This is a genomic window from Enterobacter sp. HMSC16D10 (assembly GCF_001807145.1).
Classification (GTDB): domain Bacteria; phylum Pseudomonadota; class Gammaproteobacteria; order Enterobacterales; family Enterobacteriaceae; genus Enterobacter; species Enterobacter roggenkampii.
This window is the reverse complement of record NZ_KV787924.1, coordinates 83,720-141,390: the sequence shown is the minus strand read 5'-3', so window position 1 is coordinate 141,390 and position 57,671 is coordinate 83,720. Positions and strand designations below refer to the sequence as shown.

Annotated in this window: 51 protein-coding genes, 1 tRNA gene and 1 other RNA gene (2 of these 53 running past the window's edge); 19 read left to right on the top strand and 34 right to left on the bottom strand. The window is 53.8% G+C overall.

Annotation, left to right across the window (positions count from 1 at the left end; genetic code table 11):
- Nucleotides 1-3: the 3' portion of a hypothetical protein gene (locus HMPREF3143_RS24465; protein WP_023294877.1), read on the top strand. The gene continues 348 nt to the left of window position 1, outside the view; only the last 3 of its 351 coding nucleotides appear in the window; its start codon lies beyond the left edge, outside the window; it ends in the stop codon at nt 1-3.
- 280 nt (nt 4-283) lie between these two features.
- Entirely contained in the window at nt 284-841 is a 558-nt protein-coding gene (locus tag HMPREF3143_RS24460) for a recombinase family protein (protein WP_023294876.1), read from the top strand.
- Nucleotides 842-1,017: 176 nt separating this feature from the next.
- Here the strand turns inward: HMPREF3143_RS24460 and HMPREF3143_RS24455 are convergent, their stop codons facing one another.
- The 8 genes from HMPREF3143_RS24455 to actS form a co-directional block, all read right to left on the bottom strand.
- The gene (locus HMPREF3143_RS24455; RefSeq protein WP_032635620.1) at nt 1,018-1,374 is read right to left on the bottom strand and encodes a putative T6SS immunity periplasmic lipoprotein; all 357 of its coding nucleotides are present in this window, start codon (nt 1,372-1,374) and stop codon (nt 1,018-1,020) included.
- A 2-nt stretch (nt 1,375-1,376) separates the two neighbouring features.
- Nucleotides 1,377-1,919: a hypothetical protein gene (locus HMPREF3143_RS24450; RefSeq protein ID WP_023294875.1), complete on the bottom strand. Its 543-nt coding sequence runs from the start codon at nt 1,917-1,919 to the stop codon at nt 1,377-1,379.
- A gap of 103 nt (nt 1,920-2,022) precedes the next feature.
- The gene (locus HMPREF3143_RS26060) at nt 2,023-2,169 is read right to left on the bottom strand and encodes a hypothetical protein (RefSeq protein WP_023294874.1); all 147 of its coding nucleotides are present in this window, start codon (nt 2,167-2,169) and stop codon (nt 2,023-2,025) included.
- A gap of 138 nt (nt 2,170-2,307) precedes the next feature.
- A complete protein-coding gene (locus HMPREF3143_RS24440) occupies nt 2,308-2,688 on the bottom strand; it encodes a hypothetical protein (RefSeq protein WP_032635618.1) in 381 nt (126 codons plus the stop codon).
- Nucleotides 2,689-3,632: 944 nt separating this feature from the next.
- Complete coding sequence (locus HMPREF3143_RS24430) at nt 3,633-4,409, bottom strand: hypothetical protein (RefSeq protein ID WP_023294871.1); 777 nt, start codon at nt 4,407-4,409, stop codon at nt 3,633-3,635.
- A 120-nt stretch (nt 4,410-4,529) separates the two neighbouring features.
- Nucleotides 4,530-5,255, bottom strand: a complete 726-nt coding sequence (locus HMPREF3143_RS24425) for an HNH endonuclease (protein WP_023337724.1) — start codon at nt 5,253-5,255, stop codon at nt 4,530-4,532.
- A 510-nt stretch (nt 5,256-5,765) separates the two neighbouring features.
- Nucleotides 5,766-5,839, bottom strand: a tRNA-Gly gene (locus HMPREF3143_RS24420).
- Nucleotides 5,840-5,919: 80 nt separating this feature from the next.
- Nucleotides 5,920-6,663: an amidase activator ActS gene (gene actS / locus HMPREF3143_RS24415; RefSeq protein WP_045335243.1), complete on the bottom strand. Its 744-nt coding sequence runs from the start codon at nt 6,661-6,663 to the stop codon at nt 5,920-5,922.
- A 163-nt stretch (nt 6,664-6,826) separates the two neighbouring features.
- Here actS and idi point away from each other — a divergent pair, with 163 nt between their 5' ends.
- On the top strand, nt 6,827-7,369 hold the full coding sequence (gene idi, locus HMPREF3143_RS24410; protein WP_008499704.1) for an isopentenyl-diphosphate Delta-isomerase: 543 nt from the start codon (nt 6,827-6,829) through the stop codon (nt 7,367-7,369).
- A 38-nt stretch (nt 7,370-7,407) separates the two neighbouring features.
- Here the strand turns inward: idi and lysS are convergent, their stop codons facing one another.
- The 5 genes from lysS to xerD form a co-directional block, all read right to left on the bottom strand.
- On the bottom strand, nt 7,408-8,925 hold the full coding sequence (gene lysS / locus HMPREF3143_RS24405; protein ID WP_021242046.1) for a lysine--tRNA ligase: 1,518 nt from the start codon (nt 8,923-8,925) through the stop codon (nt 7,408-7,410).
- Between the two features lie 9 nt (nt 8,926-8,934).
- Nucleotides 8,935-10,033 (bottom strand): peptide chain release factor 2 gene (gene prfB / locus HMPREF3143_RS24400; protein WP_139145890.1). Its coding sequence is split into 2 segments (ribosomal slippage): nt 8,935-9,957 and nt 9,959-10,033, totalling 1,098 coding nucleotides; the frame shifts between segments, so codons are not numbered across the junction.
- Between the two features lie 90 nt (nt 10,034-10,123).
- Nucleotides 10,124-11,857 carry a single-stranded-DNA-specific exonuclease RecJ gene (gene recJ / locus HMPREF3143_RS24395; RefSeq protein ID WP_008499707.1) on the bottom strand — a complete coding sequence of 578 codons (1,734 nt, stop codon included), beginning with the start codon at nt 11,855-11,857 and terminating at the stop codon, nt 10,124-10,126.
- Between the two features lie 5 nt (nt 11,858-11,862).
- Complete coding sequence (dsbC, locus tag HMPREF3143_RS24390; protein ID WP_008499708.1) at nt 11,863-12,576, bottom strand: bifunctional protein-disulfide isomerase/oxidoreductase DsbC; 714 nt, start codon at nt 12,574-12,576, stop codon at nt 11,863-11,865.
- A 28-nt stretch (nt 12,577-12,604) separates the two neighbouring features.
- Complete coding sequence (gene xerD, locus HMPREF3143_RS24385) at nt 12,605-13,501, bottom strand: site-specific tyrosine recombinase XerD (protein ID WP_008499709.1); 897 nt, start codon at nt 13,499-13,501, stop codon at nt 12,605-12,607.
- A gap of 101 nt (nt 13,502-13,602) precedes the next feature.
- On the opposite strand from xerD, the gene fldB reads away from it, so the two are divergent.
- Nucleotides 13,603-14,124 carry a flavodoxin FldB gene (gene fldB, locus HMPREF3143_RS24380; protein WP_008499710.1) on the top strand — a complete coding sequence of 174 codons (522 nt, stop codon included), beginning with the start codon at nt 13,603-13,605 and terminating at the stop codon, nt 14,122-14,124.
- A gap of 6 nt (nt 14,125-14,130) precedes the next feature.
- On the opposite strand, the gene HMPREF3143_RS24375 is transcribed toward fldB, so the two are convergent.
- Nucleotides 14,131-14,541, bottom strand: a complete 411-nt coding sequence (locus HMPREF3143_RS24375) for a protein YgfX (RefSeq protein ID WP_021242050.1) — start codon at nt 14,539-14,541, stop codon at nt 14,131-14,133.
- Entirely contained in the window at nt 14,522-14,788 is a 267-nt protein-coding gene (gene sdhE / locus HMPREF3143_RS24370; protein WP_006178375.1) for an FAD assembly factor SdhE, read from the bottom strand. Before sdhE ends, HMPREF3143_RS24375 begins: the two co-directional genes overlap by 20 nt.
- 294 nt (nt 14,789-15,082) lie before the next feature.
- On the opposite strand from sdhE, the gene ygfZ reads away from it, so the two are divergent.
- Nucleotides 15,083-16,063 (top strand): tRNA-modifying protein YgfZ, encoded by a 981-nt coding sequence (ygfZ, locus tag HMPREF3143_RS24365; protein ID WP_045335240.1) that lies wholly within the window; start codon nt 15,083-15,085, stop codon nt 16,061-16,063.
- An 84-nt stretch (nt 16,064-16,147) separates the two neighbouring features.
- On the opposite strand, the gene HMPREF3143_RS24360 is transcribed toward ygfZ, so the two are convergent.
- The gene (locus HMPREF3143_RS24360) at nt 16,148-16,807 is read right to left on the bottom strand and encodes a PAQR family membrane homeostasis protein TrhA (protein ID WP_008499713.1); all 660 of its coding nucleotides are present in this window, start codon (nt 16,805-16,807) and stop codon (nt 16,148-16,150) included.
- A gap of 265 nt (nt 16,808-17,072) precedes the next feature.
- On the opposite strand from HMPREF3143_RS24360, the gene HMPREF3143_RS24350 reads away from it, so the two are divergent.
- The gene (locus HMPREF3143_RS24350) at nt 17,073-17,804 is read left to right on the top strand and encodes a MurR/RpiR family transcriptional regulator (RefSeq protein WP_021242053.1); all 732 of its coding nucleotides are present in this window, start codon (nt 17,073-17,075) and stop codon (nt 17,802-17,804) included.
- 116 nt (nt 17,805-17,920) lie between these two features.
- On the top strand, nt 17,921-19,354 hold the full coding sequence (gene bglA / locus HMPREF3143_RS24345; protein WP_023294510.1) for a 6-phospho-beta-glucosidase BglA: 1,434 nt from the start codon (nt 17,921-17,923) through the stop codon (nt 19,352-19,354).
- A 65-nt stretch (nt 19,355-19,419) separates the two neighbouring features.
- On the opposite strand, the gene HMPREF3143_RS24340 is transcribed toward bglA, so the two are convergent.
- The 8 genes from HMPREF3143_RS24340 to HMPREF3143_RS24305 form a co-directional block, all read right to left on the bottom strand.
- Entirely contained in the window at nt 19,420-20,163 is a 744-nt protein-coding gene (locus HMPREF3143_RS24340; RefSeq protein ID WP_032675464.1) for an SDR family oxidoreductase, read from the bottom strand.
- A gap of 70 nt (nt 20,164-20,233) precedes the next feature.
- Nucleotides 20,234-23,107, bottom strand: coding sequence for an aminomethyl-transferring glycine dehydrogenase (gene gcvP, locus HMPREF3143_RS24335; RefSeq protein ID WP_032664330.1), 2,874 nt, complete (start codon nt 23,105-23,107; stop codon nt 20,234-20,236).
- 127 nt (nt 23,108-23,234) lie between these two features.
- Nucleotides 23,235-23,624 carry a glycine cleavage system protein GcvH gene (gcvH, locus tag HMPREF3143_RS24330; protein WP_008499718.1) on the bottom strand — a complete coding sequence of 130 codons (390 nt, stop codon included), beginning with the start codon at nt 23,622-23,624 and terminating at the stop codon, nt 23,235-23,237.
- Nucleotides 23,625-23,647: 23 nt separating this feature from the next.
- Nucleotides 23,648-24,742: a glycine cleavage system aminomethyltransferase GcvT gene (gene gcvT, locus HMPREF3143_RS24325; RefSeq protein WP_070534412.1), complete on the bottom strand. Its 1,095-nt coding sequence runs from the start codon at nt 24,740-24,742 to the stop codon at nt 23,648-23,650.
- Nucleotides 24,743-25,139: 397 nt separating this feature from the next.
- Nucleotides 25,140-26,342 carry an FAD-dependent 2-octaprenylphenol hydroxylase gene (ubiI, locus tag HMPREF3143_RS24320; RefSeq protein ID WP_058657783.1) on the bottom strand — a complete coding sequence of 401 codons (1,203 nt, stop codon included), beginning with the start codon at nt 26,340-26,342 and terminating at the stop codon, nt 25,140-25,142.
- A gap of 12 nt (nt 26,343-26,354) precedes the next feature.
- Nucleotides 26,355-27,533, bottom strand: coding sequence for a 2-octaprenyl-6-methoxyphenyl hydroxylase (gene ubiH, locus HMPREF3143_RS24315; protein WP_070534410.1), 1,179 nt, complete (start codon nt 27,531-27,533; stop codon nt 26,355-26,357).
- Nucleotides 27,530-28,843: a Xaa-Pro aminopeptidase gene (gene pepP / locus HMPREF3143_RS24310; protein WP_102135196.1), complete on the bottom strand. Its 1,314-nt coding sequence runs from the start codon at nt 28,841-28,843 to the stop codon at nt 27,530-27,532. Before pepP ends, ubiH begins: the two co-directional genes overlap by 4 nt.
- A gap of 31 nt (nt 28,844-28,874) precedes the next feature.
- Nucleotides 28,875-29,453, bottom strand: a complete 579-nt coding sequence (locus HMPREF3143_RS24305) for a YecA/YgfB family protein (RefSeq protein WP_139145889.1) — start codon at nt 29,451-29,453, stop codon at nt 28,875-28,877.
- A gap of 168 nt (nt 29,454-29,621) precedes the next feature.
- Between HMPREF3143_RS24305 and zapA the strand changes: the two genes are divergently transcribed.
- From zapA to HMPREF3143_RS24290, 3 genes are all read left to right on the top strand, one after another.
- A complete protein-coding gene (gene zapA, locus HMPREF3143_RS24300; RefSeq protein WP_006811891.1) occupies nt 29,622-29,951 on the top strand; it encodes a cell division protein ZapA in 330 nt (109 codons plus the stop codon).
- A gap of 41 nt (nt 29,952-29,992) precedes the next feature.
- A non-coding RNA gene (ssrS, locus tag HMPREF3143_RS24295) (6S RNA) lies at nt 29,993-30,176 on the top strand.
- 24 nt (nt 30,177-30,200) lie between these two features.
- A complete protein-coding gene (locus HMPREF3143_RS24290) occupies nt 30,201-30,797 on the top strand; it encodes a 5-formyltetrahydrofolate cyclo-ligase (RefSeq protein WP_021242061.1) in 597 nt (198 codons plus the stop codon).
- A 102-nt stretch (nt 30,798-30,899) separates the two neighbouring features.
- Here the strand turns inward: HMPREF3143_RS24290 and serA are convergent, their stop codons facing one another.
- Nucleotides 30,900-32,132 (bottom strand): phosphoglycerate dehydrogenase, encoded by a 1,233-nt coding sequence (gene serA / locus HMPREF3143_RS24285; protein ID WP_021242062.1) that lies wholly within the window; start codon nt 32,130-32,132, stop codon nt 30,900-30,902.
- A 266-nt stretch (nt 32,133-32,398) separates the two neighbouring features.
- The gene (gene rpiA, locus HMPREF3143_RS24280) at nt 32,399-33,058 is read right to left on the bottom strand and encodes a ribose-5-phosphate isomerase RpiA (protein WP_045351717.1); all 660 of its coding nucleotides are present in this window, start codon (nt 33,056-33,058) and stop codon (nt 32,399-32,401) included.
- Between the two features lie 127 nt (nt 33,059-33,185).
- Between rpiA and argP the strand changes: the two genes are divergently transcribed.
- The gene (gene argP, locus HMPREF3143_RS24275; RefSeq protein WP_008499727.1) at nt 33,186-34,079 is read left to right on the top strand and encodes a DNA-binding transcriptional regulator ArgP; all 894 of its coding nucleotides are present in this window, start codon (nt 33,186-33,188) and stop codon (nt 34,077-34,079) included.
- 43 nt (nt 34,080-34,122) lie between these two features.
- On the opposite strand, the gene HMPREF3143_RS24270 is transcribed toward argP, so the two are convergent.
- The 7 genes from HMPREF3143_RS24270 to tkt all read right to left on the bottom strand — a co-directional run bounded on the left by HMPREF3143_RS24270 (nt 34,123) and on the right by tkt (nt 42,493).
- Nucleotides 34,123-34,854 carry an oxidative stress defense protein gene (locus tag HMPREF3143_RS24270; RefSeq protein WP_008499728.1) on the bottom strand — a complete coding sequence of 244 codons (732 nt, stop codon included), beginning with the start codon at nt 34,852-34,854 and terminating at the stop codon, nt 34,123-34,125.
- Nucleotides 34,855-34,946: 92 nt separating this feature from the next.
- On the bottom strand, nt 34,947-35,582 hold the full coding sequence (gene argO / locus HMPREF3143_RS24265) for an arginine exporter ArgO (RefSeq protein WP_032675469.1): 636 nt from the start codon (nt 35,580-35,582) through the stop codon (nt 34,947-34,949).
- A 148-nt stretch (nt 35,583-35,730) separates the two neighbouring features.
- Nucleotides 35,731-36,585, bottom strand: a complete 855-nt coding sequence (mscS, locus tag HMPREF3143_RS24260; RefSeq protein ID WP_008499730.1) for a small-conductance mechanosensitive channel MscS — start codon at nt 36,583-36,585, stop codon at nt 35,731-35,733.
- A gap of 185 nt (nt 36,586-36,770) precedes the next feature.
- Complete coding sequence (gene fbaA, locus HMPREF3143_RS24255; protein WP_008499731.1) at nt 36,771-37,850, bottom strand: class II fructose-bisphosphate aldolase; 1,080 nt, start codon at nt 37,848-37,850, stop codon at nt 36,771-36,773.
- Nucleotides 37,851-37,942: 92 nt separating this feature from the next.
- Nucleotides 37,943-39,106, bottom strand: a complete 1,164-nt coding sequence (gene pgk, locus HMPREF3143_RS24250; protein ID WP_008499732.1) for a phosphoglycerate kinase — start codon at nt 39,104-39,106, stop codon at nt 37,943-37,945.
- 49 nt (nt 39,107-39,155) lie between these two features.
- A complete protein-coding gene (epd, locus tag HMPREF3143_RS24245; RefSeq protein WP_032675470.1) occupies nt 39,156-40,175 on the bottom strand; it encodes an erythrose-4-phosphate dehydrogenase in 1,020 nt (339 codons plus the stop codon).
- Between the two features lie 326 nt (nt 40,176-40,501).
- Nucleotides 40,502-42,493: a transketolase gene (tkt, locus tag HMPREF3143_RS24240; protein WP_021242065.1), complete on the bottom strand. Its 1,992-nt coding sequence runs from the start codon at nt 42,491-42,493 to the stop codon at nt 40,502-40,504.
- A gap of 272 nt (nt 42,494-42,765) precedes the next feature.
- On the opposite strand from tkt, the gene HMPREF3143_RS24235 reads away from it, so the two are divergent.
- Both HMPREF3143_RS24235 and HMPREF3143_RS24230 read left to right on the top strand, forming a co-directional pair.
- The gene (locus tag HMPREF3143_RS24235) at nt 42,766-43,524 is read left to right on the top strand and encodes a metalloprotease LoiP (protein WP_021242066.1); all 759 of its coding nucleotides are present in this window, start codon (nt 42,766-42,768) and stop codon (nt 43,522-43,524) included.
- A 209-nt stretch (nt 43,525-43,733) separates the two neighbouring features.
- Nucleotides 43,734-45,002 (top strand): OprD family outer membrane porin, encoded by a 1,269-nt coding sequence (locus tag HMPREF3143_RS24230; RefSeq protein ID WP_008499736.1) that lies wholly within the window; start codon nt 43,734-43,736, stop codon nt 45,000-45,002.
- 51 nt (nt 45,003-45,053) lie between these two features.
- Here the strand turns inward: HMPREF3143_RS24230 and speB are convergent, their stop codons facing one another.
- Nucleotides 45,054-45,974 (bottom strand): agmatinase, encoded by a 921-nt coding sequence (gene speB / locus HMPREF3143_RS24225; protein WP_008499737.1) that lies wholly within the window; start codon nt 45,972-45,974, stop codon nt 45,054-45,056.
- Nucleotides 45,975-46,422: 448 nt separating this feature from the next.
- Between speB and HMPREF3143_RS24220 the strand changes: the two genes are divergently transcribed.
- The 6 genes from HMPREF3143_RS24220 to HMPREF3143_RS24195 all read left to right on the top strand — a co-directional run.
- Nucleotides 46,423-46,983 (top strand): fimbrial protein, encoded by a 561-nt coding sequence (locus HMPREF3143_RS24220; RefSeq protein ID WP_023294516.1) that lies wholly within the window; start codon nt 46,423-46,425, stop codon nt 46,981-46,983.
- Between the two features lie 93 nt (nt 46,984-47,076).
- Nucleotides 47,077-47,781, top strand: a complete 705-nt coding sequence (locus HMPREF3143_RS24215; RefSeq protein ID WP_225828762.1) for a fimbrial biogenesis chaperone — start codon at nt 47,077-47,079, stop codon at nt 47,779-47,781.
- 32 nt (nt 47,782-47,813) lie between these two features.
- A complete protein-coding gene (locus tag HMPREF3143_RS24210; RefSeq protein ID WP_070534408.1) occupies nt 47,814-50,396 on the top strand; it encodes a fimbria/pilus outer membrane usher protein in 2,583 nt (860 codons plus the stop codon).
- 6 nt (nt 50,397-50,402) lie between these two features.
- Nucleotides 50,403-51,413: a fimbrial protein gene (locus HMPREF3143_RS24205; RefSeq protein WP_023294518.1), complete on the top strand. Its 1,011-nt coding sequence runs from the start codon at nt 50,403-50,405 to the stop codon at nt 51,411-51,413.
- Nucleotides 51,414-51,430: 17 nt separating this feature from the next.
- Nucleotides 51,431-53,164 carry a ShlB/FhaC/HecB family hemolysin secretion/activation protein gene (locus tag HMPREF3143_RS24200; protein WP_070534407.1) on the top strand — a complete coding sequence of 578 codons (1,734 nt, stop codon included), beginning with the start codon at nt 51,431-51,433 and terminating at the stop codon, nt 53,162-53,164.
- Between the two features lie 14 nt (nt 53,165-53,178).
- Nucleotides 53,179-57,671 carry the 5' portion of a two-partner secretion domain-containing protein gene (locus HMPREF3143_RS24195; RefSeq protein ID WP_070534406.1) on the top strand. The gene runs 3,766 nt beyond the window's last position, so the window shows 4,493 of its 8,259 coding nt (coding positions 1-4,493); the start codon lies at nt 53,179-53,181; its stop codon lies off the right edge, out of view.

Sequence of the window (57,671 nt, the reverse complement as noted above, 5' to 3'; positions counted from 1 at the left end):
TAAACAAAGGCGTGAGTAATCACGCCCTATATATTTGCTCGACCCCAACAATCAAACCGCAACGAGCATTTGAGCCTATCACCAGCTTCGCGATTATCATTTCCACTTACATTTGCTCTCAGTCCCGAGTCCTAAACCTCTATTATCCAGTCTCAAAACAATCTCCTTATAAGACTACACCGACACAACGGCAAAATGCGGCTTCGCCTTGTCTCAAAAGGTTGATCTTTTATTTTGGGACAGCTATTATTTTGATACTATCTTTTGAGACTTAGAGAACATCATGACAACTGTGATCGGATATGTGCGAGTTTCCACCAGCGACCAGAACGTTGAAAACCAGAAGCAGCAGATAACCGAAGCTGGATATAGTGTTAATCGCTGGTTCAGTGATAAAGCCGTGAGTGGTGCAGTAAAGGCATCAGATCGTCCAGGGTTTGGTGAACTACTCAGCTATGTGCGAGAAGGCGATACGCTGATTGTGATTGCCATAGACCGCTTGGGACGTAATACCATTGATGTACTGTCGACAGTTGAAATGTTGCAAGCGAAGGGCGTGAAGGTTGTCAGCTTGCGAGAAGGGTTCGACCTGTCAACACCAGTGGGTAAAGCAATGCTTACCATGATGGCAGGACTTGCCAGCCTGGAGAAAGACCTGATAGCAGAGCGCAGAACGGCAGGTATCAAGCGTGCTCAATCGGAAGGCAAACATTGTGGCAGACCGATTAAAGCAACCGCTGAACAGGTGAGAGAGCTATTAGATCAAGGTTGCTCTCCAGCAATGGTTCAAGATAGGCTGGCTATCAGCAAAGCCACCTTCTACCGACTAAAGACCTACTGACCCATCTTACTGATATTTGAGGAATCTCCCAGTTACAAGCGGGAGCCTTCGATCAGGTTGTTAAGCGGCTTCAGCAAGCGTGATAGACTATATGCATTAAGAGATATATACGCGCATTAAACGCTTACTTGATCACGTACGTGCGTTGAAATGAATATAAAGGGGCAGTTTGCCCCCTATTCTTTAGGGTATGAAAGTTCAGCGGTGACTAAATGTGATTCTGACTTATCAGATTGGACGTCATACGCGAAGCTATACCGCTCCCCAGACGTAAACTTAAATCCAAATACAGGAAGACACTCCCCCTTCGGCACATAAACAGGCTTGTCATCGAAAATCTTGTGAAGAGAGTCGCTATTATCGCTTTTGATTTGAATAGCAGTGATCCGTTCCTGCGGCTCCAGTGGTGACAACACACAAACTTGATTATCTTTGATCAATGCCGTTGTAGATTCACGATCTACCATTCGATCACCTGGCCCAGGGCATCCCGTTAAGAGGAATACAACACCCAGCAACATTTTGTTTTTCATGTTTAACGCCCCTTCCCTGTTACGATTTTCTGGTAAAGCGAAGGGACATCCTGCAACAAATCTACGCCCCTGTACATCCCCATGCGCCCTGGTCTCTGATAGTAAGACCACTTACTGATCCCATAAACCAGCAGTAACCAGTAATCAGCTAAAATAGAGGCTTGCTGTTCAAGAGAATAATCAGTGAGCTTTTCTTTATCCAGCCTGTAGGTATATTCAGCAGCCCAGCTAAAAGCTCCCCGCATTCTCACCCATTGCCCGTGTTGGTGTTGCCAGACATGCCCCAGCTCATGGATGAAAACATATTTATCTTCGATGAAAACCGAGTTTGCGGAAAAATCTTCCCTGTACATCGACTTTCTGTACCATAACTCCCCGTTTGGAGTCATCGCGTAGTTCTGTTTTTGTAGTCCGAATGGTAAATAGCTGTCGCAATGAATCCAGACACGGCTATACACTATCGAATCACCGAACACCCTACGAGCCATTGCTATCTCGCCTAAAGTCATCCGGCGTAATGTTCCTTCTTCTGCCTGTGCGCTCATAAACCGTCCTCCTTGTATGATTTATCTAAATCGTAAAATCATAAGTCGAAATAGTCTATACACGAACATTAGCCATTCATCAAATACAGTGATGGTGCAAGCGTTACTCCCCATTGGTACTATCCCCGTCCTCTTGTAGCATGGACTCAATAAACTCTCGTTGCTCATGCGTCAGTGCAAGTTCTTCCAGCAAGCGCTCTAACTCTTCCTCAGGTGATTCATCTTGAATCTGTCTGTTCCCGATAGCCATGCTCACCCTTGAGTTATTAGGATTAATCGCAGAGTATTCAGGGTGCAGAAAATGCGCAACTAACAGATTTTGGACAATAAAGCCTTATTGCCCATTGATGGTATGACAATGGGTGGTGCAACAGCATCAGCGTTTTGCCTACTGGCAATGTGTGTCAAACCACTCACGTACCTCATCAGTAGTAGCGCTCTCTTTGTGTTTGGCTACTGCCCACACAGAAAAGTTATTCAGGTACTTTTCGTAAAAGCCACCAACTGGATATTCAATCCCCTTTTTAATGAAAGTTTTAACAAATATTTTTTCTGCAATTTCCTTTTGGGAGTTCGTGAAATCTACCGAGTAGCGGGGCGCGTTAGCAATGAAATGGCAATAAATCCCGCTTAGTACATCTGTATCATTTAACAATGGGGGAGTCTGACAAGCCCAAATATCTTGAATGGAGGATGAAGTACCAGCATTCGTCTTATATAGAGTTGCTTCCTTCCCCTTGCTTTTGCAAAAGTCCCCAATCAGTGACATTACAATATCCGCGTTACTTACGTCTCTGTAACGAGCGGTTACAAGCCATCCTAAGCTCTGATCATAACTCTCCGAATAAGTAGGCACATCTAAGTGCTCTTGCCGCTGAGAACCCCCGCTACAACCGACGCAAATGGCACAGAAAAAAAGTGATAATCCTTTAATACACATGATCCACCGTCAACAGTTTGTTATTAAACATATTTAACCTCAGAGCAACTTGAGTGTTTTGTTTTTTCTCTTAACATTCCAAATCAGGCTAATGAGGGGTAAGCCATTATGGATTAAGGTTCAGATACAACTGAAATAATAGAGAATCCAGCAATCTCCGTCCCCCCTCTGCCAGAGTGAAATCTGGCGGAATCCCTTCTGACTGCGTCCTGGACTTCATCTTGTGTTGGCTCGTGGTCAGAGCGAAGTAACACCGTCTCCGCTCTGGTTTCTTTCCCGTCTCTGTGTTCGTATGTGATTTTATACGTGATGCTCATCATCTTCCTCCGCCTTATTGGATGTACTTTAGTTTAGACAATACCATCCACAAAGCCCCGTTAATGATACAAGTAACAAGCTGAGCATAAGCGAGGTACTTGTAGTACCTGCATATTACAAGTACATGGGTACGGATGATCGCAGTGATTGCCACTCTGCACCTGTTTATGTTATGTAGCTCATAACGCTACACACCGGACTTATAGACATATGATCAATAAAATGGATTTATAAGAAGTCACACATAAAAACAGGGTATTACTGATAACACTGGCGCTCATGACCCAACAAACTCACGTAGAACTTATCACGCTAATCTTGATAGACTAACAGGAGACTGACAATACTAAGGCGTGTATTTACAGCAATACAATCTATGACGATCAGTCCGTTTGAACAATGCAAATGTATTAAGACGTCTGTAGAGTATTCAGAACACTTTGATTATTAAATCATCATTTCTGTTCATTCGCGGCAGTAAGTAAATCAATAAAAATCTCGGAGAAGAGAGCGTCTTTAAAAATATCAATCTTAAAGATCTTCTGATGACTACCAGAAGTTAACTGTGATTTTAATCTCATTCTAATGACATCATGATAATCTTTAGAAGCAGAGAAAACATAGAATATAGCAAATCCCTCCACAACGAAATACCATAGTACACTGTCAGCCTCATCACTTTTTATAAAAGCAAAGTTACTAAGAATAGATTTAATAACGTGATCAGGAATATTATTCGTTGTATCGATCAATCTAAATACACAAATACGGATGAAGTTATCCACCTTCAAATGACTAAGTTTATTTATTCTCACCTGTTTATTTTTAATGCAATGCCTCATCAAGTCATCCAACTCAGGAACTCCATTAACAGTTGAATAATGCACACTTTTAGAGATAGAGGCTCTCCATAGTATACTTAGTAAGAAAAGATAAAATCGCTTATAATCGAAAGAGTTGATGATAATATGGTCAGAGTTTTTACGTATATTATGATGATTTCTCAACAATCTTGTTCCATACGATTCGTACTCATGGCTGATAAACTGCTCACATTCGAAGCATAGAAGTGGCTCTTTAGGATCAACATTTTCTCGTTTTGGTTTACTACCTTTTTGAAATATAATCAACTGCGAATCATTCTTCTTCAATCGTTTGAAATAGCTTCTTGGTATGCTATGAGATTCCAGTAGTTCTTTCTCTTCGAGACATAACTTACAGATACTTTTCATAAGTTTCCCATAATATAAAAATGTCGATATTTACATTCCCTGCTTAGCAAGATATTAAATAAGGTCTCATAGAATCCCCAAGATACTTACCCTATTCATACTATCACAAGCATGTTCAGTTTATTTGTTAACTGGTACTAACTCCAAAACGCCATAATGCGCCTGTCTGTGACAGTTCGGGCACAATGCAATCGCATTTTCAACGGAATCCTCCCCACCATTCGAAAGCCACTCAATGTGATGAACCTCAAGAAATGGTGTGCCGTCTACTTTGAGAAAAGGAGCGTCACTCTTACAGCTTTGACACTTGCCATTAGCCCTTGAAAGAACTTCGGCTACCACATAGGGGCTTCGCTTATAAACTCGTGTTGTAACCTCGATTAGCTCAGGAGTTTTATTCTCAGCGTCTAAAATCTCTTTGCGTTCTGACGGGGGCAGTTCTGACGCATCATCAACAGCCTTTTCAAACTCAGATTTCACCTTACGGTAACACCATTTACCTTGCTGATCCTGATACAACTCCCAAATACCATGAATAGAGGGTTGATAGATTTCAAAGATCTTCCCTCGCTTGAACAATCGGTCATACTCATGATGCCGATGGGTTACATCATCAGTTCGCCTGGCTGTTTTGTTGAAACTCCAGTAGCTACGATTGCAGTTGACTGAGTTGACAATGAGATTCAAGTGGGTGTCGTCTTTATAATGTGGAAATCGCTCTTTCAGATAAGCATCCACTTGCTTCGCCGTTGCCGCCCCTCCGAACTGTTCCTCAATCACTTGGACAGTAGTGATTCTTATCGGTTGGTCGCCATACTTGTATGTTCGATTTGCTTTTGAAGACATCAAAAAACCTCTTGCAATCTAAGATTTATCTTAGATTAACTATCGAGCATAACTTGTGCAACTCTCTGATTTTGGACAATAGAAGCCATAAAGCCCCGTTGGTGATACAGCAACAAGCGTAGCGACTTCATCAGACTGTCAGAGGGATCACACCTTATCAGGATAACCGTGTACCTTTGCGGGAGCGTGGCTGAAGCGCTGATAGAGCCTACATGTCGTTTGTAGGTACGTTATCACCATAAACCTGCTTACGTGGCTCATAGGGCGCGTGTGTTCAATCTGTCGATGACATAACGATGCCTGGATGGGCTTTTTCTTCACGTTTTCTATCGCGGTGTGAGGATGCAACTGCCGCCAACGCTGAGTTATACTGTCATCTCACCATGTAACTTAGCGTGACAGTTACCAAGGGCGGATCACAATGGTAGAACCAATAGGCGACTAAAATAGGTAACTATTTAAGTTGCTGATAGAGAAGGCTTTTAAGGCTTCTCCACAAGGGGAGAGATCTGGAGCGGGCGAAGGGAATCGAACCCTCGTATAGAGCTTGGGAAGCTCTCGTTCTACCATTGAACTACGCCCGCTTTGAGGTGCGTAAGGCATTATAGACCTTACGCACCTTCATACAAGCCTCTTCACAACTAACCGGCGATTAAATAATCACTTAGCACTTCGGTTTGCTGCCGGGCGCAGGAAGATAGCGCTGCGGATCGATGGCCGTCGCCTTATAGCGGATCTGGAAGTGCAGCTTCACTGAATCCGTACCGGTGCTGCCCATGGTGGCAATCTTCTGCCCGGCTTTGACGTTCTGCCCGTTGTTGACCAGCATCGTGTCGTTGTGCGCATAGGCCGTGATGTAGTCTTCGCCATGCTTAATCATGATCAGGTTACCGTAGCCACGCAGCTGGTTACCGACGTAAACCACCTTCCCGGCCCCGGAGGCATAAACCGGCGTACCGCGCGCAGCGGCGATATCAATACCCTTGTTGCCACCTTCAGAGAGTGAGTAAGGGGCGACCACTTTACCGCTGGCAGGCCAAATCCAGCAGCGCTGTCCAACCGGCGGCCATGACGATTGCGGCACCTGATAGGACGGCGTCACTTTGGCGGTTTTGCCTTTCGAAGAGGACTTTTTACCCGCGGACGATCCGCCGCTAACCTTCAGCTGCTGCCCCACCTCGATGGTGTAGGGCGGAGAAAGGTTATTCAGACGCGCCAGATCCTTCACGCTGGTTCCCGTTGCGCGCGAAATACGGTACAGGGTGTCCCCGCGTTTGACGGTGTAGACCGAACCGGAATAGCTTCCCGTATCCGAAGATTTGCTCCCTGAACAGCCCGCCAGTAATAGCGTCAGCGTCAGGCAAAAAATAGCGGTAAGGGGTTTTCTCGTCAGGCTTCCTGCAAACAAAACAGATCCTCGGTCAGCGTGAATGGCGCACTATGATAACAGCCAAAACGAACAGGGGTCATGCCCTTTTCCGCTCTACGAGCCAAACCGTTCGTATAAGAATGCAGTATAATGCTTCGGCTGATGGTGCTGAACCACTCGGCAATTTGGCACTGGAGCATCAATGAGTATTCAAGAACACGTTATTTTGGTAAACGACCAAGGAATGGTGATTGGCACTCAGGAAAAATATGCCGCGCACACGTTACATACCCCGCTGCATCTGGCGTTCTCTTCCTGGCTTTTTAACGCAAAAGGCGAATGTCTGATCACCCGACGCGCCTTAAGCAAAAAAGCCTGGCCCGGCGTCTGGACCAACTCCGTCTGCGGCCACCCGCAGTCGGGCGAAGAGACAGTCCAGGCGATAATCCGCCGCTGCCGCTTCGAAGTGGGCGCAGAACTGACCGATATCACCGCCGTCGCCCCTGAATTTCGCTATCGGGAAACCGACCCGTCCGGGATCGTGGAAAACGAAATTTGCCCTGTATTCGCGGCACGCATTACCAATGACGTGACGATAAACGAAGATGAAGTGATGGACTATCAGTGGGTTGAGCTTGATGCGCTATTCCGTGCGCTGGACGCGACGCCCTGGGCCTTCAGCCCGTGGATGGTCATGGAAGCGACGACCGCCCGCGAAAAACTCATAGCCTTCGCGGCGCAATAAAAAAGCCCCTTTCGGGGCTTTTTTTACATCTTAACGCCTTACTTCACCGGGCGCATCGCCGGGAACAGGATCACGTCACGGATGGTGTGGCTGTTGGTAAACAGCATCACCATACGGTCGATACCAATTCCCAGACCCGCCGTTGGTGGCAGACCGTGCTCCAGCGCGGTCACGTAGTCTTCGTCGAAGAACATCGCTTCGTCGTCGCCTGCCGCCTTCGCGTCAACCTGATCCTGGAAGCGCTGAGCCTGGTCTTCCGCATCGTTCAGCTCGCTAAAGCCGTTGCCGATTTCACGGCCGCCGATGAAGAATTCGAAGCGGTCAGTGATTTCAGGGTTCTGGTCATTACGACGCGCCAGCGGAGAGACTTCAGCCGGGTACTCGGTAATGAAGGTCGGCTGAATCAGGTGCGCTTCGGCCACTTCTTCGAAGATCTCGGTCACGATACGGCCCAGACCCCAGCTCTTCTCCACCTTGATACCGATGCTTTCGGCGATCGCTTTCGCAGAATCGAAGTTATCCAGATCGGCCATATTGGTTTCCGGACGGTACTTCTTGATCGCTTCGCGCATGGTCAGTTTTTCGAACGGCTTGCCGAAGTCGAAGACTTCTTCACCGTAAGGAACCTGCGTGGTGCCCAGAATATCCTGCGCCAGCGTACGGAACAGGGATTCGGTCAGCTCGATCAGATCTTTGTAATCCGCGTACGCCATATAGAGTTCCATCATGGTGAACTCTGGGTTATGACGAACGGAGATCCCTTCGTTACGGAAGTTACGGTTGATCTCGAACACGCGGTCAAAACCACCAACCACCAGACGCTTCAGGTACAGTTCCGGCGCGATACGCAGGTACATGTCCAGGTCCAGGGCGTTGTGATGGGTGATGAACGGACGCGCAGACGCGCCGCCAGGGATCACCTGCATCATCGGGGTTTCCACTTCCATAAAGTCGCGGTTCACCATGAACTGGCGGATACCGGCCATGATCTGGGAGCGAATTTTGAAGGTCTTGCGGGATTCATCGTTAGAGATGAGATCCAGATAACGCTGACGATAGCGCGCTTCCTGATCCTGCAGGCCGTGGAATTTGTCCGGCAGCGGGCGCAGGGCTTTGGTCAGCAGACGCAGCTCGGTGCAGTGGATAGACAGTTCACCGGTTTTGGTTTTGAACAGTTTACCTTTCGCGCCCAGAATATCGCCCAGGTCCCACTTCTTGAACTGCTCGTTGTAGATGCCTTCCGGCAGATCGTCACGGGACACGTACAGCTGAATGCGGCCGCCAACGTCCTGCAGGGTCACGAAGGAGGCTTTACCCATGATACGACGGGTCATCATGCGGCCCGCAACGGCCACTTCAACGTTCAGCGCTTCCAGCTCTTCGTTCTCTTTCGCGTCGAAGTCAGCGTGCAGTTGGTCTGAGGTGTGGTCACGACGAAAATCGTTCGGGAACGGCACGCCCTGCTCGCGCAGCGCTGCCAGCTTCTCGCGGCGGGTTTTCAGTTCGTTGTTAAGATCGACTACCGCGTCAGCGCCCTGTGCTTGTTGTTCAGACATGTTGGTTCCTCATAACCCTGCTTTCAAACTTGCTTCGATAAATTGGTCCAGGCTGCCGTCCAGCACCGCCTGCGTGTTGCGGGTTTCAACCCCAGTACGCAGATCTTTGATGCGGGAGTCATCAAGGACGTAAGAACGGATCTGGCTGCCCCAGCCGATGTCAGACTTGTTGTCTTCCATCGACTGTTTTTCAGCATTTTTCTTCTGCATCTCCAGCTCATAAAGCTTCGCTTTCATCTGCTTCATGGCCTGGTCTTTGTTCTTATGCTGGGAACGGTCGTTCTGGCACTGTGTTACCAGCCCGGTTGGAATGTGGGTAATACGCACCGCCGATTCCGTACGGTTAACGTGCTGGCCGCCCGCGCCGGATGCGCGATAAACGTCGATACGCAGGTCCGCCGGGTTAATTTCGATATCGATATCTTCATCAACTTCCGGGTAAACAAACGCGGAGCTGAAGGAGGTATGACGACGGCCACCGGAGTCGAACGGGCTCTTACGCACGAGGCGGTGAACGCCGGTTTCAGTGCGCAGCCAGCCGTAGGCGTAATCACCGATGATCTTGATGGTGACGGATTTAATACCGGCCACTTCACCTTCAGACTCTTCGATAATTTCGGTTTTGAAACCGCGCGCTTCGGCCCAGCGCAGGTACATGCGCATCAGCATGCTGGCCCAGTCCTGCGCTTCGGTACCGCCGGAACCTGCCTGAATATCGAGATAGCAGTCAGCGCTGTCGTATTCGCCGGAGAACATGCGACGGAATTCAAGCTGTGCCAGCTTCTCTTCCAGCACGTCGAGTTCTGCTACGGCTTCGTTAAAGGTTTCTTCGTCGTCGGCTTCGACGGCCAGCTCCAGCAAACCGGAAACATCTTCCAGCCCCTGGGCCATTTGATCCAGCGTATCTACGATAGCTTCGAGAGAGGAACGCTCTTTACCCAGCGCCTGTGCGCGTTCAGGTTCGTTCCAGACGTCCGGCTGTTCCAGCTCGGCGTTTACTTCTTCAAGACGCTCTTTCTTGGCATCGTAGTCAAAGATACCCCCTAAGAACGTCAGAGCGCTCCGTGAGGTCCTGAATACGGTTTTTTACCGGATTAATTTCAAACATGGTCTGTTTTCTTTTATGGACTTGTCAAAATGCGGTGATAAGAGCGGGATTGTACCGAATCCACGCCCTTTTTTATAGAGATTACTGCCGCTAAATTGGCCAGATATTGTCGATGATGATCTGAAGGGTGCGGTTACCGCGAAACTCGTTGATGTCCAGTTTGTACGCCAGCTCGACCTCGCGCACGCCGTTGTCCGGCCATACCGCCGTGTCAACGTTAAAGGCAATACCGTCCAGCAGCGGGCCGCCGCCGACCGGTTCAACCATCACCTTCAGATGACGTTCACCGACGATACGCTGCTGCAGCAGGCGGAAACGGCCGTCGAACAACGGCTCCGGGAACATCTGCCCCCATGGACCGGCATCGCGGAGCATTTGCGCCACGTCCATCGTCATCTCAAGCGGTGAGAGCTCGCCGTCGGACACCACTTCCCCCTGCAGCAGGGCCGGGTCAATCCAGTCGGTGACCAGCTCGCCGAACAGGCGCTGAAACTCGTCGAATTTCGCCTCTTCCAGCGACAGGCCTGCCGCCATCGCATGGCCGCCGAACTTGATCATCAGGCCCGGATACAGCGTATCGAGCCGTTCCAGCGCGTCGCGCATGTGCAGACCCTGAATCGAGCGGCCAGAGCCTTTCAGCGTGCCGTCGCCCGCGGGGGCGAACGCAATCACCGGGCGGTGGAAGCGCTCTTTTATGCGCGACGCCAGAATGCCGACCACGCCCTGATGCCACTCGGGATGGTACATCGCCAGGCCGCCCGGCAGCGTGTCGCCGCTGCGCTCCAGTTTTTCGCACAGGGTCAGCGCTTCGGCCTGCATTCCCTGCTCAATCTCTTTACGTGTCTGGTTCAGGGCGTCCAGCTCGTTGGCCAGCACGCGCGCCTCACCAAGGTTGTCGCACAGCAGCAGCGCGACGCCAACGGACATATCGTCCAGTCTTCCGGCCGCGTTCAGGCGCGGCCCGAGCGCAAAGCCCAAATCGCTTGCCGCCAGCTTGAGCGGGTCGCGGTTGGCGATTTCCAGCAGCGCCTTGATCCCCGGACGGCACTTGCCCGCCCGGATACGGCTCAAGCCCTGCCAGGTCAAAATACGGTTATTGGTATCGAGCGGCACCACGTCAGCGACGGTACCCAGCGCCACCAGATCGAGATATTCGGCCAGGTTCGGTGCGGCAATACCGCGGGAGTCGAACCAGCCCTTGTCGCGTAACAGGGTACGCAGCGCCAGCATCAGATAAAACGCCACGCCTACGCCCGCGAGGGATTTCGACGGAAAATCACAGTCGCGCAGGTTGGGGTTAATAATCGCGTCGGCGGCAGGCAGCGTTTCACCGGGGAGATGGTGATCGGTAACCAGCACCGGGATCCCCAGCGCGTGGGCATGATCGACCCCCGCATGGGAAGAGATCCCGTTATCGACGGTCATGATCATCTGCGCACCGCGGGCGTGGGCCTGATCGACCACTTCCGGGCTGAGTCCGTAGCCGTCTTCAAAACGGTTCGGCACCAGATACGTGACGTTATCGCAGCCCAGCGCGCGCAGGCTGAGCACGCTCAGCGCGGTGCTGGTTGCGCCGTCGGCGTCGAAATCCCCTACTACCACAATGCGCGTGTTCTCACGCAGGGCGTTGTAGAGCATTTCAGTGGCTTTTTCGATGCCGTTCAGCTGCTGCCAGGGCAGCATCCCTTTTACGCTACGTTCAAGATCCTCAGCACGACGCACGCCGCGGCTGGCGTAGAGACGCTTCAGCAGCGGCGGGAGATCGTCCGGCAAATCAATCGGTTCAACCGCCTCGCGGCGGCGCAATTTTATCGGGGCTTTCACGCGGATTATTTACCACTAACCTGTTTCTGGTGCGCGTCGAGGAACTCTTTCATCTCTTTTGGTCCCTGATAGCCCGGAACGACGTACCCGTTGCTCAGGACAATCGCTGGCGTACCGCTCACGCCAAACTGCACGCCCAGCGCGTAGTGGTTAGCGATATCAATGTCGCAGGAGGCCGGCTTAACGCCTTTGCCGTTCATCGCGTCGTCAAACGCTTTATTCCGGTCTTTTGCACACCAGATGGCCTTCATGTCCTGCTCCGGCTGGCTCTGCACGCCCGCGCGCGGGAAGGCCAGATAGCGCACGGTAATACCCAGCGCGTTGTAGTCTTTCATCTCTTCATGCAGCTTGTGGCAGTAGCCGCAGGTGATATCGGTGAAGACGGTAATAACGTGTTTTTCCTGCGCCGCCTTATAGACGATCATCTCTTTTTCGAGCGCGTTCAGGTTTTTCATCAGCAGCTGGTTGGTCACGTTGACCGGCTGCGCGCCGCTCACGTCGTACATTGGCCCCTGAATAATGTGTTTGCCATCTTCGGTGACGTACAGCACGCCGCTGTTGGTCAGTACCGTTTTCATCCCGGCGACCGGTGCTGGCTGAATATCGCTGCCGGTGACGCCAAGCTTAGCGAGCGACTGTTTGATAGCGGCGTCGTCAGCATGGGCGAAACCGGTGAAGGAGGCTGCCAGCAGGGTGAACAGCGCGAAACTCTTTTTCATAGTTGATCCTGTTACAATTCGTCGGCACTCACGCACGAGGGTGGTGCTGTTGGTGTAGCTGCCGCAGGCGTTCCGTCGCGACATGGGTGTAAATTTGCGTCGTGGAAAGATCGCTATGTCCCAGCAGCATCTGCACCACGCGTAAATCCGCGCCGTGGTTGAGCAGATGCGTCGCGAAGGCATGACGCAATACGTGCGGCGAAAGCTTTTCACTGTCGATACCGGCCAGTGTGGCGTAATGCTTGATGCGATGCCAGAACGTTTGCCGCGTCATCTGCTGTGCGCGCTGGCTCGGAAACAGAACGTCGATAGACGCGCCGTTGAGCAGCCACGGGCGACCGTGCTCCAGATACGTTTCCAGCCAGTAAACCGCCTCTTCGCCCAGCGGCACCAGCCTTTCCTTGTTTCCTTTACCGATGACGCGCACCACGCCCTGACGCAGGCTGATGTCGCTCATCGTCAGGCCAACCAGCTCCGAAACGCGCAGGCCGGTAGCATACAATAGCTCAAGCATGGCTTTATCGCGTAACTCCAGCGGCAGGTCAACAGCCGGTGACTGTAATAATCTCTCAACTTGTGCTTCGCTGAGATCTTTCGGCAGCCGCTGCGGAAGTTTGGGGGATGCCAGCAGCGCGCTGGGATCGTCTTCGCGGATCTTCTCACGGTAGAGATGCTGGAACAGCCGACGCATGGCGCTGAGCAAGCGTGCAGAGCTGGTGGCTTTGTATCCCCCTTCTACACGTTCACCGAGCAGCGCCTGCAGGTCGTCGCTTTGCGCGCTCGCCAGCGAGAGCTGCCGACGGGCCAGCCACTCCACCAGCATGGTAAGATCGCGCCGGTAGGCGCTGAGCGTATTCTCGGCCAGATTTTTTTCCAGCCACAGCGCGTCGAGAAACTGTTCAACGAGTGCGAGATCCTTTTCCACATCAGCCCCTTTGGTTCTGCAGTCAGGCCATTATGCCTGATTGTGACCGGTTTCTGGTACACTACGCGCAAAGTCAAAGCATGAATTGAGATAGTTACGCGATGAATATTGGTCTGTTCTATGGTTCCAGCACCTGCTACACCGAAATGGCGGCAGAGAAAATTCGCGACATCATTGGCCCGGAACTGGTGACGTTGCATAACCTGAAAGATGACGCGGTCGCGCTGATGGAACAGTACGATGTACTGATCCTGGGCATCCCAACCTGGGATTTTGGTGAGATACAGGAAGACTGGGAAGCCATCTGGGATCAACTCGATTCAGTCAATCTCGACGGCAAGATCATTGCCATGTACGGCATGGGAGATCAGCTGGGTTACGGGGAATGGTTCCTGGACGCACTCGGCATGCTGCACGACAAGCTGGCGCCGAAAGGGGTGTCGTTCATCGGCTACTGGCCAACCGAAGGTTACGAGTTCACCAGTAAAAAACCGATTATTGCCGACGGCGAGCTGTTTGTTGGGCTCGCGCTGGATGAAACCAACCAGTACGATCTTAGCGATGAACGTCTGCAAACCTGGTGCGAGCAGATTCTCGGCGAAATGGCAGAAAAGTTTAGCTAACGCGCGCTACCCCTGCGTCGTCTGCTGCAACAGCATCCGGCGCAGGTCTCGCCATTCGGCAGCATCCATACTGTCAGCCGCCAGCCAAAGATGCTGGCACCGCCCGCCGTCCACCTTGCGTAACCGTAACATCATGCCGCAGTTGAGCATCCAGGGCATACCGAGAATATCCCACTCTTTTCCCTGCCAGCGCAGGCGGGAATCCATCAGTAACTTGATCTCTCCCTGACGGGCATTAATGCGACGCTGGCTGCGTACGCTGTCAAAAACGACAAACGAAAGTAGCAGCAGCCACAGCGGCGTATAGCTCAGCGGCCACGGCATCAGTAACACAAAGGCCGCAACCAGGCCGTGGAGCAATAAAGACATCCACTGCGAGCGCCACGAGACGCGAAGATCAGATTGCCACAGGACCACGTTCCCGATTCCGTGTTTGAATTAATTGCACCATCCGTTGCAACTCGGTGTCGGCGGGTTTGCCGTGGTTCATCAGCCAGTTGAATAAATCCGGATCGTCAGACTCAAGCAGGCGAACAAACAGACGCTTATCGTCGTCGCTTAAGGTGTCATACTCATATTCGAAGAAAGGCATGATGGAAATATCAAGTTCACGCATGCCGCGACGGCACGCCCAGTGAATACGGGCCTTGTTGTTAATATCCATGTTCAGTTTCCTGCATTACGTTTGGCACAGTCGGTACCCCATTCGGTGTTCTTTATTTCTCTACGGGGACACCAGCTAGTGTAACGTGTTTTTGACCGTTTCATTACTGGAATATTGCGATCAACGAGCAGGCTTCCAGAATAATCCCTACAAACACAGCGGATTACACTATTTTGCGTGGCGCTACGCAGAACCGATTTATGGCACAAATGGCCTGTTGAAAGCGCTTGCATTGCCTGCAGGCTCTTTTACCATTAGGCATTATCAAAGCGTTAAGCAATTCAGGATATCGTTATGGCCTTTACACCATTTTCTCCTCGCCAGCCCGCCGCCTCTGCGCGTCTGCCGCTGACGCTTATTTCTCTTGATGACTGGGCGCTGGCAACGCTCACCGGTGCCGACGCCGAAAAATATCTGCAGGGCCAGGTGACCGCCGACGTCAGCCAGATGACCGAACACCAGCACCTGCTGGCCGCCCATTGCGACCCAAAAGGCAAAATGTGGAGCAACCTGCGTCTGTTCCGCCGTCAGGACGGCTTTGCCTTTATTGAGCGCCGCAGCCTGCGAGACGCCCAGCTCAAAGAGCTGAAAAAATACGCGGTCTTTTCCAAAGTCACCATTGCCGCAGACGACGAACATGTCCTGCTGGGTGTGGCCGGCTTCCAGGCGCGTGCGGCGCTGAAAAACCTGTTCAGCGAACTGCCGGATGCCGAAAAGCCGCTCGTCAGCGAAGGCGCCACCTCAATCCTGTGGTTTGAACACCCGGCGGAGCGTTTCCTGTTAGTCACGGATGCGGCAACTGCCGAACGCGTGACCGAAGCGCTGCGCGGCGAAGCGCAGCTCAACAACAGCCAGCAGTGGCTGGCGCTGAACATCGAAGCGGGTCTGCCGATCATTGACGCTGCAAACAGCGCGCAGTTTATTCCTCAGGCAACGAACTTACAGGCGCTGGGCGGCATCAGCTTTAAAAAAGGCTGCTACACCGGCCAGGAGATGGTCGCGCGTGCGAAATTCCGCGGGGCAAACAAACGCGCGCTGTGGACGCTGGCGGGACATGCCAGCCGCGTCCCTGAAGCGGGTGAAGATTTAGAGCTGAAGATGGGTGAAAACTGGCGCCGTACCGGCACCGTATTAGCCGCCGTACAGCTGGATGATGGACGTCTTCTGGTGCAGGCCGTTATGAACAACGACATGGAAGCGGACAGCGTGTTCCGCGTGCGTGACGATGCGAACACGCTGAGCATCGAGCCGCTGCCGTATTCTCTGGAAGAGTGATGCTGTATCGCCCGGTGGCGCTGCGCTTACCGGGCCTACTTATCCCGTAGGTCGGGTAAGGCGAAGCCGCCACCCGACGAAAAACTACACCTGCCCCACGTACAAATAAATCGCCAAAAAGTGGCACACGCTGCCGCCCAGCACAAAGCCGTGCCAGATAGCATGGTTGTACGGAATGCGCTTGCAGACGTAGAAAATGACGCCGAGCGAATACACCACGCCGCCTAAGGCCAGAAGCGTTACGCCCCCTATCGACAGTTTGATTGCCAGCTGGTACACCACGATCAGCGACAGCCAGCCCATGGTCAGATAGGTGACCAGCGACAGCACCTTAAACCGGTGCGCGATGGTGAGCTTAAACAGGATCCCGAGCAGCGCCAGGCTCCAGATAACGATCATCAGCCCGCGCGACAGCGGTGAGTTGAGCCCCACCAGCAGAAACGGCGTGTAGGTACCTGCAATGAGAAGGTAGATAGCGCAGTGGTCAAATTTCTTGAGCCACATCTTGGCCCGCTGATGCGGGATCGCGTGATACAGCGTCGAGGCCAGAAACAGCAGGATCATGCTCCCGCCATAGAGGCTGTAGCTGGTAATCGCCATCGCGCTGGCATCGGCGTCTACCGCCTGCACCAGCAATAACACTAAACCGACAATCCCAAACACCAGGCCAATGCCGTGGCTGATGCTGTTGGCTATTTCCTCAGCCAGCGAATATCCCTGTGCGATTAATGGTCTGCTCACCATACAAAACTCCGGGAAAACAAAAGATGATTATTCATCGCATCACTATGCTAACTGAGAATGATTCCAGTGAACACCTGTTAGCTAAAATAATTTCACTTCAGGATTTATACCTAAAAATCATAGGTATAAATGAATTTTTCACCTAACATTTGTTCACGTTAAAATTTAACCATTAAGAATCAAGAGCATAAAAATGGATCCTGCCGTCTGGCCGCATGTTATGATGGATACATGAGGTCTGAATAAGAGTTATGCCACTGTGAGTATGTTCACCCACTCCGCCATTGCCAGTCTCAATAACCTGGAGATGATGGTCTACAACTATGTCATTAAAAACCGTGACAAAGTCATGTACATGACCATCCGCGAGCTGGCGGATGCGGCGGGTGTCTCGACGACCACCATCCTGCGCTTTTGCCGCAAGCTTAACTGCGAAGGCTACTCGGAGTTTCGCGTTCGCTTTAAGCTTTATCTTGAACAAAACGAGCCCCAGCAGGCGAACTTTGGCGCCAGCGAAATAATCAGCTTCTTTAAAAGCGTAAATAATGAAGAGTTCGACGCGTTATTAGATAGTGCGGTCGATATTATTTTATCGTCGGAACGCATTATATTTGTCGGCGCAGGAACGTCAGGCTCGCTGGCAAAATATGGCGCACGTTTCTTTTCTAATATCGGAAAATTCAGTAACCATATTGATGACCCTTATTTCCCGGTCACCAATGACATGGCGAAAAATGCGCTGGCGATTGTGCTCTCCGTCTCGGGTGAGACCGAGGAAATCCTGCGCTTCGCCAGCCAGTTTAGCCTGCATCACTGCAAGGTGCTCTCCATTACCAGCCACGAGCACTCGCGTCTCGCAAAACTGGCGGACTTTAATCTCTCCTGGCACGTTCCCCAGACGCGTATTGCAGGCGTCTACGATATCACCACGCAAATTCCCGTTATCTATATTCTGGAATCTCTCGGCCGTAAGCTGGCGAAGAAACTTGCAGAATAAAACATCCTGTTTTTTTGATGTGACAAATCACATTATGCCCAATTTGTTATATCGTGACATTTAATTTCGCTTTGCTAGACTCGATGCCAATAAGCCATTTATTGAGAATAGCAGCGATGAAAAAATTGACCTTACCAAAAGATTTTTTATGGGGTGGCGCGGTTGCCGCTCACCAGGTTGAAGGCGGCTGGAACAAAGGCGGCAAAGGACCAAGCATTTGCGACGTATTAACCGGCGGCGCACACGGCGTGCCGCGCGAAATCACGCAGGACGTGGTGCCGGGAAAATACTATCCCAACCATGAGGCGATTGATTTCCACGGCCATTACAAAGAAGACATCAAGCTGTTTGCCGAGATGGGCTTCAAGTGTTTCCGCACCTCGATTGCCTGGACGCGTATCTTCCCGAACGGTGACGAAACGCAGCCAAACGAAGAAGGGCTGAAGTTTTACGACGACATGTTCGATGAGCTGCTGAAATACAACATCGAACCGGTGATCACCCTCTCCCACTTCGAAATGCCGCTGCACCTGGTGAAGGAGTACGGCAGCTGGACCAACCGTAAAGTGGTCGATTTCTTCGTGCGCTTCGCGGAAGTGGTCTTCGAGCGCTACAAAAACAAGGTCAAATACTGGATGACCTTCAACGAAATCAACAACCAGCGTAACTGGCGCGCCCCGCTCTTCGGCTACTGCTGCTCGGGCGTGGTCTATACGGAACATGAAAATCCGGAAGAGACCATGTACCAGGTCCTGCATCATCAGTTTGTGGCCAGCGCCCTGGCGGTGAAGGCCGCGCGCCGCATCAACCCGGAGATGAAAGTCGGCTGCATGCTGGCGATGGTGGCGCTCTATCCGTTCTCCTGCAAACCGGAAGACGTGATGTTCGCCCAGGAATCGATGCGCGAGCGCTACGTCTTTACCGACGTCCAGCTGCGCGGCTACTACCCGTCCTACGTGCTGAACGAATGGGAGCGTCGTGGCTTCTCCATCAAAATGGAAGCGGGTGACGAGCAGATCCTGCGCGAAGGCACCTGCGACTACCTGGGCTTCAGCTACTACATGACCAATGCGGTGAAGGCGGAAGGCGGTACCGGCGATGCCATTTCCGGTTTCGAAGGCAGCGTGCCGAACCCGCACGTGAAGGCGTCCGACTGGGGCTGGCAGATTGACCCGGTGGGCCTGCGCTATTCCCTGTGCGAACTGTACGAGCGTTACCAGAAGCCGCTGTTTATCGTTGAAAACGGCTTCGGTGCCTACGACAAGGTGGAAGAAGACGGCAGCATCAACGATGACTATCGCATCGACTACCTGCGTGCCCACGTGGAGGAGATGATCAAAGCCGTCACCCACGATGGCGTCGATCTGATGGGCTATACGCCATGGGGCTGTATCGACTGCGTGTCGTTCACCACCGGCCAGTACAGCAAGCGCTACGGCTTTATCTACGTGAACAAGCACGACGACGGCACGGGCGACATGTCGCGTTCCCGCAAGAAGAGCTTCGAGTGGTATAAAGGCGTGATTGCCAGCAACGGCGAGGCGCTGTGATTTTTTGCCCGGTGGCACTGCGCTTACCGGGCCTACACGAATAGGAGGCCGGGCCGCCACCCGGCTTATTTCCCGCCCGCTAACTCAATAAAACTCCCCGTCACGTACGACGCCTTTTCGCTCAGCAGCCAGACAATCGCCTGGGCGACCTCTTCCGGCTGGCCGCCGCGCTGCATCGGCAGTAACGCTTTCACGCGGTCCACTCGCCCCGGTTCTCCGCCCGAAGCATGAATATCGGTATAGATCAGGCCCGGACGGACGCAGTTGACGCGAATGCCCTGCGCCGCCACCTCCAGCGACAGCCCCGTTGTCAGCGAATCCACCGCCCCCTTGGACGCGGCGTAATCCACATATTCACCCGGTGCGCCCAGGCGGGACGCCGCGGAAGAGACATTCACTATCGCCCCGCCCTTGCCGCCATGTTTGAAGGACATGCGTTTTACCGCTTCCCGGCAGCAGAGGAAGTAGCCCGTAACGTTGGTCGCCAGGACGCGGTTAATGCGCTCGGCGGAGAGATTCTCAATGGTGGATTGCTCAAACAGAATCCCCGCATTATTGACCAGCGCGGTCAGCGGCTCGCCTTCACGATCGAGGCTTTCAAACATCGCCAGCACCTGAGCTTCATCACTGATGTCTGCCCGAACGGCAAAGGCTTTACCGCCCGCCTCAACGATCTGGTTGATCACGTCCGTTGCGGCCTTAATGTTGTGATGATAGTTGACCGCCACGGTGTAGCCTTCGCGGGCCAGCTGCAGCGCGGTGGCCTTCCCAATGCCCCGGCTGGCGCCGGTCACAAGTGCAATGCCCATTTTCTTCTCCCAATATAAAAGCCGGGTGGCGGCTTCGCCTTACCCGGCCTACGTTACTACATCAGCAATGTTACTGGTATTCGCTCATCGGCACGCAGGAGCAGAACAGGTTACGGTCGCCGTAGACATCATCAAGACGCTTCACGGTCGGCCAGTATTTGTTCGCCACGCCTGCCGGGAAGACGGCCAGCTCGCGGGAATAGCCGTGGTTCCACTCGGCCACCAGCTCGTGCTGGGTGTGCGGAGCGTTGACCAGCGGGTTATCTTCCAGCGTCCACTCGCCGTCCTGCACGCGGTCAATTTCCATGCGGATGGCCAGCATCGCGTCGATAAAGCGGTCCAGCTCGGCTTTACTTTCGGACTCTGTTGGCTCCACCATCAGCGTGCCCGCAACCGGGAACGACATGGTAGGCGCGTGGAAGCCGTAGTCGATCAGGCGTTTGGCAATATCCAGCTCGCTAATGCCGGTCTGCTCTTTCAGCGGACGAATATCGAGGATGCACTCGTGCGCCACGCGACCGTCGCGGCCGGTGTAGAGCACCGGGAAGGCAGACTTCAGGCGCGTCGCAATGTAGTTGGCGTTCAGAATAGCCACCTGGCTCGCCTGCTTCAGCCCTTCCGCACCCATCATGCGGATGTACATCCAGCTGATTGGCAGGATAGAGGCGCTACCGAACGGTGCCGCAGAGACCGCGCCCTGACGGGTCAGCATGCCTTCGATCTGCACCACGCTGTGGCCTGGGACAAACGGTGCCAGGTGCGCTTTCACGCCGATTGGGCCCATGCCCGGGCCGCCACCGCCGTGCGGGATGCAGAAGGTTTTGTGCAGGTTAAGGTGCGACACGTCCGCGCCGATAAAGCCCGGAGAGGTAATGCCCACCTGCGCGTTCATGTTCGCGCCATCGAGGTATACCTGACCGCCGAACTGGTGCACCACTTCGCACACTTCACGGATGGTCTCTTCGTACACGCCGTGGGTGGACGGATAGGTCACCATGATGCACGAGAGCTTGTCGCCCGCCTGTTCGGCTTTCGCGCGCAGGTCAGCCAGGTCGATGTTGCCGTTCTTATCGCACGCGACCACCACGACTTCCATGCCCGCCATCTGGGCTGAAGCCGGGTTGGTGCCGTGGGCGGAGCTTGGGATCAGGCAGATATCGCGATGGCCTTCGTTGCGGCTTTCGTGATAGTGACGGATTGCCAGCAGGCCCGCATATTCACCCTGCGCGCCGGAGTTCGGCTGCATGCAGAGCGCGTCGTAACCGGTCAGCTTCACCAGCCAGTCGGAAAGCTGGTTAATCATCACGTGATAACCTTCCGCCTGCTCCGGCGGGCAGAACGGGTGCAGCTCGGAGAATTCAGGCCAGGTGATCGGGATCATCTCTGCCGCGGCGTTCAGCTTCATGGTGCAGGATCCCAGCGGGATCATCGCCTGGTTCAGCGCCAGATCCTTGCGCTCCAGAGAGTGCATGTAACGCATCATCTCGGTCTCGCTGTGGTAGCGATTGAAGACCGGGTGCGTCAGGATGGCGTCGTTACGCAGCATGCTGTCCTGAATGGAGCGGCTGTCGAGCGCAACTTCTTTGTCGAGTGCGTCAATGTCCAGACCGTGCGCGTCACCCAGCAGCACGCTGAACAGATTCAGGATATCGTCACGGGTGGTGCTTTCATCCAGCGTAATGCCGACGGCGTTGTGGATGTCGCTGCGCAGGTTGATCTTTGCCGCGTCCGCGCGGGCCAGCACGGCGGCTTTGTCCGCCACGTCCACGCACAGCGTGTCGAAATAGTGGGTATGGCGCAGCTTAAGACCTTTTTGCTGCAGGCCGCAGGCCAGAATATCGGCCAGGCGGTGAATGCGGCTGGCAATGCGTTTCAGGCCTGCCGGGCCGTGGAACACGGCGTACAGGCTGGCGATGTTTGCCAGCAGAACCTGCGAGGTACAGATGTTGGAGTTCGCTTTCTCGCGGCGGATATGCTGCTCGCGGGTCTGCATCGCCATGCGCAGCGCGGTATTACCGGCAGCGTCTTTGGAGACGCCGATAATACGGCCAGGCATGGAACGTTTGAATTCATCTTTCGCGCCGAAGAACGCCGCGTGCGGGCCGCCGTAGCCCATCGGTACGCCGAAGCGCTGCGCAGAGCCGAATACGATATCCGCGCCCTGTTTGCCCGGTGCCGTCAGCAGCACCAGCGCCATAAAATCGGCGGCAACGCTGACAACCACCTTGCGGGATTTCAGCTCGGCAATCAGCGCGCCGTAGTCGTGCACTTCGCCGGTGGTGCCCACCTGCTGCAGCAGCACGCCGAAGACGTCCTGGTGATCCAGCACTTTGTCAGCGTCATCGACGATCACGTCAAAGCCGAAGGTTTCCGCACGGGTGCGCACCACGTCCAGCGTCTGCGGATGCACGTCCGCCGCCACGAAGAAGCGGTTGGCATTTTTCAGCTTGCTCACGCGCTTCGCCATCGCCATCGCTTCGGCGGCGGCGGTCGCTTCATCGAGCAGAGACGCGGAGGCGATATCCATACCGGTCAGATCCAACGTTACCTGCTGGAAGTTCAGCAGCGCTTCCAGACGACCCTGGGACACTTCTGGCTGATACGGCGTATAGGCGGTGTACCAGCCCGGGTTTTCCAGCATGTTGCGCAGGATCACCGGCGGCAACTGCACGTTGGTGTAGCCCATGCCAATGTAAGACTTATAGCGCTTGTTCAGGCCGGCGATAGCCTTCAGCTCCGCCAGCGCGGCGAACTCCGTGGTGGCTTCCCCCACCTGAGGCGGCGTGGCTAGCTGGATGTCTTTTGGCACAATCTGGCCGATCAGTGCGTTTAATGAATCCGCGCCAACCGTCTTCAGCATCTCCTGCTGTTGCTGAGCATCCGGCCCAATGTGACGTTCAATGAAGGCGCCACGGTTTTCAAGCTGGCTTAAAGTCTGTGTCATGAGCGATGGTTCCTGAAACGTGCAGTGAATCGTAGTTATCTGTAACGCTGTTGCCCGGTGGCGCTAACGCTTACCGGGCCTACGTTGATCTCCAGGCCGGATAAGCGCAGCGCCATCCGGCACAACGTTATTCGTCTTCCAGTAGTGCTTCGTATGCGGTCGCATCCAGCAGCGCGGCAACCTGGGATTCGTCGCTGGCTTTGATCTTGAAGATCCAGCCGCCTTCATAAGGCTCGCTGTTGACCAGCTCCGGGGAGTCGCTCAGCGCGTCGTTGACCGCAACAATCTCACCGCTTACCGGCGCGTAGATGTCTGATGCCGCTTTTACGGACTCCGCCACGGCGCAGTCGTCGCCCGCGCTCACGGTCGTGCCCACGTCAGGCAGGTCAACAAACACCATGTCGCCCAGCAGCTCTTGCGCGTGCTCGGTGATCCCGACGGTGTAAGTGCCGTCCGCCTCTTTGCGCAGCCACTCGTGTTCTTTGCTGTATTTCAGTTCTGCTGGCACATTGCTCATTGAAGTTCTCCTGATAAAAATAGTTAGGCGACCGGCTTACCGGCGCGAACAAAAATCGGTTTGGTCACGTTGACCGGCATTTCGCGGTTGCGGATTTGCACCACCGCCGTTTCGCCAATGCCTGCCGGCACGCGTGCCAGTGCAATACTGTAGCCCAGCGTCGGTGAGAAGGTTCCGCTGGTGATCACGCCTTCGCGAGGATTGCCGTCAGCATCGGTAAAACGTACAGGCAGCTCGCCGCGCAGCACGCCTTTTTCCTTCATCACCAGGCCAACCAGCTGTTCAGTGCCCTTCTCGAGCTGCATCTCCAGCGCTTCACGGCCAATAAAGTCACGGTCAGCCGGTTCCCACGCGATGGTCCAGCCCATGTTGGCGGCCAGCGGAGAGACGCCTTCGTCCATCTCCTGACCGTAGAGGTTCATGCCCGCTTCCAGACGCAGCGTATCGCGCGCGCCCAGGCCCGCAGGCTTCACGCCCGCCTCCACCAGCGCACGCCAGAAATCAGCGGCCTTTTCGTTCGGCATCGCAATTTCGTAGCCCGCTTCACCGGTGTAGCCGGTGGTGGCGATAAACAGATCCCCCGCCTGCACGCCGAAGAACGGCTTCATGCCTTCGGTGGCTTTACGTTGCTCATCGTTGAACAGATACGCGGCTTTCGCCTGCGCGTTTGGCCCCTGCACGGCGATCAGCGACAGGTCATCACGGACGGTGATGTCGATGGCATACGGTTCGGCGTGTTGGGTGATCCAGGAGAGGTCTTTTTCGCGGGTGGCGGAGTTTACAACGAGGCGGAAGAAATCTTCGGTGAAGTAGTAGACGATAAGGTCATCAATCACGCCGCCCGAGGCATTCAGCATGCCGGTATAGAGCGCTTTACCCGGCGTCTTCAGTTTGGCGACGTCGTTTGCCAGCAGATAACGCAAAAACTCCCGGGTGCGGCTACCGCGCAGATCGACAATCGTCATATGGGACACGTCGAACATACCGGCATCGGTGCGCACCGCGTGGTGCTCATCAATCTGCGAGCCGTAGTGCAGCGGCATCATCCAGCCGTGGAAGTCCACCATTCGGGCGCCGCACAACACGTGTTGTTCGTACAAAGGAGTCTGTTGAGCCATCTTGTCCTCGTTGAAAAATTCACCGTGAAACCCGGTATCGGCCCCGCGTTCGGGCACCGACGCAAACGTTCTCTTTTACCTGAACTTACCACCGAAAACGGCGGTTAACCATAAGGTAAAACGGGCCATCACATTAGCTTATGACCAAAAAACGCTGAAAAGCCTACAGAGTTATTCACTGGAAAAATGCGATTAACCCCGCACAAAATTAACATCGCGCTAACAGGATTTAGCACATGGTGATATTTCATGCGGAAAAACGGGCTGAATTTCCGCAACCAGAAAAACGCGACATTAGATTATCTAATGCGAAAAATGGCGTGAAATTAGAATATTTCAAACGAGGGAATTTCCCCGGCGCAGAGGCCGGGAAAAGAAAGTGTGACAGGGGTCTACATTAACGCAGCCAGTCCGGGAGGTCGTTCAGACCCATCGCCTGACGGAGGAGTTGAGGTTTAACACCCGGAAGGGTGTCAGCAAGCTTAAGGCCGATGTCGCGCAGCAATTTCTTCGCCGGATTTGACCCGGCAAACAGCTCGCGGAAGCCCTGCATGCCCGCCAGCATCATCGCCGCGCTGTGCTTGCGGCTGCGCTCGTAGCGACGCAGGTAGAGATGCTGGCCGATATCTTTGCCTTCACGATGCAGGCGACGCAGCTCTTCTACCAGTTCCGCCGCGTCCATAAAGCCAAGGTTGACGCCCTGCCCGGCCAGCGGATGGATGGTATGCGCCGCATCCCCCACCAGCGCCAGACGGTGCGCCGCAAACTGGCGCGCGTAGCGGCCGGTTAACGGGAATACCTGGCGCTCGCTTTCAAGCGTGCACAGGCCAAGGCGGTTATCAAAGGCCACGCACAGCGCCTGGTTAAAGGCCTCCGGCGTCGCCTCATGCATCTGCTGGGCTTTTTCCGGCACCAGGGACCAGACAATTGAGCACAGGTGCGGATCGGCAAGCGGCAGGAACGCCAGAATGCCGTCGTTGTGGAAAATCTGGCGCGCCACGCCGCCGTGCGGCTCTTCGGTACGGATCGTCGCGACCAGAGCATGATGGCGGTAATCCCAGTACGTCAGCGGGATATCGGCTTTATTACGCAGCCAGGAGTTGGCACCGTCAGCACCGACCACCAGACGCGCGGTCAGCATGTCGCCACTCTGCAGGGTGATAAACGCCTCGTTTTCGCCCCACGCCACCTGCTGGATCTGCGCAGGCGCAATCAGCGTCACGTCGCTGCACTGCTGTGCTTTCTGCCACAGCGCGTGGTGGATCACCGCGTTTTCAACGATGTGCCCCAGATGGCTATAGCCCATGCTTTCATCATCAAAAGCAATATGACCAAAGCTGTCTTTATCCCACACTTCCATGCCGTGATAGCAGCTGGCGCGGTGCGCCACAATGTCTGCCCAGACGCCAAGGTGCGTCAGCAGCTTTTCGCTGGCCGCATTGATCGCCGAGACGCGGAGTTCCGGCGGCGCATCTGGTGCAACGGGCTGAGGCTGCTTTTGCTCCAGCACCGCCACGCGCAGGCCGCTGCCCTGTAATCCGCAGGCCAATGCCAGTCCAACCATTCCGCCGCCAACGATGGCGACATCAACATTTTGCACGGTGATAACTCCTTAACGCGCGACCCAACCCAGGGTCCGCTGCGCCAGCACGTCACGTGCCGGAATGAATAGTTCCATCGCCATCAGCCCAAGGTTGCGACCCGCAACCAGCGGTGCCCAACGATTGGCAAAAAGATGGACCAGACCATCGGTCACACCGATGGTGGCCTCTTTATCCACCTGTCGGCGCTTCTGGTAATGACTCAGCACCGAATACGCCCCACAGTCTTTTTGCTCGCCCCACGCCTGCGCCAGTGATTCGGCCAGGCTCATGACATCGCGTAAGCCAAGGTTGAAACCTTGCCCCGCGATAGGGTGCAGCGTCTGCGCGGCATTACCGACGAGCGCCAGACGATGGGAGATTGACTGAGACGCCGTAGTAAGCGAAAGCGGGTAGACCGTCCGCTTGCCGGCATGGGTAATACGCCCCAGCCGCCAGCCAAAGGCTTTCTGCAGCTCGGTACAAAAACGTTCGTCGGACCAGGCCTTAACCTCTTCCGCCTTATCCTGCGGGTGACACCAGACCAGGGAACAGCGCCCGTCCGACATCGGCAGCATCGCCAGCGGGCCATGCTGCGTAAAGCGCTCAAAGGCCCTGCCGTTGTGGTCAGCTGCGGTAGCGACGTTCGCAATGACCGCCACCTGGCCGTAAGGCTGCTGGCGCCACTCCACGCCACACTGGGTGCCGAGCGACGAGCGCGAACCGTCCGCAGCGACCAGAAGCTGGCCTTCAAGGGCGGTGCCGTTTTCCAGCGTCACGCTGACCGACGCTTCGCTTCGGCTCACGCTGGCCACGCGCGCGGGGCAATGCAGCGTGACGCCCGGCGCGTCCTGGAGCAGGCGGAACAGACGTAATCCGACGTCGTGCAGCTCAACAACCTGACCCAGGGCATCAATCCGGTAATCCTGCGCCTCCAGCGTGACAAAGCCTGCATGTCCGCGATCGCTGACGTGAACGGTCCCGATCGCCGTAGCACGGTCGGCAATCGCCTGCCAGATCCCAATGCGGGAAAGCTGCTGGCAGGTGCCCTGCGCCAGCGCAATGGCGCGAGCATCAAAACCGGGGTGGTTCGACGCCTCTGGCGCAACGGCTTCTACCAGGTGCACCGGAAGCTGGCCCTGCGTCATATGCGAAATGGCCAGCGCCAGCGTGGCCCCGGTCATGCCGCCGCCCACGATAATCACGCTCATGCGCGTGCCGCTGCCATCAGCGCCTCGATATCGTCAGCGTTTTTCACGACGCTGGCGGTCAGGTTTTCGTTACCGGTTTCGGTAATCACGATATCGTCTTCAATACGAATGCCAATCCCGCGGTATTCTTCTGGCACGTCGGCATCCGGCGCGATGTAGAGACCCGGCTCCACGGTTAACACCATGCCCGGCTCCAGCACGCGCGAACGGTCGGTGCCGTATGCGCCAACGTCATGCACGTCCAGCCCCAGCCAGTGGCTCAGGCCGTGCATGAAATACGGTCGGTGCGCATTTTCAGCAATCAGGGTGTCGACATCCCCTTTCAGGATCCCGAGCCTGACCAGACCGGTAATCATGATGCGCACCACTTCGCCGGTCACTTCCTGCATGGAAGTCCCCGGACGATACAGTTTGAGCGCTGTCTCAAGGGATTCGAGAACAATGTCGTAAATCGCGCGCTGTGCCGGCGAGAATTTACCGTTCACCGGGAAGGTACGGGTGATGTCCCCCGCATAGCCCTGATATTCGCAACCGGCGTCAATCAGCACCAGATCGCCGTCGCGCAGCGCACTTTCGTTTTCGGTGTAGTGCAGAATGCAGCCGTTTTCCCCGCCGCCGACAATGGTGTTGTAGGAGGGATAGCGCGCGCCGTGGCGGTTAAATTCGTGGTGAATTTCGCCTTCCAGCTGGTATTCGAACATCCCGGGACGGCATTTCTCCATGGCGCGGGTGTGTGCCAGCGCGCTGATTTCGCCCGCGCGGCGCATCACATTTAGCTCTTCCTCAGACTTGAACAGGCGCATCTCATGCACCACCGGACGCCAGTCCGTCAGCGTGGCCGGTGCGGACAGGTTCTGGCGCGAGCCTTTGCGCAGCTTATCCAGCGCGGTGAAGACAATCTCATCGGCGTAGGCATATTCGCCCTGCGCGTGATAGAGCACGTCGAGGCCGTTAAGCAGCTGGTAGAGCTGCTGGTTGATTTCGCTAAACGCCAGCGCCCGGTCAACGCCCAGCTTCGCCGGCGCGGCCTCCTGGCCCAGGCGGCGGCCAAACCAGATTTCGGCCGTCAGGTCGCGCACGCGGTTGAAAATCACGCTGTGGTTGTGGGTGTCATTGCTTTTAATCAGCACCAGTACCGCTTCCGGCTCGTTAAAGCCGGTGAAGTACCAGAAATCGCTGCTCTGGCGATAGGGATATTCGCTGTCGGCGCTGCGCGTCACTTCGGGCGCGGCAAAAATTAGCGCGGCGCTGCCCGGCTGCATTTTCGCCAGCAGCGACTGACGGCGGCGCGAATACTCTTGACTCGAGATAACCATGACACCCTCCTGTGCGTTATTTTTCTTAATGTAAGGTTGGCTTACGAACTTCCGGTGCGGTCGGCTGTGAGCGCGTAAAGTTGTCGTGGCACAGCAGTGCCGCCACGCGCACGTACTCGATGATCTCTTCGAGAGACATTTCCAGCTCTTCCTGGTCTTCGTCTTCATCGTAGCCAAGCTGGGCAATGTTGCGCAGGTCGTCGATCGCCTCACCCGCTTCGCCGGTCACTTTATCCAGTTTAGGCTGCGTGACGCCCAGCCCCAGCAGATAGTGGTTTACCCAGCCGGCCAGCGCATCGGCGCGATCGAACACGCTGACGTCGTCGCCGTCAGGCAGATAAAGCTGAAAAAGGAAGCCATCGTCTTCCAGCGAATCGCTGATGGCGGCGTGCATTTTACGCAGCGCATCCGCCAGCTCGTGACCAAACGCCAGCCCTTCATTCGTGAGGTCGTGGATCAGCGGCTGCCAGGAGCTGTCGCTGTTTCCGCCGCACAGCATGCCACTGATCAGACCGTGCATTTCGGCAGGGGTTAAACCGACTCCCTGCTGGTTCAGTAACTGGTTTAAATCCTTGTAACCAGGCATTTCGTTCTGTATAGACATGCGCATTCGTCATCATTGGGGGGAAGTTTCATGATATGCTACCACTTTGGACCCTGGTGATACCAGAAAAGGGCTTGTATCTTCACATCAGGGTAGCTATAGTGTCGCCCCTTCGCAGCCCCCGGGGCAGTAAGCGAAGGCAGCGCAGTCAATCAGCAGGAAGGTGGCATGTCTGCACAACCCGTCGATCTCCAGATTTTTGGCCGTTCACTGCGAGTGAATTGTCCGCCTGAACAAAGGGATGCTTTGAATCAGGCTGCGGACGATTTGAATCAGCGGTTGCAAGATCTAAAAGAACGCACTAGAGTCACAAATACTGAGCAGCTGGTTTTCATCGCCGCGTTGAACATCAGCTATGAACTGACTCAGGAAAAAGCGAAGACCCGCGACTACGCGGCAAGCATGGAGCAGCGCATAAAAATGCTCCAGCAGACCATAGAACAAGCATTGCTTGATCAAGGTCGCAATCCCGAAAGACCGGGACCCAAGTTTGAATAACACTTCTCAGTTGACTATGGTAGAGTAACTGTGAAGACAAAATTTCTCTGAGATGTTCGCAAGCGGGCCAGTCCCCTGAGCCGATATTTCATACCACAAGAATGTGGCGCTCCATGGTTGGTGAGCATGCTCGGTCCGTCCGAGAAGCCTTAAAACTATGACGACACATTCACCTTGAACCAAGGGTTCAAGGGTTACAGCCTGCGGCGGCATCTCGGAGATTCCCTCTCTTTTCTTCTACCGACTACCATGACTCAATTCCCTGAAGTTTCAGCTTCACGCCAGGACATTCGTCAGCTCATTCGTCAACGCCGTCGTGCGTTAACCCCAGAACAGCAAGCGCATTTTGCCCAGCAGGCCGCCGCCCGTATGATGGCGTATCCCCCTGTCGTGATGGCGCGCACGGTTGCCCTGTTTCTGTCGTTTGACGGCGAGCTGGACACCCAACCGCTGATAGAGCAGCTCTGGCGCGCCGGGAAGAAGGTATACCTGCCGGTGCTGCACCCGTTCAGCGAAGGCAATCTGCTGTTTTTGCACTATCATCCGCACAGCGAGCTGGTGGTGAATCGTCTGAAAATCACCGAGCCGAAACTCGACGTGCGCGACGTGCTGCCGCTGTCACAGCTGGATGTGCTGATTACGCCGCTGGTGGCGTTTGATGAGCAGGGACAGCGCCTGGGAATGGGCGGTGGTTTTTACGACAGAACGCTACAAAACTGGCAGCAGTATGGGTTGCAGCCGGTAGGCTACGCGCATGATTGCCAGGGCGTGGAGGCGTTGCCGGTGGAGAAATGGGATGTGCCGTTACCGGCGGTGGTGACGCCCAGTAAAACGTGGCTTTGGTAGCATAAAGCCGGGTGGCGGCTGCGCCTTACCCGGCCTACGTAAATCCTCAAACATTGTAGGTCGGGTAAGCGTAAGCGCCCCCCGACACCACAGACCGCACCATCAGTAAAGCAGACGCGCGCGAATCGTCCCTGGAATGGCCTTCATGCTCAGCAACGCTTTCTCGGCCACATCGTCATCCGCTTCGATATCAATGACCACATAGCCCATCTGCGAGTTGGTCTGCAGATACTGCGCGGCAATGTTGACGCCCTGCTCGGCAAAGATCTGGTTGATCGCGGTGAGCACGCCTGGACGGTTTTCGTGGATGTGCAGCAGACGACGACCGCCGTGCAGCGGCAGAGACACTTCCGGGAAGTTCACCGCAGAGAGCGTAGAACCGTTGTCGGAGTATTTGCTCAGCTTACCTGCCACTTCCAGACCGATATTCTCCTGCGCTTCCTGCGTAGACCCGCCGATGTGTGGCGTCAGGATCACGTTGTCGAACTCGCACAGCGGAGAGGTGAACGGATCGCTGTTGGTGGCGGGCTCCGTTGGGAAAACGTCGATGGCCGCCCCTGCCAGATGCTTACGCTTCAGCGCATCGCACAGCGCAGGGATATCGACCACCGTGCCGCGCGCGGCGTTAATCAGCAGTGAGCCCGGCTTCATCAGCGCCAGCTCTTCTGCGCCCATCATGTTTTTGGTGGACGCATTTTCCGGCACGTGCAGACTTACCACGTCACTCATGTTCAGCAGGTCAGACAGGTGTTGAACCTGGGTGGCATTGCCTAAAGGCAGCTTGCTTTCGATATCGTAAAAATAGACATGCATACCGAGAGATTCCGCCAGAATCCCCAGCTGGGTACCGATGTGACCATAGCCGATGATACCCAGTTTTTTCCCACGGGCTTCGTAGGAGCCCGCAGCCAGTTTGTTCCAGACGCCGCGGTGTGCTTTGGCGTTAGCCTCCGGAATGCCGCGCAGGAGCAGCAGCAGTTCGCCAATCACCAGCTCCGCCACGGAACGGGTGTTAGAGAACGGGGCGTTGAAGACAGGAATACCGCGTTTCGCAGCAGCATTCAGGTCAACCTGGTTGGTACCGATGCAGAAGCAGCCGATAGCCACCAGCTTTTCCGCCGCGGCAATCACATCTTCAGTCAGGTGAGTACGGGATCGCAGGCCAATGAAGTGGGCATCACGGATGGACGCTTTCAGCTCTTCGGTATCGAGCGCGCCTTTGTGAAATTCGATGTTGGTGTAACCTGCCGCACGAAGGCTATCGATTGCTTTTTGATGCACGCCCTCGACCAGCAGGAATTTAATCTTGTCTTTCTCCAGTGATACCTTTGCCATTTACCCGACCCTGTTTTTGTCTGAACTGATGTTGTGCTGGATATAAATCCGCTGTAGCCAACATATCAAAAAAAACTATTGCAGCAATATGAACGTTTGCGTCAGTACGCTGAAGGAAAGTCATACAGCGCAAAATGGCAGAGGAAAATGCTATGGAAATTTACAAACGCGGAAGGATCGGCAAAAGAGGCATAAAAACGTGACACAAGTCACCGAATTTAGCGTTTCAAAAATTTTTTAGCGGGGGGAGGACTCCCCCCGTCAGATCATTTTACGATGGTTTTCACGCCCTCAGCGGTGCCGATCAGCGCCACATCCGCGCCACGGTTGGCGAATAGCCCTACGGTCACTACGCCTGGAATGCCGTTGATGGCGTTTTCCAGCGCAATCGCGTCAAGAATTTCCAGACCGTGAACGTCGAGGATCACGTTGCCGTTGTCGGTCACTACGCCCTGACGATATTCCGGACGACCGCCCAGCTTGACCAGCTGACGGGCAACCGCGCTGCGGGCCATCGGGATCACTTCAACCGGCAGCGGGAAATTCCCCAGAATGTCCACCTGCTTGGAGGCGTCGGCGATGCAGATAAACTTGTCCGCAACGGAGGCGATGATTTTTTCACGGGTCAGCGCCGCGCCGCCGCCTTTGATCATCTGCATGTGGCCGTTGATTTCATCCGCACCATCAACGTAAATCCCCAGACGATCCACTTCGTTAAGATCGAAAACGGTAATGCCGAGGCTTTTCAGCTTTTCCGTGGAAGCATCAGAGCTGGAAACCGCGCCCTCGATCTGCCCCTTCATCGTGCCCAGCGCATCGATAAAGTGTGCCGCGGTTGATCCCGTACCGACACCGACAATGGTACCCGGCTGTACGTACTGGAGAGCGGCCCATCCTACTGCTTTTTTCAGTTCATCCTGCGTCATGATCGTTTTGCCTGTGGTGTGAAAACTCAGGGCGCATTATAGAACACGTCGAATGGAATTCGTCTGCCACAAAGGGAAAATTGTGTCATAGTGCAGAATAAGCAAAATTAAGGAGCCAGCCAGAGCAATGAAACGTCCGGACTACAGAACACTACAGGCACTTGATGCAGTTATTCGTGAACGAGGTTTTGAGCGCGCGGCGCAAAAGCTTTGCATCACGCAGTCCGCCGTCTCTCAGCGTATCAAACAGCTTGAAAATATGTTCGGCCAGCCGCTGCTGGTGCGTACCGTGCCGCCACGTCCAACCGAGCAAGGACAAAAGCTCCTCGCCCTGCTGCGCCAGGTTGAACTGCTGGAAGACGAGTGGCTGGGTGACGAGCAAACGGGCTCTACGCCGCTGCTGCTCTCTCTGGCGGTCAACGCCGACAGTCTGGCAACCTGGCTGCTGCCGGCCCTTGCGCCGGTCCTCGCGGACTCCCCTATCCGCCTGAATTTGCAGGTTGAAGACGAAACCCGTACTCAGGAGCGCCTGCGTCGTGGTGAGGTGGTTGGGGCCGTCAGTATCCAGCCTCAGGCGCTGCCAAGCTGTCTTGTCGATCAGTTAGGCGCCCTGGACTATCTGTTTGTGGGTTCAAAAGCCTTTGCGGAACGCTACTTCCCCAACGGCGTCACCCGCGCGGCGCTGCTGAAAGCCCCTGCCGTGGCCTTCGACCATCTGGACGATATGCATCAGGCGTTCCTGCAGCAAAACTTCGACCTGCCGCCGGGCAGCGTGCCGTGCCATATCGTGAACTCGTCTGAAGCCTTCGTGCAGCTTGCGCGCCAGGGCACGACCTGCTGCATGATCCCGCACCTGCAGATTGAAAAAGAGTTGAAAAGCGGTGAGCTGATTGACCTGACGCCGGGGCTGTATCAGCGCCGGATGCTCTACTGGCACCGTTTTGCGCCGGAAAGCCGGATGATGCGCAACGTCACCGACGCGCTGCTGGCGTACGGGCATAAGGTATTGAGACAGGATTAAAAAGAAAAGCCGGGTGGCGGCTACGCCTTACCCGGCCTACAGATTACTGAGCCGGTTTCGGCTGTGCTGCAACAGGTTCAAGCTGGAACACCACATCCACCTGATCGTCGAACTGGATTGTCGGCTGCTCGTAAGTTTCCTGAGCGGATACCGGCGCTGCGTCAGCCTTCATCATACGAACCATCGGGCTTGGCTGGTAGTTAGAGACGTGGTAACGCACGCTGTAAACCGGACCGAGCTTGCTCTTAAAGCCAGAAGCCAGCTGTTCCGCCTGGTGAATGGCATCATCAATCGCCGCTTTACGCGCTTCGTCTTTGTACTTCTCCGGTTGCGCAACGCCCAGCGACACGGAACGGATCTCGTTCAGGCCCGCCTTCAGCGCACCGTCCAGCAGCGAGTTAAGCTTATCCAGCTGACGCACGGTCACTTCAACGGTACGCACCGCACGGTAGCCTTTCAGGATGCTTTTGCCATTCTGGTAGTCGTAATCGGGTTGAGTACGCAGGTTCGCAGAGTTGATATCTTTTTTACCGACACCGTTCTGCTCGAGGAAAGAGAGGTATTGCGCAACGCGATCGTCAGCCTGCTTCTTGGCCGTCGCTGCATCTTTCGCCGCCACATTGACCTCAATTGCCAGGGTTGCAACATCGGGTACCGCGTCCACGCTTGCGGTGCCTGACGTGACGATGTGCGGGCCATCCGGCAATTCGCTTGCCTGCACCGACACCGCACCGAAACTCACTAATGCCGCCAGGGCCATCACTTTAAACTTCACTGTCATTCCTCCATGTTGCGAAGAGTGCCCCAATAACAGGGCGCATGCCAGCAAGCTTAGCGGGTCTTGTTCAGTTGTCCATAAGACAAGGATTAGTTGAACAATTCCTGGACATGATGAATCCCCTCTTTCGCCAGCTGGAAAGCGATAAACCACATCACCAGGCCGACCAGGGTATTAATGATGCGCTGGGCTTTGGCCGTACGCAGGCGAGGCGCCAGCCAGGCCGCCAGAATGGCGAGACCGAAGAACCACATGAAAGAGGCGCTGACCGTACCGAGCGCAAACCAGCGTTTCGGCTCAACGTCCAGTTGACCGCCCAGGCTGCCCAGCACGACGAAGGTGTCGAGATACACATGCGGGTTAAGCCAGGTCACCGCCAGCATGGTGACGATAATCTTCCAGCGCCCCTGCTTCATGACCTCCGCGCTCGCCAGTTCGAGGTTGCTGCTCATCGCCGTTTTCAGCGCGCCGAATCCGTACCAGAGCAGAAACGCCACGCCGCCCCAGGTGACCAGCGCCAGCAGCCACGGAGACTGCATCAGCAGCGCGCTGCCGCCAAAAATCCCGGCACAGATCAGCAGCAAATCGCTTACCGCGCACAGCAGGGCAATCATCAGATGGTACTGGCGGCGGATGCCCTGATTCATCACGAACGCATTTTGCGGGCCGAGGGGAAGGATCATGGCTGCACCTAAGGCAAGCCCTTGAAAATAATAAGATAGCATGATGATTTCTCGCAGAGTTGTTCTGGAAGCTGACTATACTGCGCGAATCACATTAGATGAAATGGATAATATTAATTGGGTATTAGCGGAGCTTATGAAGGTAAAGCCCGGTGGCGCTAGCGCTTACCGGGCCTACAACGTCGGGGGATTACTCGGCGGCTTTCTCGCGTTTAAGATTCACGTCCATCTGCGGATACGGGAAACTGATGCCGTTGGCGTCGAAGTCGCGCTTAATGCGTTCCAGCACGTCCCAGTACACGTTTTGCAGATCGCTGCTTTTACTCCAGATACGCACCACAAAGTTAATGGAGGAAGCGCCGAGTTCATTCAGGCGAACCGTCTGCTCTTTGTCTTTCAGAATGCGATCGTCTGAAGCAATGATGTTGGTAATCAGCGACTTCACCTGATCGATGTCGGAGTCGTATGCCACGCTGATAATCAGTTCGTTACGACGCACCGGCTCACGGGAGAAGTTGATAATGTTGCCCGCGATAATTTTCCCGTTCGGCACGACCACGATGCGGCCATCGACGGTACGCATAGTCGTTGAGAAAATCTGCACCTGCAGCACGGTTCCGGCAATGCCGCCAAGGTCAACGTATTCGCCGGAGCGGAACGGACGGAAGGTCACCAGCAGCACGCCTGCCGCCAGGTTTGAAAGCGAGCCCTGCAGTGCCAGACCAATGGCCAGACCGGCGGCACCGAGAACGGCGATGACGGAGGCGGTTTGCACCCCCACACGGCCCAGCGCGGCAATCAGCGTGAAGGCGATAATGCCGTAGCGCACCAGTGCGGAGAGGAAGTCTGCCACCGTGGCGTCAATGTGACGGGCCAGCATTACGCGGTTAACCGTATTCGAGACAATACGCGCCACGATCATCCCGACGATGATGATGGCAATCGCCGCGACGATGTTCACGGCATAGCTCAGCAGCAGGGCCTGGTTGCGCACCAGCCAGTTACCGGCGTTATTGATGCTGTCTACAACATCGAGTTGTTCCATTTATTCTTCCTTTTGTTAAACCAAAACACAAAATCCATCCCCCATGGAGACAGGCAGGTCAGTAAAGGGTAAACAAAAAGCACCGGCTTTGCCAAACAGATCACAAAAACAGGGCTGGCAGGGTATTGAAAAAGCATAAAAAAAGCCCGCATTTGCGGGCCTTTTGATGCTGTTAGCAGCTCAAATTACAGAACGTCGATTGCGTTCAGTTCTTTGAAAGCCTGCTCCAGACGGGTCACCATGGACGTCTGCGCTGCGCGCAGCCATACGCGTGGATCGTAGTATTTCTTGTTCGGCTGGTCTTCGCCTTTCGGGTTGCCCAGCTGGCCCTGCAGGTAAGCTTCGTTCGCTTTGTAGTACTGCAGGATACCGTCCCAAGTTGCCCACTGGGTGTCGGTGTCGATGTTCATTTTCACAACGCCGTAGCTTACGGAGTCTTTGATTTCCTGAGCAGAAGAACCGGAACCGCCGTGGAAGACGAAGTTCAGGCTGTTGTGCGGCAGGTTGTGTTTCTTGGAAACGTATTCCTGAGAATCACGCAGGATGGTTGGGGTCAGAACCACGTTACCTGGTTTGTAAACGCCGTGTACGTTACCGAAGGACGCTGCAATGGTGAAGCGTGGGCTGATTTTGCTCAGCTCGGTGTAAGCGTAATCAACGTCTTCTGGCTGGGTGTACAGTGCAGAAGCGTCCATGTGGCTGTTGTCCACGCCGTCTTCTTCACCGCCGGTGCAACCCAGTTCGATTTCCAGGGTCATGTCCATTTTGGCCATGCGCGCCAGGTACTTGGAGCAGATTTCGATGTTTTCGTGCAGTGACTCTTCAGACAGGTCGATCATGTGAGAAGAGAACAGTGGCTTACCGGTTGCCGCGAAGTGTTTTTCACCCGCGTCCAGCAGACCGTCGATCCACGGCAGCAGTTTCTTCGCGCAGTGGTCAGTGTGCAGGATAACTGGAACACCGTAGTGTTCAGCCATCTGGTGTACGTGGTGCGCACCAGAGATAGCGCCCAGGATTGCAGCACCCTGAGGAATGTCAGTTTTCACGCCTTTACCTGCGATGAACGCAGCGCCGCCGTTAGAGAACTGAACGATAACTGGAGCTTTAACTTTAGCAGCAGTTTCCAGTACGGCGTTGATGGAGTCGGTACCCACGCAGTTAACTGCTGGCAGAGCGAAGTTGTTTTCTTTAGCTACCTGGAACACTTTCTGTACGTCATCACCAGTGATAACGCCAGGTTTTACGAAATCAAAAATTTTAGACATGTTGCTTAGTCCTGTATCTTCGGCCGTTAGAAAAGGTGCGAGCTCTTAAAAGCGCGCTGAAAATTGGGCAGGTTTCCCTGCCCTTGAATGGCTTACTTCTTAGCGCGCTCTTCGAGCATTGCTACTGCTGGCAGTACTTTGCCTTCCACGAATTCGAGGAATGCGCCGCCACCAGTGGAGATATAGGAGATCTTGTCAGCGATACCGAACAGGTCGATTGCTGCCAGGGTGTCACCACCGCCTGCGATAGAGAACGCTTCGCTGTCTGCGATTGCGTTAGCCACGATTTCAGTCCCTTTGCGGAAGTTCGGGAATTCGAACACGCCAACAGGACCGTTCCACAGGATAGTTTTTGCGTTTTTGAGGATTTCAGCCAGTTTCTGTGCAGAAACGTCGCCCAGGTCCAGAATCTGCTCTTCGTCTTTGATGTCGTTTACAGATTTCAGGGTCGCGGTTGCGGTTTCGGAGAACTCGGTCGCGACGCGAACGTCAGTTGGAACCGGGATATCACAGGTACCCAGCAGGCGTTTGGCTTCGTCAACCAGGTCTGCTTCGTACAGGGATTTACCGACGTTGTGGCCCTGAGCGGCAACGAAGGTGTTCGCGATACCACCGCCAACGATCAGCTGGTCAGCGATTTTAGACAGAGAATCCAGAACGGTCAGTTTGGTAGAAACTTTAGAACCACCAACGATAGCGACCATCGGACGAGCAGGCTCTTTCAGTGCTTTACCCAGCGCTTCCAGTTCGTCAGCCAGCAGAGGACCGGCACACGCTACGTCTGCGAATTTACCGATACCATGGGTAGACGCCTGAGCACGGTGAGCCGTACCGAATGCATCCATCACGAATACGTCGCACAGTGCAGCGTATTTTTTGGACAGGGTTTCGTCGTCTTTCTTCTCGCCTTTGTTGAAGCGAACGTTTTCCAGCACAACCAGTTCACCGGCTGCAACGTCAACGCCGTCCAGGTAATCTTTCACCAGGCGAACCGGGTTGGACAGTTTGTCTTTCAGGTAATTAACCACTGGCAGCAGAGAGAACTCTTCGTTGTACTCGCCTTCAGTTGGACGACCCAGGTGGGAGGTGACCATCACTTTCGCGCCCTGCTTCAGAGCCAGTTCGATGGTTGGCAGAGATGCACGGATACGCGCGTCGCTGGTCACTTTGCCATCTTTAACCGGTACGTTCAGATCGGCACGGATGAAAACGCGTTTACCAGCCAGATCCAGATCGGTCATCTTAATTACAGACATGGTGAATCCTCTCGTTGATTCTTAAAGTTTTGCAGACGCACGATGCGCCTTACCTGAAACCTTGAGCAGCCATTGCTAACGTGGTGTCGAGCATTCGGTTAGCAAAGCCCCATTCGTTATCACACCAGACCAGCGTCTTGATAAGGTGTGCGCCACTGACCCTCGTTTGCGTGCCATCGACGATGGCGCTGTGCGGGTCGTGGTTAAAATCTACTGAGACCAACGGTAATTCCGTATAGTCAACTATACCATGAAATGCCCCCTGTGCCGCTTTTTGCAGCAACAGGTTGACTTCACAGGCTTTTACCGGTTTTTTCACCGTCACGCTAAGGTCGATCGCGGTGACGTTGATCGTCGGGACGCGCACGGCAATCGCCTCAAAACGATCGTTGAACTGCGGAAAAATTCGGGTAATCCCAGCAGCCAGCTTTGTATCCACCGGAATGATTGACTGGCTCGCTGCACGCGTGCGCCGTAAATCCGGGTGGTAAGCGTCAATGACCTGTTGATCGTGCATGGCGGAGTGAATCGTGGTCACGGTGCCGGACTCAATGCCATACGCATCGTCTAACAGTTTGATGACCGGAATAATGCAGTTGGTGGTACAGGAGGCGTTGGAAACAATGCGATGTTCGGCTTGCAGCTCATGCTGGTTGACGCCAAACACGACGGTCGCGTCGAGGTCGTTACTGCCGGGATGAGAAAACAGGACTTTTTTCGCACCTGCAGAGAGATGCGCTTCGCCATGTTCGCGATTGCCATACACACCGGTACAGTCAAGCACCACATCCACACCCAGTTCACGCCAGGGTAGCCCGGAGATGCTGTTCTCATGCAGCACACGAATAGCGTCATCACCCACAAAAAGCTGATCTCTTTCCTGGCGCACATCCCAGGCAAAGCGTCCGTGGCTGGTGTCATACTTCAACAAATGCGCCATGCCCGCAGCATCCGCCAGTTCATTGATTGCCACCACGGTCATTTCCGCCCGACGTCCGGATTCATACAAAGCACGAACCACATTACGCCCGATGCGACCGAAGCCGTTAATCGCTACGCGTACGGTCATAGATCTCCTGCAAAGCAATCCCTGAGTTTGAGGTGGCTGAAAGAGTAATCCAGCTACGCCCGAAGGGGAATCCTTGCTGTCACAAACTGCGATTGATTGGTCATTTGTCGAACATTTAATCGACTGAAACGCTTCAGCAAGAATAAGCGAATCGGGGAATAAAAGGAATGTCTGTCCAGATGAATAAGCGAGCTATATGACTTGCGTCACATTTTAGGTGGAATAATGCTTACAAAAAAGCCGGGTGGCGCGCTAGCGCTTACCCGGCCTACTTTCGAGCCATTTGTAGGCCCGGTAAGCATAAGCGCCACCGGGCAAAATGGTGATTACAGCAGTTCTTTCGCCTTCGCGACAACGTTCTCAACGGTGAAGCCGAACTCTTCGAACAGCAGTTCTGCCGGAGCAGATTCACCGAAGGTGGTCATACCGACGATAGCGCCGTTCAGGCCCACATATTTGAACCAGTAGTCAGCGATACCCGCTTCCACTGCCACACGGGCGGAAACCGCTTTAGGCAGTACGGATTCACGGTAAGCCGCATCCTGCTTGTCGAACGCGTCGGTAGACGGCATGGAAACCACGCGCGCCTTCACGCCTTCGGCAGTCAGTTTTTCCCATGCAGCAACGGCCAGCTCAACTTCAGAACCGGTAGCGATGAAGATCAGCTCTGGCTGGCCCGCGCAATCTTTCAGCACATAACCGCCGCGCGCGATGTTCGCCAGCTGCTCTGGGGTACGTTCCTGCTGCGCCAGGTTCTGACGGGAGAGGATCAGCGCGGTAGGACCGTCCTGACGCTCAACGCCGTATTTCCACGCTACCGCGGATTCCACCTGGTCACACGGACGCCATGTGCTCATGTTCGGGGTCACGCGCAGGGAAGCCACCTGCTCTACCGGCTGGTGAGTTGGGCCGTCTTCGCCCAGACCGATGGAGTCGTGGGTATAGACCATCACCTGACGCTGTTTCATCAGCGCCGCCATACGCACGGCGTTACGCGCATATTCAACGAACATCAGGAAGGTAGAGGTGTACGGCAGGAAACCACCGTGCAGGGAGATACCGTTGGCAATCGCAGTCATACCGAATTCACGTACACCGTAATGGATGTAGTTACCGGCAGTGTCTTCGTTGATTGGCTTAGAACCGGACCACAGGGTCAGGTTAGATGGCGCCAGGTCAGCGGAGCCGCCGAGGAATTCAGGCAGCAGAGGACCGAACGCTTCAATGGCATTCTGAGACGCTTTACGGCTCGCGATTTTAGACGGGTTCGCCTGCAGCTTAGCGATGAATTCGTTCGCTTTCGCGTCGAAGTCAGACGGCATGTCACCTTTCATACGGCGGGTGAATTCAGCCGCTTCCTGTGGGAAGGCTTTCGCGTAAGCAGCGAACTTCTCGTTCCATGCCGCTTCTTTCGCCTGGCCTACTTCTTTTGCATCCCACTGAGCATAGATCTCAGATGGGATTTCGAATGCAGGGTATTTCCAGCCCAGCGCTTCGCGGGTCAGTGCGATTTCCGCGTCGCCCAGCGGCGCGCCGTGGGAGTCGTGCGTACCCGCTTTGTTCGGAGAACCGAAGCCAATGATGGTTTTGCACATCAGCAGGGACGGTTTGTCCGTCACAGCGCGCGCTTCTTCTACTGCACGTTTAATCGAGTCAGCATCGTGGCCATCAACGCCACGCACAACGTGCCAGCCGTAGGCTTCGAAACGTGCAGCGGTGTCGTCAGTGAACCAGCCCTCAACGTGACCGTCGATGGAGATACCGTTGTCGTCATAGAACGCAACCAGTTTACCCAGCTTCAGGGTACCTGCCAGGGAGCACACTTCGTGAGAAATGCCTTCCATCATGCAGCCATCGCCCATGAACGCGTAGGTGAAGTGGTCAACGATGTCGTGGCCAGGACGGTTGAACTGCGCCGCCAGGGTCTTCTCAGCAATCGCCATACCCACAGCGTTTGCAATACCCTGACCCAGCGGGCCGGTGGTGGTTTCTACGCCAGCGGTGTAGCCCACTTCCGGGTGACCTGGAGTTTTAGAGTGCAGCTGGCGGAAGTTTTTCAGCTCTTCGATAGGCAGATCGTAGCCGGTGAGGTGCAGCAGGCTATAGATCAGCATAGAGCCGTGGCCGTTTGACAGCACGAAGCGGTCGCGGTCAGCCCATGACGGGTTCTGCGGGTTGTGGTTCAGGAAATCGCGCCACAGAACTTCGGCGATATCAGCCATACCCATAGGGGCCCCTGGGTGGCCGGATTTGGCTTTCTGTACTGCGTCCATGCTCAGCGCACGAATAGCATTAGCAAGCTCTTTACGTGAGGACATTTTAACTCCAGATCGGACTGTTAAAGGCCATGCCCTTGACGACAGCGCGTTTTGGGCTACGCCGGAAAAAAGTGCCAACAATGTAACCCAAGCCGCAAGTCATGTACATGGAGCATTCTTTTGCTTGTTAAGAAATCTCTGGATCATGCTCGCATGTTGCGCAATCTGCTCGCCCGGCCCTGTAGATATTCCTTATACTTAGCCCAACACCGGCTTCGCTGACGGTGCACTTTTCGGATTTTATTCAGATTAACGAGTACGGAAGCAACCTCATGAAAATGCGTGCAATAGTGCTGGCCCTGGGTACAACGCTCCTGCTGAGCGGCTGTCAGAATATGGACTCTAACGGTCTGATGACGTCAGGCGCAGAGGCCTTTCAGGCCTATTCCCTGAGCGATGCGCAGGTAAAAGCGCTGAGCGACCAGGCCTGTAAAGATATGGACGGAAAAGCCACGCTTGCGCCGGCTAACAGTACCTACACGCAGCGTCTGAATAAGATTGCTTCCGCGCTGGGCGATAACATCAACGGCCAGCCGGTGAACTACAAGGTGTACATGGCGAAAGACGTCAACGCCTTCGCGATGGCAAACGGCTGTATCCGCGTTTACAGCGGGCTGATGGACATGATGACCGACAACGAAGTGGAAGCGGTTATCGGCCATGAAATGGGCCACGTTGCCCTGGGCCACGTGAAGAAAGGGATGCAGGTAGCCCTGGGCACCAATGCCATCCGCGCAGCGGCAGCCTCTGCAGGCGGTATCGTTGGCAGCCTGTCGCAGTCACAGCTGGGCGACGTAGGTGAAAAGCTGGTGAACTCTCAGTTCTCCCAGCGCCAGGAGTCCGAAGCGGATGATTACTCCTACGATCTGTTGCGCAAACGCGGCATTAATCCATCCGGTTTAGCCACCAGCTTCGAAAAACTGGCCAAGCTGGAAGCGGGACGTCAAAGCTCCATGTTTGACGATCACCCTGCCTCAGAAGAACGCGCACAGCATATTCGCGACCGTATGGCCGCAGACGGAATTAAATAATTTCAGAAGGAGGCAGTTTTGCCTCCTTTTTATTTCGCATGAATTGTTAACTTAACAGCACGTATCGATAACACCCCTGGAAGCCCCGCAAAATCTGCCCTGTCACATCGAAACACCTGGTCACATAATTATTGCAAAGGTCACTTTTTCCGGTAATTATCCCCCCTGCAGTTATTCAATTAATATATCCAGACAGAGACGTTCCCTCCGTGAAAAAAGAATTATCATTAATTGCTTTAAGTTTATTTGCCGCATTACCTGCCGCTGCAAGTCAGCAATCCGACAGCCAGGGTTTTATTGACGACAGCCATCTGGACCTGTTTTTACGCAATGCGTATATCAGCCGTGATTATCATCAGGGCCAGCAGGACAAAGCCGAATGGGGTCAGGGGATCATCGCCACGTTTGCATCCGGCTATACTGAAGGACCGGTTGGCTTTGGTGTGGACGGTATTGCTCAATACGGCGTGCGCCTGGACGGCGGCCGCGGCAAGAGCGGCGCGGGCGGCATCGACTTCTTTAAGCAGGAAGACGACGGCCGGGCAAAATCCGATCTGGCAAAGTTTGGCGCAACCGCCAAAATGCGCATCTCGAATACCGTACTGAGCTACGGGAATCAGCGACCAGAATTGCCTATCGTGAATGCCGACAGCTCCCGCCTGCTGTTTGAAAGCTATACCGGCACCATGCTGACCTCAAAAGAGATCGATGGTCTGGAAATCAACGCCGGTTATTTCACGGACGAGCAGCGTAAAAGTGACGACCGCCACGACAGCGGGCTGAAGAGCCTCTCCTTCGGCGGCGCGAGCTACCAGTTCAACGACCAGTTCAGCGGCGCGTTTTACGCCTCTCACAATGAAGAGGTGATGAACAAGCAATATCTGGGCCTGAACTTCAAACAGCCGTTCAGCACCGGGCAGCAGCTGGTGCTCGACTTCAACGGTTATAACTCCCGTCTGGACCAGAGTTATGCGGACAGCCTCGACACGGGCCGCAGCAACGCTATCTGGAGCCTGGCGGCGAGCTACATCTGGGATATTCACACATTCAAAGTGGCGTACCAGCAGAGCAGCGGCAGCACCGGCTACAACTACGGCGGCTACCGCGACCAGGGCGGCGTGGGTGATGGCGGTAACACCATCTGGCTGGCAAATTCCTACTGGTCTGATTTTAACGGCGAAGATGAACGTTCCTGGCAGGCATCCTACGGTCTGGACTTTGGTGGCCTTGGCCTGCCGGGTCTGAGCTGGACCACCGCCTACGTGCGCGGGGACAACATCAAAACCGCAGAAACCAGCAACGGCAAAGAGCACGAGTGGTTTAATCAGATCCAGTACCAGGTGCAGGATGGCCCGGCGAAGGATCTGAAACTGAAACTGCGCTATTCCGTACTGCGCGTCTCCAGCAACGCCAGCGATTATAACGTGGGTGGGGACGAGATCCGCGCTTATGTGGAATACCCGTTTAACGTCTTTTAAAGGCAATAAAAAACCTCTCCAGGGAGAGGTTTTTTTTACGCCAGAAGAGGCTTATTCGCCTTTTTTGGCTGCCTGGATGTAGAGCATTTCCAGAGCCAGGGTCGCTGCGGCCAGCGCAGTGATCTCGGACTGGTCATACGCAGGCGCCACTTCCACCACGTCCATCCCGACAATGTTAAGATCCTTCAGGCCGCGCACCAGCTTGATGGCACGGTCTGAGGTCAGGCCGCCGATCACCGGCGTACCGGTACCCGGCGCAAATGCCGGATCCAGGCAGTCGATGTCGAAGGTCAGATACACAGGCATATCACCCACGATCTGCTTCACCTGCGCGAGGATGTCATCAACACCGCGATCGTTAACCTGACCCGCATCCAGCACGGTGAAGCCGTTGTCTTTGTCGAATTCAGTGCGAATACCGATCTGCACGGAGTGGTTCGGGTCGATCAGACCTTCGTTCGGCGCGGTGAAGAACATGGTGCCGTGGTCAAACTCACAGCCGTTGGCGTAGGTGTCGGTGTGGGCATCGAAGTGCACCAGCGCCATTTTACCAAAGTGCTTCGCGTGGGCGCGCAGCAGCGGCAGGGTCACGAAGTGGTCGCCGCCGAAGGAGAGCATGCGCTTACCGGCAGCCAGCAGCTTCTCGGCGTGGGCCTGCAGCTTTTCGCTCATCTCACGCGCGTCGCCAAAGGCGTACACCAGGTCACCGCAGTCCACCACGTTCAGACGCTCGCGCATGTCGAAGTTCCACGGGAAGCGGTTGTGCTCCCAGGCCAGGTTAGTGGAAACCTGACGGATCGCCGCCGGGCCATGACGGCCACCCGCACGGCCTGACGTTGCCATGTCGAACGGCACGCCGGTGATCACCCAGTCCGCATCACTGTCGTACGGCTGGAAGTTCATCGGAAGGCGTAAAAAACCAAACGCGTTAGATACCAGAGAGTTATCGTACTGATGACCTAAAGTGCTCATGTCCTGTCCTCGTATCATAGATAAACGATCGTTGCTAAAGGTGAAAAAAAATCCCTTCCGCGTCGTTAAGCCCGACGAGGAAGGGATCGTTTCATATCGTAATGCTGTATGGCGCTAAGAATAGCGCCTGAATCCATTAAATTCAAGCGACTCATAAATACAACATATATAGACAACCCATCCTATTCACCAAATAAAATCATAGCCATAAAAATATTATAATCTTTACAATCCATATATTTTCCAAGTGAATATTTAATTCATCCCACCATCTATTTCGCCCTTGTAATTCAAAGGAAAAAACGCCTCATACCATATTCATACATACATAAACAGCATGAGACAGTCTCAATTCGGAATTTATTTAGTTTCAACCTGTGGTTTTCTCTTTTTTTACTCCCTACAATCCCGCCGCTTTATTAAAATTTATGTCTAAATGGAATTATCTATGAACAAATATTTAAAAATTGGTCTTTTTACCATTCTGGCGGGAGCGGGTTCTGCAGCAGCGGCAGAAGATGGCACAATTACCTTTGACGGAACGATCAGTGACGCCACCTGTATTATTACAGGCGGTGACGCACAGGGTGAATCCACCTCTCCTGATTTCACCGTGCATCTGCCAAGCGTCAGCACCACCGCGCTAGCCACTGCGGGTCAGCGCGCGGGAGACACGCCATTCTTCATTAAACTGAGCGGCTCAAATTGCACCAACAACAAAGTCGCCAGCGTCTTCTTCGAACTGGCACAGAGCACCAATATCAACACCGCGACCGGTAACCTGAAAAACACCGTTACCACGGGTGGTGCCGATAAAGTTGAAATCGGTCTGTTAGATTCCAGCAAAGCTGTTTTGGATTTGAATACCGCAAACAATAACCCGAAAACAGCGGTCATTTCGGGTAATACCGCTCGCTTCGACTACTGGGCGCAGTACGTTGCCACCGGCGGTGCGGCAACGGCCGGTAAAGTCACCACTGAAGTCATTTATTCCATTAAGTACCAGTAAGACCTTTGAGCAGTGGGAGTTATCCCACTGCTTTCCCTGCCACATTTAGGAACGTTGAGCCTGATGGTCAGTAATATTCTCAAAGTAATGTTAATGGTGACATTGACGTGGTTCCCCTGCGCCAACGCCACTATACAAATTTTAACAACTCGTGTGGCATTCAATGCAAACGAGAGTGAACAAACCGTTCGCGTAAATAACCTCAGTAAAAACCCGGAGCTGGTGCAGGTCTGGCTTTCCAGCACCGACAAAACCGATGGGACGGAGAAGGAGAATCTTCCGTTCTTTATCAACCCTCCCGCTGCGCGCGTAAACGGTCAGAAAGGGAAAGTTTTCCGTATATTCCAGACAGAGGAAGCCGCAGGAAAATACCCGAAAGATCGCGAAACCCTGCTCTGGCTAAACGTGCTGGATATTCCACCTGAACTGCCGGAAGAGGCGGATCGGAATCAGATAAAAATGGCGTTCCGCACGATGATCAAATTTTTCTATCGCCCTGCGGGCCTGAAAGGCAATCCCATGCAGGCGGGCGACGATCTGAAGTGGGAACTGCGTAAAGTGGCAAAGGGCTACGACGTGGTGGGAACCAATAATTCGCCTTTCCACGTGAGCATGACGAGCGTGTGGCTAACGAATGCCGACAATAAAGACATTGAGATCCCCGGTGACATGATTGTCCCTTATGGAACGCTGGTTTATCACTTTCCGCAGGTGAGCGCAGTGAGTGGACGCGGCATATTTAAATACAATTATATCACTGATTTAGGCGCATATATTAAGCGCACCTATAACTTTTAACTTTTTATACGCTCTACCTTTCGGAAGGTCAAATGTCCGCACGCCATAATAAATACAGGCTTCTCAAAAAAGCGAAAAGTACCCTTGGCCAGATAATGATTCTGGCATTGTGCATTTCAGGCCAGGTTAACGCAGAAACAGAAAAAAAAGCGGTAAACTTTTCTCGCAGCTTTATGAATTTCTATGACAGTGGATTAGACCTTAGCCAGTTCGACGGGGTAGATAAAATCCAGCCAGGTGATTACAAACTGGAAGTATTTAGCAACTTGCGGAAATTAGGAACCTGGCCCATTTCATTTATTCCGGCAAACAATACGCAGGGCGTAAATGCCTGCATGACGCCGGAAATGATTATCCGCTTTGATGTCGATACCAGCAAACTGCCGGAAAACTGGAAGACGGGCCGCTGCCTGATCCTCGAAACGCTTATCCCCGGCGCGACCGTCACCTACAACCAGGATGATGAGCGCCTGGATGTCACCGTTCCGCAGGCGATGCTGCTCAATACACCAGAGGGTTATATCAGCCCTGAACTATGGGATGACGGTGAACCTACCCTCATGGCCTCCTACGCGCTGAGTGGTTCAAGCACGCGCAACCGTGAGTTAGGTGAAACCAGCAACTATCTCTTTGGTAACCTGCAAACCGCTATGACGCTCGGAGCGTGGCGTTTTGTAACCTATGACACCCTGAACCTCGGCAATGATATTGAGGATGAAGGGGTCGATCATCTGCAGGCATTTGCCAGCCGGGGAATTGCGGCCTGGCAATCTGAAGTGGTGCTGGGCGATCTCAACACCAGCGGGGAGATGTTTGATACAACGGCTATTCGCGGCGTCAGACTCGCCACCGACGATCGCATGCTGCCGGATTCCGTGCGCAGCTATGCGCCTGTCGTTCGTGGTTTTGCCAACAGCAACGCGACGGTCACCATCAAGCAGTCTGGCAGTACCCTCTATGAAAAAGTGGTTCCCCCTGGCGAGTTTGCCATCAGCGATCTCTATGCAACGGGCTACAACGGCGATCTGGAAGTCACCGTCAAAGAGACCGATGGCACCATCAATACCTTTACCGTCCCCTACTCCAGCGTTCCGCAGCTGCTGCGCGAAGGCTATTTTCGCTATTCGGTCTCCTCGGGTGAAATCCGCAACACATTTCTTGCCGATGATCCGTGGATGACGGAAGGCACGCTTCAGTACGGTTTGCTTAATAATCTGACCGGTTACGTAGGCGCTCAAACCGCGTTTGATGGCGATTACAACGCCCTGCTGGGTGGTGTGGCTATCAATACCCCGCTGGGGGCATTAGGCCTGGACGTTACCCGCTCTTATACGAACTTTAACTCCAGCACCGGGAGCGATGACTGCGGCTCACTGTGTGACATGTCCCTGCGTATCAGCCTTGCTAAAAATCTTTCCGAAACCGGGACAAATTTCAGCCTGGTGGGTTACCGCTACTCCAGTAAAAATTACTACTCGCTGTCGGATGCCGTCAGCGTGAAGCAGGCGCTGGAGCATGGTAACGACCGATATTTACCCGAACGCTATCGTGAACGCCTGGAAGCAAACATCAACCAGATGCTGCCTGCGGGTTGGGGAAGTTTCTACGTCAGTGGTTTCATCGGCAACATCTGGAACGATGAACTGGGCCGCACGGAAAAATCCAACTACGCGCTGGGATACAACAACCGGTTTGGCTCGTCGACCTGGGGCATTTCGCTTGGCCGAACCAACAATGAAGACGGTGGTCACGACGATACGATCTACCTGAGCGTATCTATGCCGCTCGGCCATCGTTATGAAAAACAGGCTCGCTTGGGAGCAAACTTTAGCTACAACAGTGATGAGGCCACCATCCGCACCTCGCTCAGCGGCTCGGCCGGCGAGCGATCGCAGTATGGCTTTAGCGGCTACTTCAGCGAGTCCAGCAGGCCAGAAACCAACTTCGGTACCAACCTGTCTTATGTGGGCGATAGCGCTTCCGGCGGCGTCGCGTTCAGCCAGTCCCTCCATAGCTTCATGGGCGGTCTGAACATGAACGGTGGCGTGGTTGTGCACCGTGGCGGTATCAATTTGACCCCAACGTTAGGCGACACCATTGGCGTGATAGAGGCCAAAGGCGCTGAAGGGGCAAGAGTTTACCCTGATTCAAATGCGGTCATTAAAGATAACGGCTACGGGATTGTCGGCTATCTGACGCCTTACAGATACAACGATGTCTTCATTGATCCAAAAGGTACATCAATGAGTGTCGATGTAGAGGATACGCGTAAGAGCATTGTGCCAACCGCCGGTGCCGCCGTGCATATCAAAATGGAAACACAGCAGAAGCAACAGACCTTTGTGCGCTTCACACATGCCTCCGGGAAAAAGATCCCCTTCGGCGCATCCATTACCGATGGTAGCAATACCACGCTCGGTATGGTCGGACAGGGTGGCCTGGCAATGCTGACCTTACCTGAACCTGGCAAGCCGATCGTTATTAAATGGAATAGTAATAAGGTGATGAACGCGTGCTCAGCAGAAGTCAATCACCTTTCTGATAACAGAAAAACCCGCAACATGAATAAAGCCGCCTCCTTTAATGCAATAGATATTCTCTGCAAAGGCCTTTAACAGAAAATGAATAAATACATTACTACTCTGCTTTATCTCGTTTTATTATCCGTTTTATGGATGTTTACCCTTGAAGCAAAAGCCTCAGCGTGCAGACTCGAAGGCGTGGAAAAGGTTTTAAATATTACAGACGACATTACGTTAAACCCTGCGGATAAAGGCTCCACTGGAACGGTCTTATGGTCGAAAACGTATACTGCACCTAACATCAAATATATCTGTGATGAATCAACGCAAACGCAGTGGCACACCGCTTACAGCCGAAATTATCTCTCTTCCTCGGTAGATAAAGTCTATACAACCGAAATTCCGGGTATCGGTATTCGGATGAAATGGCCAGCCAACGCAGGAAACACCTGGGTGCCGGGTAACTCCGGCTCTCCGGTGACCTGCAGCCCGAGCTGTTCTATCGACAACAGCACCGTATTGGTAGAATTCGTGCAGACAGGTAATATTAATCAGGGAGAATCCGAGATCCCTGCCGGCGAAATGGTTAACGTAAAAGTCAAACCTTTGCTCACGCCAGAGGATGCGCTTCGTATTCTTACTATCAATTTCTCAGCGCCAATTAAAGTAAATACGCGTTCATGTTCCATTTATCCCTCGTCGACCAACGTCGATTTGGGAACCTACAGTATTGCTTCATTCCAGAATACGCTAAATTATCAAGGTGATAAAAAGGACTTTTCTATTACCATCACATGCCCGGAACAGGCACAAGTTGGCTTAACTTTCTCTTCCCTGATCAATACCAAATTCGCATCAATGAACGGTCTTTTGGGCGTCGAGACCGGCGAAGGCTACGCGAAAAATTTCGCGATTATGGTTTACGAAAAATCCAGCCCTTATGTCTCATCGGCCCTTGTTCTTGGAAAAGAATACCCTTTCCAGGTTTCATCCCGCTTAACTAAAAACTATCAGGCCCAGATATTCGTTCCTGCCGAGGTTAATCGCGAAAACTCATTAAGTGCTGGCAGGGTGGTCGGCGCAATTCAATACACCATGGCTTTAAGATAATTATCAAGGAGAGATTCGTGCTTCAGCGTTTTTCAAAATATGCACTTTTATTAGTGCCGTTCATTCCTGTGGCTCATGCTACGGCGGCACTCCCTGGTCAGCAAAATAAACAGGAACTGGATCGTCTCGAAAGACAAACCAGCCAGGCATTAATAGAAGAAGCCAAGCGGACCGAGCAGTTAATCCAGCAACAAAAAAAAATGCGCGAAGCCGGAGATGAAACCCTGGCCAGCAGCGACTCGAACTGGAAATTTCAGGTCAATCATATTGTCATCCTTGATGATACGCAGTTTGACAACTCACCGCAGCGTCAGGCGATTATCGATCGCTATGAGGGCAAAATGCTCGGTCGAACAGAAATATTTGAACTGGCCAAAGAACTGACCGATTTTTATATTTCTCGTGGTTATGCCACGACGCTGATTGGTGTTGAGCCCGGTAATATCAAAACGGGCACACTCTCTCTGCGGGTGATGTGGGGAAAAATACACGATCTTAAGGTTAACGGGCAAGCGCCGTCCTTCCGTGAACGCACGCGCATGTTCACTGCCTATCCTTTTGCGCAAGACAAGATTCTGAACATGCAGGATGTCGATCAAATGGTCGAAAACCTGCTGCGCGTTTACCCTAACGACAATATTGAAATTCAACCGTCTGTTATAAACAGCTATTCCGATCTTAATCTGCTGCACGTGCCTGCATTCCCTCTTTCGGTCACCGCGGGTCTTAACAACTCTGGCTTTAAGGCTGACGGCTGGCAGCAGTATTATGGCAGCGTAACCGCTAAAAACATTGCCGGCATCAATGATATTTTCAACGTTTATTATTCATGGAATAACCTGAAGAATAACCAGGATAATCAGGATTCGTGGTCAACGAGTTACAGCATCCCACTGGGTTATTGGTCGTTTGACGCGCTTTATTACAAATCCAGCCACGACAAAACGCTTGCCGGCAATAACGCCAGCTACGCTTCTGACGGAGATTCTGACCGTGCTTCTCTGCGTGTCAGCCGCATGCTCGGCCGTAACGCCACGGGTAAAACCAGCTGGTGGGCAAAAGTTGAAAGACGTAATAGCAACAACAGCATTGAAAACCAGCGTATAGACGTCAGCTCTAAAACCTATACCTCGATTTCGTCGGGCGCTACCTGGGTCGGCGCCCTGATGAACGGCTGGTTCTATGGCGATGTGGGCGTGACGGCAGCGGTTCCCTGGTTTGGTTCCGCCTGGAAAAACGATGCCGACCTTAAAGGGTTTGACCTTGATTACGTCAAGTACAACGGCATTGCCAGCTGGACGCGTCCGCTTTTTCAGTCTGGCCGTTTAGGTGGCGTGTATGAACTCAACGCAGGGTTCCAGTACACCCCGAACGTACTGGTTAGCGATGCAAAATTAACGCTGGGCGATGAATTCACCGTACGCGGCTTCAAGGACGATAGCCTGCTGGTTGATAGCGGCGGCTGGATCGCCAATACCCTGCAGTTTCCATTCGATGTTGGCGTCGGCGGTATCTATCAGCTTATTCCCTATGTAGGTTATGACCTGGGCTTTGCCAAAGATAATTGCCCGAAAGGCGTCAACGTATGTGATAGCCAATTCATGATGGGTGGCTCTGTCGGGATTAAAGCTACCGGTAGCCATTTTTCAACGTATGTCCTCGCGGGCTGGCCTATAAAAAAACCAGATTCACTGGAAGAGAATACCGTCGATAACACGGTCGTTTATTACAAGATGGAAGTAACGTTCTAATTTAAGGAATTTTTATGAGCAATAATAAAACCTCAAAAACGAAGCTAACCGCAGGGAATTTGCATAAACACCTTTGCCCACTTTTTATTTCAATAGCGGGTATTCTCGCAGCTAATGCCGAAGCCGCAACGGTACCGGATGCCAGCCAGAGTAAAGGGCCAACAATGGGTCAGGCGGCTAACGGCACGCCAGTCGTGAATATCACCGATCCGAATGCGAAAGGCGTCTCGCATAATAAATTCGACCAGTTTAACGTTGATAAAAATGGCCTTATTTTTAACAACAGCATGCAGGATGGTGTGTCTAAGATCGGGGGTTACACGGTTAAAAACGCCCAGCTTGAGCATGAAGCAAAAGCAATTATCAGTGAAGTGACGGGAGCCCAGGCGTCCTATATTAACGGGACGATGGAAGTCTTCGGCAGAAAAGCGGACGTGATCGTTGCTAACCAAAACGGTATTAGCGTTAACGGCGCCACCACCATTAATGCCAACAGCCTGACGCTGAGTACCGGTAAGGTGCAGATGAAAGAGGACGGCAACTATAAACTAGCTGTTGAAAAAGGCACCGTGTCTCTCACAGGGCAAGGCATTTCTACCGAAGGGCTAAGCTACTTCGACATTGTCAGCCGAAGTGCAAAACTGGAAGGTGAAATTGCCGGCCAGGCGGACGTTAAGGTAGTTGCCGGGCAGAACGATTACGATCTCTCCAGCCGCCAGCACACGACTCGCGCCACGGGTGACGGCCATACGCCGGATGTCGCGATTGACGGTCGGGCGATGGGGTCAATGTACGGTGGTAAAATTCAGCTTATCAGCACCGAATCCGGCGCAGGCGTCCGTCATGAGGGCAGTATTATTGCCACGGGTGACATTGAGATCAGTGCGAACGGCGACGTGACGCTGACAGGTTTACGCAGCGATAAAAATGTCACTGTCAGCGGCAACAATATTGCCCTGAACAAAAACAGCAGCGGCACCGGAAGTACAGAAGCGCAAAATAATATTATCCTGCATGCGCTCTCTGGCATGACGGTGAATAACGACGTTATCTCCCGTAACGGCACGATCCGAATTGATGCCTCAACCCTGCTGCAAAATACGGCTGCTATCATTGCGCAAAACAGTGCCACAACAGCGGTACCCGCCATTCAGATTAATGTTGCCGGGCAGTACACCCTTTCCGGAAAACTAAAAGCGCTGGATGCTAACGGCGCTGTCATTTCCGGTGGCGTCGTGACGTTAAAAAATGGCGATTTTGTCGTCATCCAGAATGGCCAGCAGGTGCCCTTCAGCACCCTCGTCTCCGATGCGGAGATCGTCAGCAACAGTGGTAATGTCAACATCACCGCGGGCAGCATGACTAACAATGAAGGCGTTATTCTCGCGAAGAAAGGAACGCTGCAGTTCAACCTGACCGGTGCGTTTGAAAACAAGGGTTCCGTCAGCGCCACAGGGGATATCTGGATTGCATCAGGTTCGATGAAGAACAATGGCATCCTGTATGCCAGCAACGCCCAGACGCTGTCTGTCGGCCATCTCGACAACGCAGGCCGCCTCTACGCGGATAAAAACCTGGTTATGACCGCCAGCGCCCTGAACAACAGTGGTCATATTGGCGCTAATAGCGGTGAGATGCGCATTAAGGTCAACGGTGAGGTTTCAAACAGCGGCACCCTGAGCGGTAACGATGCGCTGATCTTCATTGATGCCGACGGCAACATCGTCAACGACGGCACCATTGCCAGCAACAAGCATGACGTGACGCTGGCATCCGGCGGCGACACGCTCAGCAATACCGGACGTATTGCAGGACGTAATGTCTCCACCCAGACCCGTAAAGCCAGTGCAAACGTCAGTAACAGCGGCACCATCAGTGCCAGCGAGAAACTGACCATCGCAACCGCGAATCTGAAAAACCAGGCCGGCACGCTGAGTGCGACCACTGACATGCAGCTTGATGTCAAAAAAGAGCTACAGAATAGTCAAAAAGGCAGCATTATTGCCGGGAAGAACCTCACCATAAAGGGTGACGGCGCGCTGGCAGTACACAATGACGATGGGCTGATCCAGGGCGATAATATCAATGCCAGCGGAATTTCCACCCTCTCTAACACCCATGACGCGCTGATCGCGGCAAGAGAAAACCTCTCCGTTACAGCGACATCGTTGCTTAACGACGCCTCAACCATTCAGGCCGGTAGCCTGACGCTCGATCGCGTCAGCACCGTCGATAACCTTAACGCCGCCACGCTGTATGCCAGCAAGACGCTGCAACTTACCCATCTCAACACGCTGAATAACACCGGCAGTTTTGTGATTTCTGACGGCACGCTGTCACTGTCCGATGTGAACACCCTCAATAACACTGAAGGTGCAACGCTATTCGGTGCTGGAAATACCACGCTGAGAAACGTAGGTACCCTTAATAACAGCGGCGCATCGATGATTAAATCGGATAATGCGCTCTCGATCGCGACGACCACGACGCTTAATAACAGCAGTGATGCAGTGATTGCCTCTGAGGGCAATCTGAATATCAGCGGCGTGAAGACGTTAAACAACCGCTCGGTGATCATCGGCAATGGCAATATCGCGATCGATGCCGTTGAGGAGCTGAAAAACGACGGTGTGGTTCAGGCAGGTCTGGATCTGATTATTCGCAACGTCAAAAACCTGGCCAACACAGGTGAAGGGCATGTTTTAGCTGCACTGCGTAACCTGACGATTGAAGACGTTGAGTCGCTCATCAACAGCGACGGCGCGGTCATCTCCGCCAATATGCAGACGGTGCTGAACGCCATCGGCGTTCTGACCAACCGCACGGCCGGTGTCATTCAGGCTGTAAACGGCCCGCTGGAGATTGTCGCCAACACGTTGAGCAACATTGGCAGCCTCACCGCAGAGGACGGGCAGCAGTCGGTGTCCACTCTCGTGGCGGGCGGCGACATTACGATCAATGCGCAAAACATGCTTAACACCGAACAGGCGGTGATTGTGTCGACGCAGAGCGATCTGTCAGTTAATGTCGCTAATAATCTGATCAACGCCAATGCAGCGGTACTATCGGGTGCCAACAATACGAACCTTAACGTAGCGGGCGGGACGATTAGCAACGAAAAAAATGCCCTGATCGCCGGGAATAACATCACGATTAATGCCTCGCAGCTGAATAATCATGATTCCGGCACGACCTCTGCCAGAAACGACCTCAACATCCATACCGGTTCATTCAATAACATCAATGGCATCCTCGAAGCGGGTCATGATTTATTGCTCAAGGTAAAAGACTCCATCGCGCTGAATGACAATAACCGCAGTATTCGTGCAGGTCATGATATGACGCTCAGCACGGAAGGTACGCTGTACAACAACACCATGATGGAAGCCATCGGCAACCTGACGCTCCAGGCAGACGGTAAGGTGATCAACAGCAAGTCTGTGGTCACGGGGGGTGATTTACACATCAACGCTAATGAGGTAATGAACAACAGCAACAGCCTGCTCTGGTCGTTAGGGAAGATGGATATTAATGCCCACGACGGTGCCTTTGTTAATGACTATAACGGTAACGTGCTGAGCATGGGTGACATGTCGCTCATCGCGAAAACGATTATCAACTCCGCCGGGATCATTCGCTCCGAACAGAACATCAATATTGATGCGGCCTCTCTGGAAAACCAGAGCACCTATACGGGTGGCACCATTTCGCAAACCCAAACGCAGGATGCCGTGGGTCAATGGGCCGGTATTGATAATGTGATGACGCAGGTCAGGATTACCACGGTTCTGCACATCCCGGTTCTGGCGTCAGATATCGCTATGAGTAAGCTCGGCGAAATCAGCGCCGGGAAAGATATTAATATTAACCAGCGCGGCATTTTCGACGAAAAAGAGGTTAAAAATAACGGCGGCCTGATCCAGGCGGGACGTGATATCACCATCACGGGTAATCTGCTGAACTCGCCAACCTATACCTCCGAATCCATGTATGACTATCTGAATCTCATCCTTGAGCAACCGATAGTACTGACCGACTACTGGAAGGTGGCAGCAGAGCACTACACGACGCTGACCTTCAACTCGCTCTATCAATACCTTGATTTCATCTTTGGTGACGGCGCACCTGCAACCAAAAGCGGTACCCAGGATCCAAACAGAGAGCGTAGCTATAAATCGCTTCTCGACGCCGCGAATGACTCAACCCAGCTCAACTACGTCATGAGCAAAGTGTTTGGTGAAACGTGGAATTCGCAAGATTACGCGACCCTGAACACGGCATGGCATAACCTGGTAAGCAATGACACCAGCATTACCCCTCTGAAGACGAATATGATCTACTTCGTGCCTTCAGAAAAAGGTGAAATCACGGCGGGTCGTAACTTTACGCACAATGGCGGCACGCTGGATAACGGCCTGGCTAACGCTGGCACAATCAAAGAAAACGCCAAAATTGAGAATATCGACGTGGGTGACTACACCATCGACACCGCCGTCGCGGGCTATGA

What these genes read in the sequence shown, in the direction of transcription:
- HMPREF3143_RS24460 (WP_023294876.1), top strand. Translation starts at nt 284, where the DNA reads ATGACAACTGTGATCGGATATGTGCGAGTTTCCACCAGCGACCAGAAC.
- HMPREF3143_RS24455 (WP_032635620.1), bottom strand. Translation starts at nt 1,374, where the DNA reads ATGAAAAACAAAATGTTGCTGGGTGTTGTATTCCTCTTAACGGGATGC.
- HMPREF3143_RS24450 (WP_023294875.1), bottom strand. Translation starts at nt 1,919, where the DNA reads ATGAGCGCACAGGCAGAAGAAGGAACATTACGCCGGATGACTTTAGGC.
- HMPREF3143_RS26060 (WP_023294874.1), bottom strand. Translation starts at nt 2,169, where the DNA reads ATGGCTATCGGGAACAGACAGATTCAAGATGAATCACCTGAGGAAGAG.
- HMPREF3143_RS24440 (WP_032635618.1), bottom strand. Translation starts at nt 2,688, where the DNA reads ATGTCACTGATTGGGGACTTTTGCAAAAGCAAGGGGAAGGAAGCAACT.
- HMPREF3143_RS24430 (WP_023294871.1), bottom strand. Translation starts at nt 4,409, where the DNA reads ATGAAAAGTATCTGTAAGTTATGTCTCGAAGAGAAAGAACTACTGGAA.
- HMPREF3143_RS24425 (WP_023337724.1), bottom strand. Translation starts at nt 5,255, where the DNA reads ATGTCTTCAAAAGCAAATCGAACATACAAGTATGGCGACCAACCGATA.
- idi (WP_008499704.1), top strand. Translation starts at nt 6,827, where the DNA reads ATGAGTATTCAAGAACACGTTATTTTGGTAAACGACCAAGGAATGGTG.
- lysS (WP_021242046.1), bottom strand. Translation starts at nt 8,925, where the DNA reads ATGTCTGAACAACAAGCACAGGGCGCTGACGCGGTAGTCGATCTTAAC.
- dsbC (WP_008499708.1), bottom strand. Translation starts at nt 12,576, where the DNA reads ATGAAAAAGAGTTTCGCGCTGTTCACCCTGCTGGCAGCCTCCTTCACC.
- fldB (WP_008499710.1), top strand. Translation starts at nt 13,603, where the DNA reads ATGAATATTGGTCTGTTCTATGGTTCCAGCACCTGCTACACCGAAATG.
- sdhE (WP_006178375.1), bottom strand. Translation starts at nt 14,788, where the DNA reads ATGGATATTAACAACAAGGCCCGTATTCACTGGGCGTGCCGTCGCGGC.
- ygfZ (WP_045335240.1), top strand. Translation starts at nt 15,083, where the DNA reads ATGGCCTTTACACCATTTTCTCCTCGCCAGCCCGCCGCCTCTGCGCGT.
- HMPREF3143_RS24360 (WP_008499713.1), bottom strand. Translation starts at nt 16,807, where the DNA reads ATGGTGAGCAGACCATTAATCGCACAGGGATATTCGCTGGCTGAGGAA.
- HMPREF3143_RS24350 (WP_021242053.1), top strand. Translation starts at nt 17,073, where the DNA reads ATGTTCACCCACTCCGCCATTGCCAGTCTCAATAACCTGGAGATGATG.
- bglA (WP_023294510.1), top strand. Translation starts at nt 17,921, where the DNA reads ATGAAAAAATTGACCTTACCAAAAGATTTTTTATGGGGTGGCGCGGTT.
- HMPREF3143_RS24340 (WP_032675464.1), bottom strand. Translation starts at nt 20,163, where the DNA reads ATGGGCATTGCACTTGTGACCGGCGCCAGCCGGGGCATTGGGAAGGCC.
- gcvP (WP_032664330.1), bottom strand. Translation starts at nt 23,107, where the DNA reads ATGACACAGACTTTAAGCCAGCTTGAAAACCGTGGCGCCTTCATTGAA.
- gcvH (WP_008499718.1), bottom strand. Translation starts at nt 23,624, where the DNA reads ATGAGCAATGTGCCAGCAGAACTGAAATACAGCAAAGAACACGAGTGG.
- gcvT (WP_070534412.1), bottom strand. Translation starts at nt 24,742, where the DNA reads ATGGCTCAACAGACTCCTTTGTACGAACAACACGTGTTGTGCGGCGCC.
- ubiH (WP_070534410.1), bottom strand. Translation starts at nt 27,533, where the DNA reads ATGAGCGTGATTATCGTGGGCGGCGGCATGACCGGGGCCACGCTGGCG.
- HMPREF3143_RS24305 (WP_139145889.1), bottom strand. Translation starts at nt 29,453, where the DNA reads ATGTCTATACAGAACGAAATGCCTGGTTACAAGGATTTAAACCAGTTA.
- zapA (WP_006811891.1), top strand. Translation starts at nt 29,622, where the DNA reads ATGTCTGCACAACCCGTCGATCTCCAGATTTTTGGCCGTTCACTGCGA.
- HMPREF3143_RS24290 (WP_021242061.1), top strand. Translation starts at nt 30,201, where the DNA reads ATGACTCAATTCCCTGAAGTTTCAGCTTCACGCCAGGACATTCGTCAG.
- serA (WP_021242062.1), bottom strand. Translation starts at nt 32,132, where the DNA reads ATGGCAAAGGTATCACTGGAGAAAGACAAGATTAAATTCCTGCTGGTC.
- rpiA (WP_045351717.1), bottom strand. Translation starts at nt 33,058, where the DNA reads ATGACGCAGGATGAACTGAAAAAAGCAGTAGGATGGGCCGCTCTCCAG.
- argP (WP_008499727.1), top strand. Translation starts at nt 33,186, where the DNA reads ATGAAACGTCCGGACTACAGAACACTACAGGCACTTGATGCAGTTATT.
- argO (WP_032675469.1), bottom strand. Translation starts at nt 35,582, where the DNA reads ATGCTATCTTATTATTTTCAAGGGCTTGCCTTAGGTGCAGCCATGATC.
- mscS (WP_008499730.1), bottom strand. Translation starts at nt 36,585, where the DNA reads ATGGAACAACTCGATGTTGTAGACAGCATCAATAACGCCGGTAACTGG.
- fbaA (WP_008499731.1), bottom strand. Translation starts at nt 37,850, where the DNA reads ATGTCTAAAATTTTTGATTTCGTAAAACCTGGCGTTATCACTGGTGAT.
- pgk (WP_008499732.1), bottom strand. Translation starts at nt 39,106, where the DNA reads ATGTCTGTAATTAAGATGACCGATCTGGATCTGGCTGGTAAACGCGTT.
- epd (WP_032675470.1), bottom strand. Translation starts at nt 40,175, where the DNA reads ATGACCGTACGCGTAGCGATTAACGGCTTCGGTCGCATCGGGCGTAAT.
- tkt (WP_021242065.1), bottom strand. Translation starts at nt 42,493, where the DNA reads ATGTCCTCACGTAAAGAGCTTGCTAATGCTATTCGTGCGCTGAGCATG.
- HMPREF3143_RS24235 (WP_021242066.1), top strand. Translation starts at nt 42,766, where the DNA reads ATGAAAATGCGTGCAATAGTGCTGGCCCTGGGTACAACGCTCCTGCTG.
- speB (WP_008499737.1), bottom strand. Translation starts at nt 45,974, where the DNA reads ATGAGCACTTTAGGTCATCAGTACGATAACTCTCTGGTATCTAACGCG.
- HMPREF3143_RS24220 (WP_023294516.1), top strand. Translation starts at nt 46,423, where the DNA reads ATGAACAAATATTTAAAAATTGGTCTTTTTACCATTCTGGCGGGAGCG.
- HMPREF3143_RS24215 (WP_225828762.1), top strand. Translation starts at nt 47,077, where the DNA reads ATGGTGACATTGACGTGGTTCCCCTGCGCCAACGCCACTATACAAATT.
- HMPREF3143_RS24210 (WP_070534408.1), top strand. Translation starts at nt 47,814, where the DNA reads ATGTCCGCACGCCATAATAAATACAGGCTTCTCAAAAAAGCGAAAAGT.
- HMPREF3143_RS24205 (WP_023294518.1), top strand. Translation starts at nt 50,403, where the DNA reads ATGAATAAATACATTACTACTCTGCTTTATCTCGTTTTATTATCCGTT.